Here is a 57671-nt window from a genome sequence, read left to right on the forward strand (position 1 = left end):
GGGAGGCCCGGTACCAGCTGGTACCGGGCCTCCCGTCCGCCTTTTCCCTGTTTTCACGCAACCGGCCTCGCAGGCTCGGTCGGCGCTGGCGCCGCGCGCCGCTGGCGCGTCGCTTCATGCGGAGCGCGCGCGCGCGTTGCGGGAGTCCGCACGCGACCGCACCGCGGCGCCCCCCCCGCACGCGGGGAACCGCAAGAGCAGTCGACGACTGTTGCCGTGGCGGCGTCGCCGGGTGAGGCTTCTCATGCACCGACCGCCGTGCCCCTCCCGAGGGGCCAGACCGCGGTACCCCGTCCGGTACCCGAACCTCGTGGCCCACCCACTCCGTCGTCCGTCCTCGCCTGATCCGAGGACGGGCGCCGGTCAGGACCGCGAGGGCCCGGACGCGCGGCAGACCCGACGGCGGTCGGTGCCGAACCCCGCTCCACTCCCCCACCCCGTTCCCCCGAAGGGACAGCCGATGTGCGGCATCATCGCGGCCCGCGTGTCTGACGACGCGACGCCCTACCTGCTCGACGGACTCGAACGACTCGAGTACCGCGGCTACGACTCCGCCGGCATCGCCGTCCGGACCGCCGCCGGACGCACCGAGACGATCCGCTCGGTCTCCCGCGTCGGGGACCTGCGCACGCTCGTCGCCGCCCGGTCCGGCGACGCCCTGACCGGCGTCGGCATCGGCCACACCCGCTGGGCCACGCACGGTGCCGTGCGCGAGGCGAACGCCCACCCGCACGCCGACTGCTCGCGCCGGATCAGCATCGTGCACAACGGCATCATCGAGAACGCCGACCGCCTGCGTGACATGCTCACGGCGCAGGGCCACCGGTTCCGCTCCGAGGTCGACTCCGAGGTCATCGCGCACCTCGTCGAGCGCGCCCTGGCCGTCGACCCGGACCTGATGCTCGCCGTGCAGATCGCGACCGCGCAGCTCGAGGGGTCGTGGGCGATCGTCGTCCTCGACGCCCGCGACGGCCGGATGGTCGTGGCTGCGGACCGTTCCCCGCTCGTCGTCGCCCGGTCCGCCCGCGGCGACTTCGTGGCGAGCGACATCGGTGCGATCGCCGAGTGGTGCGAGACCTTCGTGGCGCTCCGCGACGGTGACGTGGTCGAGCTCGGCGAGGCCTGGACCTGGTCGTCGAACGGGATCACCGTCCCCGTGCCGTTCCCCACCCCGTCGCCGTTCGCCGCCACCGCGCTGGACCTCGGCGACCACCCCGACCACATGGCGAAGGAGATCGGCGAGCAGGCCGACGTCGTCAGCACGATCCTGGACCGCATCGCCCGCCGCACCGCGGACGGCAGCATGTGGGTCGGCCTCGGGCTGCCCGCCTTCCAGCGCCTGGCGATCGTCGCCTGCGGCACCTCGCTCAACGCCGGCCAGGTGATCGCCACCGCGCTGCGCGGCATCGGCGGCGTCCCCACCGACATCGTCGTCGCGAGCGAGGCCGACCAGGCCGTCCTCGGCCCCGACACCCTGGTCGTCGCGATCAGCCAGTCCGGCGAGACCGCCGACGTCCTCCGCGCGCTCGACCGCTTCGAGGACCGCCACCCGGTGCTCGCGCTCACGAACAACATGCACTCCTCGCTGGCCCGTCGCGCCGACGCCGTGCTCCACTGCCACGCCGGTCCGGAGATCGGCGTCGCAGCGACGAAGACGTTCACCGCGCAGGTCGTCGTCGGGGTCGCCGCGGTGATCTCTGCGCTCGTGGCGTCCGGCCGCATCGAGGTCGCACGTGCCCACGCGCTCGTCGACGAACTGCTCGACCTGCCGGCACGCATCGAGCACGCCACGCAGGTGTCCGCCGACCGGATGCCGCTCCTGGTGTCGAGCGTGAAGGAGGCCACCGGCTTCCTGTTCCTCGGCCGCGGTGCGGGCCTGCCGTACGCCGCCGAGGGCGCACTCAAGCTCAAGGAGCTCAGCTACCGCTGGGCCGAGGCGTACCCCGCGGGCGAGCTGAAGCACGGCCCGCTCGCCCTCGTCGACGAGGGCACCCCCGTCGTCGTGATCGACCACGGGGAGCCGAAGATCCAGTCGGCGATCGCCGAGGTCCGGGCCCGCGGCGGGTTCGTCATCACCATCGGCGGCGAAGGCTCCGACATCCCGGCGCTCGGCAGCCGCGGCACCGGCGGACTCGCCTGGGGCGCCATGGCGGCGCCGTGGGGTCCGCTCGAGGCCGTCGTGCCGCTGCAGATGCTCGCCCGCGAACTCGCGCTGCAGCTCGGCTGCGACGTCGACAAGCCGCGCAACCTGGCGAAGTCGGTGACGGTCGAGTGATGCGCGGTCGGATGAACCACCTGACGACGTTCCTGGTCGTGCTCACGGCGTTCGCGATCGCCATGACGACGGTGCTCGTCGTCGTGGTGGCCGGGCCGACCGTCCTGGGCTGAGCCGGGCGGGCGGGCGCGGGCGGGCGGGCGGGCGTCGACTCGGATCGACGTTCTCGATGTCGTACGACGTCGAGGGTGTCGTTCCACATCGTCCTCGACGCCGGGTCTCGGGCAGTTCGCGGGACACGGCTGCGATGCTGGTCCCTTGACCACCGCAGCCCCGCCCCTCGTGTTCGTCGCGCTCGTCGTCGGCGCGCTCCTGCCGTTCCTGCCGCTCGTCGGACGCGTCGCCCGGATCGCCGCGACCATCGCCCACGAGGTCGGGCACTGCATCGTCGTCGTCCCGTTCGGCGGCCGCATCCAGCGCATCGACCTGCACCCGGACGGCTCCGGCGAGGCCTGGGTCCAGCTCGGCCGGGTCCCCGGCGGCATCCGCTGGCTCGTCCGGATCCTCAACCTCTACGCCGGGTACAGCGCGCCGCTCTGGGCCGGGGTGCTGCTGGTGACCGGGGTGCTGCACGGCTCGCGGTGGCTGCCCGTCGCCGTGCTCGGGGTCATCGGGCTCGTGGCGCTGGTGTTCGTGCGGAACTGGTTCGGGCTGCTCGTCGTGCTCGGGTTCGACGTCCTGGCGCTGTGGGTGGCACTGCGTCCGTCCGAGACCACGGTGCTCGTGGTCGCCGCGGTCGGGGCGTTCTTCGTCGTCGACGGACTGCGGTCGGTCATGCAGGTCGCACGGTGGCTGCTCACCGGCGCCCGCGTGCAGACGGACTTCCACATCGCCGCGGCCGAGATGCGGGTGCCGGCCGGGGTCTGGTTCGTGCTGTTCGTGCTGGTGAACGGCCTCGCGGTGTGGCTTGCACGGGTCCCGCTGCTCGAGGTCTGGGACACCGTCGTGGCGGGCGTGCGCGCGCTCTTCTGACGGGGTGCCGTGCTCGCACCACGTCCGCGACGATCCACGCGGTGATCGACTCGTGCAATGTCGCAGAACGGGTGCGCAGCCCCGCGCCTACTCCCAGGGGCACTGCGCGAGCTCGGCGGGGTCGAACACCCGGCCGCCGGCGACGACGAGCGACCGCGGCACCCGTCGCACCAGGGCGTCCATCGGGTTCTCGGCGTCGAGCAGCACCACGTCGGCACGCGCCCCCGCCACGAGGTCGTGCGCCTCGTCGGTGACGAACCGGGCACCGTCGCGCGTGGCGAGCTCCACCACGCGGGTCAGGTCCTCGTCCCGCACCACACCGCCGGCCCGCGCGTACTGCCACGCGATGCCGAGCAGGTCGCCGTCGCCGTAGGGGCTCCACAGGTCACGGATGCCGTCGGTGCCGAAGCCGAACCGCACGCCGGCCTCGTCGAACTCTTGCAGGGGAAGCTGTCGCATCCGCACCGGGGCGACGGTGGTCATCGTGACGCCGAGCGACGCCATCCGGGCGAGCAGGTCGCGGCGACGCACGGGATCGACGTCGACGATCGCGAACCCGTGGGCGATGTTGACCCTGCCCGGTGCGATGCCGAGCCGCTCCACCCGGTCGAGCACCAGGTCGAACGCGAACGCACCGAGCTCGGCGGGCTCGTGCAGGTGGATGTCGATGCCGCACCCGGTGTCGGCGGCGATGGCGAACAGGCCGTCGAGCTGCCCGACCGGGTCGCGGTCGATGAGCGACGGGTCGAGCCCACCGATGTGGTCGGCTCCGGCCGTCGCCGCCTGCCGCAGCAGGTCGAGCACACCGGGCCGCCGCAGCACGCCGTCCTGTGGGAACGCGACGATCGACACCTCGACCGCACCGTCGAGCGCGTCGGCCGCCGCACGCACGGCCTCGATCCCCCGCAGCCCGACGCCGAGGTCGACGTCGACGTGTGTGCGGACCCGGGTGGTGCCGGTGCGCAGCCCCTCGCGCAGCACCCGGGTGGCGACGGGTTCGCTCGGGATCCCGAGGGCGTCACGCCGAGCTCGTTCGTGCGCGATGCGCCCCTGCGTGCCGGGCTCGCCGCCGTACGACTCCCACTCGTGCCCCCACCAGCTCTTGTCGACGTGGGCGTGCGTGTTGACGAACCCCGGCAGCGCGAGCTGGCCGCGCCCGTCGACGACCCGAGCACCAGCACCAGCACCGGCACCGCCACTGGCACTGGCACCGCCCGCGACGCCGTCGCCCGCTCCGGACGCGGTGACCGAGACGATGCGGCCGTCCGCCACCCGGATGTCCGACCGTGCACCACCCCACGGACGGACATCGCGGATGATCAGGGTCGCTTCGTCGGTCGCCATGCCCCCCATCGTGGCAGCCGCCAGAGCTCCGCCGCGACCCCACCGCACCCCGGTTCCGCGTAACGGAACGCCGCAATCGCCTGTCCACGCAGCGAAGGCTGCGAGGCTACCGCCAGACGACTCCCGGAGGTGTCCCATGGCGAACGACGATCACGGTTTCTCGACCGAACAGGTGCACGGCGGCTTCGTGCCCGACGCGGGGCACGGCGCACGGATCCCGGCCATCCACATGTCCTCCGGCTTCCTCTTCGACGACTTCGACCAGGCGCGCGACCGCTTCGCCGGCACCGAGGACGGCTACACCTACACCCGCCTCGGCAACCCGACGAACGCCGACGTCGAGCGCCGCGTCGCCCTGCTCGAGCGGGGCGTCGAGGCGATCCTCGTCGGCAGCGGCCAGGCGGCGGCCACCATCGCGTTCCTCGGCCTCCTGCAGGCGGGCGACCACGTCGTCGCCGCCCGCAGCATCTACGAGGGCACCAAGGGGCTGCTCGTGCAGAACCTCGGCCGCCTCGGCATCGAGGTCGACTTCGTCGCCGACCAGCGCGACCTCGACGAGTGGGCACGGCTCGTCCGCCCGAACACGAAGGCGTTCTTCGCCGAGACGATCCCGAACCCGAAGAACGACGTCCTCGACATCACCGGCGTCGCCGACACCGCGCACCGTGCCGGGGTCCCCCTGATCGTGGACAACACCCTGGCGACGCCGTACCTGGTCCGCCCGGTCGAGCACGGCGCCGACATCGTCATCCACTCGGCATCGAAGTTCCTGTCCGGCCACGGCGCGGGCCTCGGCGGCGTGGTCGTCGACGGCGGCACGTTCGACTGGTCCGCATCCCCCGAGCGCTGGCAGCACCTCACCAGCCCGGAGCGGTCACTCGGCGGCGACAGCTACGTCGAGCGTTACGGCAACCGGGCGTTCGTCGTCTTCGCGCGTGACGTCGTCGCCTCGCGCATCGGCCCCACCCCGTCGCCGTTCAACGCGTTCCTGATCCGCCAGGGCATCGAGACGCTGAGCCTGCGCGTGGAACGCCACAGCGCGAACGCGCTGGCGGTGGCGCAGTGGTTGGAAGCACAGCCGGAGGTGACGAGCGTCGACCACGCGGGTCTGGCCTCCAGTCCGTTCCACGACCTCGCCCAACGCTACCTGCCGCGCGGAGCCGGCTCCGTCTTCGCGTTCACGCTGGCGGGCGGCGAAGCCGCCGCGCACACCTTCATCGACAGCGTCCAGCTGTTCAGCCGGATGACCCACCTGGGCGACGTCCGCTCGCTGATCCTGCACCCCGCGACGACGACGCACGCCGGCAAGACCGCCGCGGAGCGCGCCGACCAGGGCATCGACGACGGTCTGATCCGTCTGTCGGTCGGCATCGAGGACGTCGCGGACCTGCTCCGCGACCTGGAACGCGGGTTCGCCGCGTTGCGTTCTGCAGACGGCAGTGCTGACCGGGAGGCCCGTGGCGCGTCCGACGCGGAGCGCGCGTCCCTGGAACACTCGGTCCCGGGCACGCACGTGATCTCGGAGGAGCTCTAGACGATGGCACGACCGCAACACTTCGGGTACTTCTTCTCACGCGGGTTCGGCCCGCAGGCGTGGGGGCGCTCGGACTGGGACTGGGGCCACGACTGGACCAAGCCCGACCTGTACCAGCAGTCCGTCCGCACGCTCGAGCAGGCCGGCATGGACCTGGTGATCGCGGAGGACGCCATCTCGCTCGGCAACCCGTCGACGCTCGACCTGCGCATCCGCCAGGCGTACGGCGGCCCGAAGCACGACCCGTTGCTGCTCGCGCCGTACCTGTTCGCGGCGACCTCGCACATCGGCATCGCGCCGACCGTCAACGCCGGGTTCACGCCGCCGTACCTGGCCGCACGACAGTTCGCCACGCTGGCGCACCTGTCGTCCGAACGGCTCGGCATCAACGTCGTGACCGACGTCGGCAGTGCCCGGCACGCTGGTCTGCCGCCGCTGCCGCACGACCAGGCGTACGACCGGGCCGAGGAGTGGATCACGCTGCTCCGCCGGCTCTGGGGGTCGTGGGGGTCGTCCGGGTACGTCGGGGACCCCTCCGACTGGCACTTCGCTGACGGCGACGCCCTCGACGCGTTCCACCACGAGGGCGCGTACTTCACCGCCGACGGCCCGCTCAACGCGCTGCCGCTCGACTCGGACCCGGTGGTCGTCTCCCCCGGTGGCTCCGGTCGGGGCCTCGCGTTCGCCGGCACCCACTCGGACGTGCAACTCGCGCTCGCGCCCCTGTCGGCCGCCGCGGTGGCGGACTACCGCGGTCGCGTGATCGCCGCAGCGCAGGCCGCCGGACGCACGGCCGCCGACCTGCGCATCCTGTTCGTCCTCAAGCCCGAGATCGTCTCGTCGTCCGACGAGGCCGACCGGATCGTCGAGGCGTCCCGGCACCCGTCCGACGACGACCTGCGGACCGCGGCGATCGCGTGGTCGAGCGACTCCGAGACGGACCTGCTCGCGCTCGACCTCGACGCGCCCGTGCCGGACGGGACCTTCGGCGACCACGTCTCCGCCGGCACGATCCGCGGGCTGCTCGGCGACACCCCGGACGCCCCGCTGCGCGCGCTCCTGGAACGCAAGGCCCGCAAGGGGCGGGTGTCCTCGCGCGAGGGCTTCGTGGGGACCGCCGACGAGTTCGCGGACTTCATCGAGGAGCTCGGGTCGGACGCGGACAACGACGGCATCATCTTCTCGGGCGACCTGCACCCGGCGCAGATCCACCGGATGTTCGGCGACCTGGTGCCGGTGCTCCGGCGCCGTGGGATCCTGCGGCGGGAGTACGGCGCCGGGGGCATCCGGGCGAACCTGTTCGACTTCTAGTGGTGGACCGGCTCGACTAGTGGTGGACCGGCTCGACCACGCCTGATTCCTCGACGTCACGGACGTCGTCGGCCGTGCGGAGGATCTCCGCACGGTCCGAGGCGGAGTTGATCGCCCAGTAGTAGATCACCAGTGAGAACACCGCGACCACGACGATGTCGATCCACAGCGGGAACAGCGGGTGCGTCAGCGGACCGAAGTCGCTGAGGAACACGATGAGCCCCATGCCGATCAGGTAGGGCAGCAGCCACTGCGCCGCCTTCCAGTCCCAGCGCGGCCGGACGCTCGAGGCACCGCGGAACACGTTGTTCAGGATGATCACCACGGCACCGATGAGGATCGCGACGCCGAGCTTCCAGTCGGTGTCCCACCCGGTCCACAGGATGATGAGGTTCGCGACGATGAACGCGACCGGTGACAGCACCGCGGCGGCGGGCATCCGGTAGGGGCGCTCGATCTCCGGGATCCGCTTCCGGAACGCACCGAGCGCCAACGGGGCACCGGCGTACATCAGGACCGACGCGCTCGTGATGAGGCTCACCAGCCCCTGCCACGAGGGGAACGGTGCGAAGCACGCGCAACCGACGACGAACGCCGTGACGAGCCCGACCCACGGCACGCCCTGCTTCGTCGTCCACTCGAACGCCTTCGGGAAGTACCCGTTGCGACTGAGTCCGTAGGAGATGCGGCTCGTCGCCGTCACGTAGATCAGCCCGGTCCCCGCGGGCGAGATGATCGCGTCGATGAAGATGACCACCGCCAGCCACGTGATGCCCGCGGCCATCGCGATGTCGGCGAACGGCCCCGTGTACTTCGTGAAGTCGGCGGTGGCCCAGGACCCCTGGATCGCATCCGACCGGAGCACCCCGAGGAACACGACCTGCAGCAGCAGGTAGATCACCAGCCCGATGAGCACCGAGCCGATGACGGCGCGCGGGATGTCCCGCCGCGGGTTCTTCGCTTCACCCGCGAGCTGGTCGGCCTGCTCGAAGCCCAGGAAGGCGAAGATGATGCCGGAGGTGGACACCGCCGCCAGGACCCCCTTGGCACCCTCGGGCATGAAGCCGTCAGCCGCCGTGAAGTTCGAGCCGTGGAACCCGCTGAACGCCAGCACGATGATGACCAGCAGCGGGATGGCGACCTTCCACCACGTCGCCGCCGAGTTCGTGTTCGCGAGGATCCGGACGCTGAGCAGGTTGATCACGGTGACCACCGCCATGAGGACGACGGCGACCGCGATGCCCGCGCCGGTGAGCAGCTGCTGCGTCTCCCCGTCCACCGTCGTCGTGTGCAGCCACGGGTGCGCGAACTGCCAGTGCTGCGCGTACTTGATCATCGCCTCGACCTCGATCGGGGCGACGGTCACGGACTGCAACCAGGAGAACCAGCCGAACGACGCGCCGGCGATGCCACCGAACGCGATGTGCGGGAACCGTGCCGTCCCGCCCGCGATCGGGAACATGCCGCCGAGTTCGGCGTGTACGAGGGCGAGGACGAGGATCGCCACACCACCGATGAGCCACGAGATGATCGCGGCCGGGCCGGCGGTCTTCAGGGCCTCCTGTGACCCGAAGAGCCAACCGGAGCCGATGATCGACCCCGTCGAGGCCCAGATGAGCCCGATGAAGCCCACGTTCCGCTTGAGGCCGGAGTCCGGCAACGCCGGCGTCGTCGTTGTAGCCACTGCTGCTCCCGTCGAGTGAGCGGGCCCCACGAACGGGGGTCGCGCTCATCGACTCTGGCACCGGGACAGCGGCTTGGCCGGATTCTTTAACATGCCGGAAACAATTGTGCTGTATAAGCACTCAGGCTGCTACTTCTTGGACTTCTTCTTCTTGCCGTCGTCCTTCTTGTCCGACTTCTTCTTGTCGGACTTCTTCTTGCCGTTGTCCTTCTTCTTGGACGGCGTCTTGTCCGACTTCTTCGGCTTCTTGCCGTCGTCCTGCTTCTTGGACGGCTTCTTGTCCGACTTCTTCGGCTTCGCTTCCCCCGAAGGCAACGGCAGGACCGGTGCCTGCTCCGGCGACTCGACCCCGTCGATCGGCTCGACGACCACGGCGGAACCCGTGTCCAGCGCGACGTCGACCGCGTGTTCCTCGAGCACGGGCGCGAGCGCGTCCGTCACCCGCTCCACGGTGAGCACCGCGTCGTCCTCGGCGAGCCGCAACAGCGCCTGCGCGGTCCGCACCCGGGTCGTGGTCTTGCGTGCCAGGACGTCGGCGCGCGCACCCTCGAGGAACGTGCGGAGCGTGCGCTCGACGACCGACCGTCCACGCGGTGCAGCGCGGTCCAGGCGGTCCAGCTCACCGGCGACCCCGGCCACGTCATCGGCGACGTGCTCGTGCCGCACCGACTCGATCAGCGCCGCGATCGCTGCTGCACCCCGTTCGACAGCAGCCGAACGCTGGTCGAGCACGACGAGCATCTCGACGACCGAACCGTAGGTGACGGTCTCGAGGCGGACGGGCTCGGCACCCCGGCCGCGGACGACCAGGCGGGCGTCGGGCGTGGGCAGCCAGGCAGCGAGGGCGGCAACCGTGGCGACGGACCCCACGATCCGCTCGTAGTCGGCGAGCACCACTCGCTCCTGCTCGCGCAGACGGACTCGGATCGCGATCTCCTGCACCACGTGGGGGCCTTCCGTTCGGGGTCGGCGCGGGCGTTTCTCTGCGCCTCCTCCGGAGCGTAGTCCCCTGACGTGGCGAGACAGCGAACGCCCCGGCATCGTCCAGGGACGGTGACGGGGCGTTCGTGCAACACGTGGTGACAGCGGCTCGACGACCGGCGAATGGTGGAGATGGGGGGAATCGAACCCCCGTCCATCGCTGCAATTCGACGTCTTCTACGGGCGTATCCGGATAGTTCGTTCTGCTCGGCCCCGTCCTTTGCTACCGGCTTCTAGGACGACGGGCCCAGTCTCAGTGCAAGTCCCGCACGGCCCTGAGGCGCAACCGTGCAGCAAGTCCTCTGGATGACGCCGGGATCAGGTTAGGGGACGGTCACCTGGCCGACGGACTTCATGTGCTGGGCTGCTTACGCAGCGAGAGCGAAGTCAGTGCGCTTGGAATTGGCACTTGTTGTTTTCCACGGATCGTTCGCGAGATAACCGTGGGTCCTCGGCCCGCTTCCCGTCGGCACACAGGCAATGTCGAAACCGATCATCCCCATGCGGGCCGGACGTGCGAGCCGCTGTCACGCTGTTGAGTTGTGTTGCGACTGCTCCGATCGGACCAGTCCCTCAGTCTAGCTGACCGAGGTACGAGGCCGCTACTCGCCGACGCGGTTCTTCGTGCGCATGGCCCGCTCGGCCTCACGCTTGTCGGTCTTCTCCCGCATGGCCTGACGCTTGTCGAACTCGCGCTTGCCCTTGGCGACCGCGATCTCGATCTTCGCTCGGCCATCGTGGAAGTAGATCTGCAGCGGCACGAGGGTGTAGCCACCCTGGGCCGTCTTGTGCGAGATCTTCACGATCTGCTGCTTGTGGAGGAGCAGCTTGCGCTTGCGCCGAGGTGCGTGGTTGTTCCACGTGCCCTCGGTGTACTCGGGGATGTGCACGGCATCGATCCAGGCTTCGCCCCGGTCGATGTAGGCGTACCCGTCGACCAACGAGGCGCGTCCCATTCGCAGGGACTTCACCTCGGTGCCGGACAGGACCATGCCGGCCTCGTACGTGTCCTCGATGAGGTAGTCGTGTCGGGCGCGACGGTTCGTCGCGACGATCTTCTCACCGCGTTCCTTCGCCATGACGACTCCTCTCGTTCCGGGCACTGCAGTGCGCAGCCCTACAGACTACCCAACAGCAGGCGCCTCACGCACCTTCCCGGCGCGGCGGATCAGACCTTGAGGTAGCGGCGGATGGCGATCGACGCCGACACCGCGGCGAGCAACACCCCGATGACGATCACCGACGGCACCACGATGGCCGCATCCCCCATGCCGATGAACGCTGTGCCGGTGAAGCGCTCGGCCAGGAAGTTCCGGACGAAGAACCACACCACCGCGGTGATGGCGCCACCCGCCAGGACGGCTCCGATGGCGGCGGCGATCACCCCCTCGAGCACGAACGGCGTCTGGATGAACCGGTTCGACGCACCGACCAGCCGCATGATGCCGAGCTCTCGTCTGCGACTGAAGGCGGACAACCGGATCGTGGTCGCGATGAGGAGCACGGCGGCGACGAGCATCAGCGCCGCGATGCCGATCGCCGTGTACGACGACGCGTTGAGCAGGTTGAAGATCGGTTGCAGGTAGCCGCGTTGGTCGACGACGCTCTGCACACCGGCGACCTTCGACAGGCTCTCGACGAGGACGTCGGCCTGCGACGGGTTCTTCAGGTTCACCCAGAAGGTCTCGTTGAGGTACTCGGGCTTGACGAACTCGGTCGCCGCGGAGTCCTTGAACTGCTCCTTGAAGCGGGTGAACGCCTGGTCCTGGTCCTCGTAGTACGTCTTCTCGATGTACGGCTTGAGCGTGGACGACTCGAGCTGGGCCTGGACCTGCTTCCGCTGGTCCTCGGTGGCCTTGGCACCCGTGCAGTTGCCGGTGGTGTCAGTGTCGGTGCACAGGTAGACGGCGACCTGCGCCCGGTCGTACCAGTACCCCTTCATCTGGTTGATCTGCATCTGGAGCAGGATCGCGGTCCCGACGAAGGTGAGCGAGATGAAGGTCACGAGGACGACGGAGACGACCATCGACGCGTTGCGCCGCAGGCCCGAGCCGACCTCGGACATGACGAGCCCGAGCCTCATCGGATGAGCCCCGGGATGGTCTGGATGCCGGTGGTGTTCGACACGGTGCCGCGCTGGATCGGGACCGCCTGGGTCTGGTAGCCGCCGGACTGCTCGTCACGGAGGACCGTGCCGTTCGACAGCTCGATGACCCGACGCTGCATCTGGTTCACGATGCTGGCGTCGTGGGTCGCCATGAGCACGGTGGTGCCTCCCTGGTTGATGCGTTCGAGGAGCGCCATGATGCCGGCGGACGTGGTGGGGTCCAGGTTGCCGGTGGGCTCGTCGGCCAGCAGGATCGCCGGCTTGTTGACGACGGCGCGGGCGATCGCCACGCGCTGCTGCTCACCACCGGAGAGCTCGTGCGGCATGCGGGTCGCCTTGCCCGCGAGTCCGACGAGCTTCAGCACGTCCGTGACGGCCTCGCTGATGAAGCCCTTGCTCTTGCCGATCACCTGCAGCGAGAACGCGACGTTGTCGAAGACGTTCTTGTTGGGCAGGAGTCGGAAGTCCTGGAACACGACGCCGAGGTTGCGCCGGAAGTACGGGACCTTCCGCGACGCCAGGGACCCGAGGCGCTGCCCGAGCACGTGGATCTGGCCGCGGGAGGGCTTCTCCTCCTTGAGCACGAGGCGCAGGAAGCTGGACTTGCCGGAACCCGAGGCGCCCACGAGGAACACGAACTCGCCCTTGAGGATCTCGAGGGTGAGGTTGTCGAGCGCCGGACTCGGGTTGCCCGAGTAGACCTTGGTGACCTGGTCGAATTTGATCATGACCGGATCAGGGTAGGTCGCCCCGCTTGGAAAGCAAGCGAGGCGCGCGGCTCACGAACCCCTACGCGTCGACGGATTGCTTGCGCCAGCGGATGCCGGCGTTGATGAAGCCGTCCAGGTCGCCGTCGAACACGGCTGAGGGGTTGTTCACCTCGTGCTCGCTCCGCAGGTCCTTGACCATCTGGTACGGCGCCAGCACGTAGGACCGGATCTGGTCGCCCCAGCTCGCCGTGATGTTGCCGGCGAGCTCCTTCTTCTTCGCGTTCTCCTCTTCCTTCTTCAGGAGGAGCAGGCGCGACTGCAGCACGCGCATGGCGGCCGCACGGTTCTGGATCTGCGACTTCTCGTTCTGCATGGAGACGACGGTGCCGGTCGGGATGTGCGTCAGGCGCACCGCGGAGTCGGTCGTGTTGACGGACTGCCCGCCGGGGCCCGACGAACGGAAGACGTCGACGCGGATGTCGTTCTCGGGGATGTCGATGACCATCGTCTCCGGCATGAGCGGGATGACCTCGACCGCGGCGAACGAGGTCTGCCGCTTGCCCGCTGCGCCGAACGGCGACATGCGGACGAGTCGGTGGGTGCCGGCCTCGATCGACAGGGTGCCGAAGGCGTGGGGGGCGTCGACCTCGAACGTGGCGGACTTGATGCCCGCTTCTTCGGCGTAGGACGTCTCCATCACGGTGGTCTTGAAGCCGTGCTGTTCGGCGTACCGCAGGTACATGCGCATGAGCATCTCGGCGAAGTCCGCGGCGTCGACGCCGCCGGCCCCGGCGCGGATGGTGATCACGGCGGGGCGGTCGTCGTACTCGCCGTCGAGGAGCGTCTGCACCTCGAGGTCGCCCATGGTCTTCTGGACCGCCTTGAGCTCGGCGACGGCTTCGTCGGCCGAGTCCTGGTCGTCGCCTTCGTTCGCCATCTCGACCAGCACCTCGAGGTCGTCGATGCGTCGCTCGGTGTCGGTGATCTTCTTGAGCTCCGACTGCCGGTGCGAGAGCGCGCTCGTCACCTGCTGCGCGTGCTCGACGTCGTCCCAGAGGTCCTGGGCACCCGCCTGCTCGCTGAGGTCGGCGATCTCACGCTGCAGGCGGTCGACGTCGACCACCGAGCGGATGTTGCCGAAGGTCTCTCGGAGGGCGGAGAGCTGCTCGGTGAAGTCCAGTTCGACCATGGTCACCGATCCTACCGGCGCGAACCCGCCGCGGCAGACCGGGAGGCCCGGTGTGGATCCGTTGCGTCAGCTCGGCGATTCGACTTGCGCCCGGACCCTGATCCACCGATAGATTGCAGGACATGTTGCGCATCCAGAACATCAGTACATCAGTCCGCTTCCTGCCGGCTCTTTTCGTGGGCGCGGCGGTGGTCGCCGCGGTCATGATGCCCTCGTCGGCTTCAGCGTCCGCGCTGGAATCGAGCGGCGGCACCGCAGGGGGATCCGCCGAGATCTCCGGAACCGGGGACACGCAGGTCATCATCGACGACACAGACCCCGCGCAGATCCTCACCACGAAGAAGGTGGGCGGCGGCACCTGGATCTACGGGACCGGCGGTGGCAACTCGTACTCCTACTACGACCACAAGACGAAGAAGCACTCGTCGACGGCCTGCTCCGGGTACGGCACGAGCTGCCGGGGATCGGGCTGGGTCGCGAAGGAGAAGCGTTCCGTTGCGAAGGTCCTCAAGACTGCGTGGGGCAACACGGCCTTCTGGAACACGAAGTAGCCGTACCGGGGCGTCCTCGACCATGCTCCGGGTACTCGGTGCCTTCGCGGCGGCCGCGATCGCGCTGCTCCTCGGCTTCGCCGTGCAAGGCGCCCACGACACGCAGTCGATGGCGACCATCCGGTCGGCGCTGACCATCTCCCACGCGGGTGAGGACGCCCCGACCACGAAGCTCCTCCGCGCAGAGGCGACGGACCTCAGAGCGAACTTCTACCAGGTCCGCATCGACCCGACGGGACGGACTCCCACGCGGACGCTCGCTCCCGTCATCGGGGACCGGATTACCCACGAGCGTGTCTTCCCATCCGGGTCCTACGCTGCGTTCGACACGAGCCTGACGACGGAACTCACCCAGGCACCGAGCAGCCCACTCGGGACGTACTTCTCGACGCTGCCGCCCCGAGCGCTCGAAGCGGTGTCCGACCGTCTCGCGATCGCGGGAGTCGACACGCACGTCGAGGCGATGAGCTGGGGCGGGCTGGCTCTGTACTTGCTGGGGTACACCCCGCTCGTGATGGCGGCTGCGGTCGTCGGAGGCGCCTCGTGGCTGGCGGGCCGTGTCCGCGGGTTGGCCCAGGTGCGAGCACAGGCCGTCCTCCGGGTGCACGGCGTGCTCGGACCGTTCGTCCGGGACATCACCGCTTCCGTGCTCGTCGCTTCGGCGGCGTTCGTCATCTCGGCCGGTCCAGCGATCCTGCTGGTTCATGCGTACAACGGCGGACACCAGCTCTGGTCGTACCTCGCGATCAGCGCGGTCCTGCTCGGAGGGTTCCTCACGGCGTTCATCGTCGGGGCATCCGGTCCCGGACTCCTTCCGCGCGGGGTGCGATTCCGCCCGGCGTTCTCGAGCTGGCGTCCGTGGCTGCGTGGACGCGTCACGATGGCGGCGGCACAGGTCGCCACGCTGACCCTGGTGGTCTTCCTCATCGCCCAGGGCTCGGCTGCGTGGACCTCTCTCGCCGTCGTGCGTGCGAGCGGCCCTGACTGGCGGGGCTGCTCCGCGTGCACGGTCACCATCTTCAACGGGTTCGACGGCCAATCGGCTCTCGATGACGCCGTCAGGCCGTTCAGTTCATCGGTGCGAGCGTCGGAGCGGAAGGGGGAGGTGGTCCTGAGTTGGGTGCGGGGTGCCGTCCGGGGGAATCGGTTCAGTCCGGGCGACTCAGAATCGAACGTGATCCTCGCGAATCCGACCTTCGTCGCGCGCTCCGGAGGCGGTCTGCCGGATCCATTGCACGGGAAGGACGGGCCTGGAGAATGGGGGCTCCTGGTGCCGAGTGACCACGCGGACCGTGCCGAGTCGATCGCGGACGAGTGGCTCGAAGCGTTCCGGGAGCCGCTCGGCACCGTCCCGAACCAGTCCGCGCCGAAGCGACCACACATCGCCACGTACCCCGCCGGGCGAGTGTTCAACTACGGGCAGACCGGCTTCCGGAACGAGGTCTACTCGGAGTCGCCGGTCATCGTCGTCGCCTCGGGGTCGGCTGGCCTTCTCGATGACGAGTCGTACTTCGCGGCTGGTTCGTCGGGCGACCTGCTCTTCACAGGCGGCCCACGAGAGACGCAGCAAGCGCTCGACACGGCGGGCGTCGAACGATCGGTGTACTCGCTGGACAGCCTCGGGACGCAGATCGCGAGAGGAACAGCGGCCGCGCAGTCGAAGCTCGTGGTGTCGCTCGTCTCGGCCGCTGCAGGTCTCGTCGCGCTGCTCGGCATGCTGACGATCGGAGCGCGCATGGATGTGGCCCGGAGACGCGACCAGCTGCTCGTCCTCCGAGCGCACGGCGAAGCTCCTGCCCGTGTCCACCTGGTGACGGCACCCCGGTCACTCGCCTTCCTCGCGAGCACGGGTGTCGCTGCCCTCGCCGCGGGGACCAGTGGGCTTCTCGGAGCCGACATCCCGACGGGAACGCTCGTCACCGTCGGGATCGCCGTTTCGGTCGTCGTCCTCGTGACGAACGCATTCATCACCACTCGGCTCACCACCACGAAGGGACTCACGACCGATGAACGATGACGATGCTGCCGTGCACGTGACCGGTCTCCACCACACCGTCGGGAACCGCGCCGTGGTCTGCGGGCTGGACCTGACCGCGCGGGCAGGCGCCGTCCACGCCGTCACGGGTTCCTCAGGTGTCGGCAAGTCGACCCTGCTCCGGTTGCTCGGAGGACTCGAGCGACCGACGAGCGGCGCGATCCGGGTGTTCGACCAGCAGGTGGACACGTTGCGTGGACCGGCACTGCGCCGGTACCTCCGTGACTGCGTCGGTTTCGTGTTCCAGGACGCCGGTCTCGTTGCGCAGTGGACGGTGCGGAAGAACATCTCCGCCGTGCAGGCAGCAGCACCTCGCGCCCCGTCTCCACACCCTTGAGCATCGAAGCCGCCGCCGATCGTGTCGATCTGCCCAGCCGGCTGCTCGATGCGCGCGCCGGGGAACTCAGTGGCGGCGAGCGTCAGCGTGTGTCGATCGCCCGCGTCCTCGTTCGGAAACCTCCGCTGGTGCTCCTCGACGAACCCACCTCCGCCCTCGACGCTGATCGGACGCGGATGGTCGTCGAGCTCATCCGCGACCTCGCAGACGACGGCGCCGTCGTCCTCGTCGCTTCGCACGACACGGTGATCACCGACGCGTCCGATGCCCGGACCGTGCTGCGGGAAGCGTCATCGACGACCTGACCGGTCGGCGTCGCACCCGCACCGGCGGGCGCGCTACCGCCCCAGCAACGGCTCCCGCGACGCCATGCCCGCAGCCCCGGCCCGCGCGACCGCGTCCGGCAGCGCCGCCAGGAAGGCGTCGACGTCCGCATCGGTCGAGGTGTGCCCGAGCGTGATCCGGAGCGCGCCGCGGGCGTCCTGCTCCGACAGGCCCATTGCGAGCAGCACGTGCGACGCCTCGGGCACGCCGGCCTGGCACGCGGATCCGGTCGAGACGGCGACCCCGGCCGCGTCGAGCAGGAACAGCAGCGAGTCGCCCTCGCAGCCCGGGAACGTGAAGTGCGCGTTGCCGGGCAGCCGGTCGTCGGGGTCCCCCATCAGCACGGCGGACGGCACGGCCGCGCGGACACCGGCGACGAGCCGGTCGCGCAGGGCGACGAGCGACGGGTGCGGCATCGGTTCGGCGGCGACCATCGTGGCCGCGACGCCGAACGAGGCCGCAGCGGGGGCGTCCTGGGTGCCGCTCCGCACCTGGCGCTGCTGCCCGCCGCCGTGGATGAGGGGCTCGACGGTGGCCTTCCGCCCGAGCACCAGCGCACCGATGCCGACCGGTCCGCCGACCTTGTGCGCGGAGACGCTCAGGGCGTCGAGACCGGACGCGGCGAACGACACCGGCACCTGGCCGTAGGCGGCGACGGCGTCGCTGTGCACGGGCACGCCGGCGGCGTGCGCCAGCTCCACGATCCGTGCCACGGGCTGGATGGTGCCCACCTCGTTGTTCGCCCACAGGAACGTGACCAGGGCGACGTCGTCGGCGGAGGCGAGCCGTGCCTCCAGTCCGACGAGGTCGACGCGACCCTGCGCGTCCAACGGGACCACGTCGATGACGGCGCCCTCGTGCGTCTCCAGCCAGGTCAGGGTGTCGACGGTGGCGTGGTGCTCGCCACCCGGCACGACGATGCGGGGGCGGGCACGGTCGCGTTGCCGGGCCCAGAACAGGCCCTTCACGGCGAGGTTGATGCTCTCCGTGCCGCCGGAGGTGAAGACGACCTCGACGGTGTCGGCGTCGAGCGACCGGGCGACGGCGGCGCGGCCGTCCTCGAGCAGCATCTTGGCGTGCTGCCCGGCGCTGTGGATCGACGACGGGTTGCCGACGGTCCCGAGCGCGTCGGTGAACGCGGCGAGCGCCTCCGGCAGGATCGGCGTCGTCGCGGCGTGGTCGAGGTAGACCGGCATCTGCACCCCCTGGAACGAGCGGTGTCCAGGATACGCGTTGGTCCTCGTACCCTTGTCGGGTGCACGAGACAGCGATCGACCACACCCCGGGGTTCGACCTCGAGGCCGACGTCCCGCGGTTCTCCCTGCGGTCCGCCACCACCACGGCCGTCGTCGTGGTCGTCGAGCGAGCGGACGGGCAGTCGGCCCGGTACCCGCTCGAGCGGCTGCCGGCGACCGACGTGTGGACGGCCGAGACCCCCGGCATCGCTCCGGGTGACCGGTACCACCTGCTCGTCGACGGCCCCGTCGGACCGCGGAACGAGTTCGACCCGACACGGCCCCTGCTCGACCCGTACGCCCGCGGCATCGCCCCGACCGGCGCGCACGAGAGCGGACCCGACGCCGGGGCCCAGCCCGGACCCGCCACCGGACCCGGCACGCCCCGCTGGACGAGCGTCGTCGTGGACGACGCCTTCGACTGGGGCGGCGTCGTGAAGCCCACGGTCCCGCTCGACCGCGCCGTGGTCTACGAGGCGAACGTCCGCACGCTGACCGCCGCGAACCCGCACCTGCCGGAGCACCTGCGCGGCACGTACGCCGGGGTGGCGCACGAGAGCACCATCGCGCACCTGCACCGGATCGGTGTCACGACGCTCGAGCTCCTGCCGGTGCACGCGTTCGACACCGAGAACTGGTTGCGGGACGCCGGCCGCGAGAACGCCTGGGGCTACAACACCCTCGGGTTCTTCGCGCCGCACGCCGCGCACGCTTCCGCACCCGCACGGGCGGAGGGCGCGTCCGCGGTCCTGCGCGAGTTCAAGGGCATGGTCCGGCTGCTGCACGAAGCGGGCATCCAGGTGGTGCTCGACGTCGTCTACAACCACACGGCGGAAGAGGGCCTCGGCGGACCCACCACCAGCCTGCGCGGCATCGACGGTGCGGAGCGGTACCGGTGGACCCAGGCCGCGCCGCCGTTCCGGGACACCTACTACGACACCACCGGCTGCGGGAACACCCTGGACACCTCGGTGGAGTCCACGGCGGACCTGATCGTCGACAGCCTGGTGTACTGGGCGCGCGAGGTGCAGGTCGACGGCTTCCGCTTCGACCTGATGGCCGCGCTCGCCCGCGACGCCCACCACGTCTTCGATCCGCAGCACCCCCTGCTCGAGCGGATCCGGAACCACCCCGACCTGCAGGACACCCTGGTCATCGCCGAACCGTGGGACGTCGGACCCGACGGTTGGAAGACCGGCTCGTTCGGCGCGGCCGGCGACCGCACCAGTGAGTGGAACGACGGCTTCCGCAACACGGTCCGCCAGTTCTGGCTGACGGACATCGCCGAGGAACGCCGCAACGGCATGCCCCGCACCGGCATCGGCGCCCTCGCCGGCGCCCTGACCGGCTCGCGCCACGTCTTCGGCGTCGACCGCGGTCCGCTCGCGAGCGTCAACTTCGTCACCGCCCACGACGGCTTCACGCTGCTCGACCTGGTGTCGTACGACGGCAAGCACAACGAGGCGAACGGCGAGGAGAACCGCGACGGTTCGAACGACAACCGCTCGTTCAACCACGGCATCGAGGGCGACACCGCCGACCGCGGCGTCCGGGCAGCGCGCGGCCGCTCGATGCGGAACCTCGCGGCGACGCTGCTGCTCTCCGCCGGGGTGCCGATGCTCACCGCGGGTGACGAGCGGAGCCGCACGCAGCACGGCAACAACAACGCGTACGTCGTGTCCGACGACCTCACCCCGGTGGACTGGTCCGACGACGAGGACGCCGAGTCGATGACCGAGGCCGTCGCCGCGCTCGCCCGGTTCCGGCAGGCGCACCCCGCACTCCGGCCGACGCGCTTCGGCGTCGAGGGGCAGGAGACCCCGGGTGCCTCGCGGATGTCCTGGTACGGGCCGGACGGGCATCCGATGACCATCGAGGGCTGGGACCAGCCGGTGCACCGCGTCCTGCAGTACTTCGCCGAGTCCACACCCGAGCACGAGCCGTACGACCGCGTGCTGGTCGTGGTGCACGGCAGCGGGCGCACCCGTGACCTGACGCTGCCGGTGCGCGAGGACGTGCTCGGCTACCGCCTCGCGTGGTCGAGCGAGAAGCACCGTGACCACGAGCGGCTCCGCCCCGCCGGTCAGGTGTTCACCGCCTACGGCCCCGGCATCCACCTGTTCGAGCCGGCGTAGCGCGCGATCCGGCCCGCGCCCGGCACGTGACCAGCGGGCGGACGGGAGGCCCGTGGCGGCCCCGCCACGGGCCTCCCGTCCGGTTCCTCCACAGGTCCACGGCGCGCCCGACCGTCCACAGCGGGCGGATTCCGGGGAACGCGGAGGCGCTCGCCGGGTAGCGTCGGCTCCGTGGCCACCGCAGACCGACCCCGCCGACCGAAGATCGGGCGCATCCCGATCACCGAGCTCGCCCCGAGGACGCCGAACGGGTTCCCCGGCAAGGCGTTCGACGGCGAGGTGATCACGTTCGGTGCGACCGTCTTCCGAGAAGGACACGGCATCATCGGCGCCGACCTCGTCCTCGAACGCCCGGACGGGGGCACCAGGACCGTCCCCCTGGCCCTCGGCGCGCCCGGGACCGACCGGTACGAGGCGACCGTCCAGGTCGACCACGTCGGCGTCTGGACCTGGCACGTCGAGTCCTACTCCGACGACTGGGCCACGTGGCTGCACGCCGCACGGCTGAAGATCGCGGCCGGGGTGGACACCGAGGCGACGCTCCTCGACGGCGCCCTGCTGCTCGACCGCCTCGCCGACGAGACCGACTCCCCCGCCGCCACCCGTGCGGCAGCCAAGGTGCGCGACACCGACCTCGACCCGGCCGAGCGCCTGGCCGCCGTCGACGACCCGCGCATCGTGGCCGAGGTCGAGGAAGCCCCGCTCACCTCGCTCCGGACGCACTCCCCGACGCAGCTGCTCGACGTCGAACGCACCCGCGCCGGCGTCGGCGCCTGGTACGAGTTCTTCCCCCGCAGCGAAGGCGCGAAGAAGCACCCGGACGGCTCGTGGAAGAGCGGTGACTTCCGCACCTCGGCTCGCCGTCTGCCCGCCGTCGCCCGGATGGGCTTCGACGTCGTCTACCTGCCGCCGATCCACCCGATCGGCACGACCGCGCGCAAGGGGCCGAACAACACGCTCACCCCGGGGCCGCACGACCCCGGCAGCCCCTGGGCGATCGGCTCCCCCGAGGGCGGGCACGACGCGATCCACCCCGACCTCGGGTCGGAGGACGACTTCCGCGACTTCGTCGAGACCGCGAAGAACACCGGCATGGAAGTAGCGCTCGACTTCGCGCTGCAGTGCTCCCCCGACCACCCCTGGGTCACCGAGCACCCGAACTGGTTCACGCAGCGCGCCGACGGCTCGATCGCGACGGCCGAGAACCCGCCGAAGCGCTACCAGGACATCTACCCGATCCAGTTCGACTCCGACCCGGAGGGCCTGGTCGCCGAGGTCCTGCGCGTCCTGCGGCACTGGATCGACTTCGGCATCCGGATCTTCCGGGTCGACAACCCGCACACCAAGCCGCTCTGGTTCTGGGAGCGCGTCATCCGCGAAGTCCGCGACGAGCACCCGGACACCGTGTTCCTGGCAGAGGCGTTCACCCGTCCGGCGATGATGCGTGCGCTGGCAGAGGTCGGGTTCCAGCAGTCGTACTCGTACTTCACGTGGCGGAACACGAAGGAAGAGATCGAGTCCTACTTCGAGGAGCTGTCGCACGAGACGAGCGACTACCTGCGCCCGAACCTGTTCGTAAACACGCCGGACATCCTCACCGAGTACCTGCAGTTCGGCGGCCGCGCCGGCTACAAGGTGCGTGCCGCGCTCGCTGCGACGGGCGCCCCGACGTGGGGCATGTACTCCGGGTACGAGCTGTTCGAGGACGTCGCCCGACCCGGCTCGGAAGAGAACATCGACAACGAGAAGTACGAGTACAAGCCGCGTGACTTCGCCCTGGCCGAGGCCGAGGGAGCGTCGCTCGCCCCGTACGTGACGATGCTCAACCGGCTCCGTGCCGCGCACCCCGCGCTCCGCCAGCTGCGGAACCTGCACGTGCACGCCGCCGACGACCCGGCGACCGTCGTGTACTCGAAGCACCTGTCCGGCGAGTTCATCCGCTCCGGGCACGCCGACACCGTGATCGTCGTCGCGAACGTCGACCCGCACTCGGCGCGTGAGACCACCGTGCACCTGGACCTCGCTGCGCTCGGCCTGCCGGCCGACAGCCGGTTCGACGTCCGTGACGTCGTGACCGGGCAGCGCTGGGTCTGGGGCGCGTCGAACTACGTCCGCCTGGACGCCTTCCAGGAACCCGTGCACCTGCTCGTCGTGGAAGGACTGCACCGATGACGAACGACCCGACCGCACCCCAGCCGACCCCGCCGTCGCGCCGCGGCCCCGCCGTGCCGCCGGTCCCGCCCCCGCCGCCGCCCGTGCCCGCGCGGACACCGTCCGACGCGAAGCCGGAGCCGCGCTACGAGCCGCGGGTCTCCGCCCCCGACGAGGACCTGCCAGGCGCTCCCGCTGCACCGCGCGAGGCGCCCGACCGCGGGGTCGCCGAGTCCGCCACGCTGGCGGGGCACCCCGCCGACGCGACGCACCCGCGGGTACCGTCCGTCGACGCCGTCGCGTCCTCGGGCGCTCCGACCGGAGGCCCGTCCACCGTTGCACCGTCGACCGCGCTCCCGACGCCGCCGGCTCCCGAGCCCGCCACCGACGACAGCACGGGCCCGCGTCCGGCACCGGTCGACCAGTGGCTGCGCCAACAGGTCGCCGAGGGCCGCTGGTCGCAGCCCCACGACGTCCTCGGCCCGCATGCCGTCGACGGCGGCACGAGCGTCCGCGTGGTGCGTCACCTGGCACAGGCGGTCCGGCTCGTCCGGCTCGACGGCGACGACGTCGAGCTGACCCACGAGGGCGACGGTCTCTGGGCCGGTGCCACCACCGAGGAGCTCGGGCGCTACCGGGTCGAGGCCGACTACGACTTCGACGAGTCCTCGGAAGAGGACGACGCCACCTGGACGACCGACGACGCGTACCGGTTCGCCCCGACGCTCGGCGAGCTCGACCTGCACCTGTTCGGTGAGGGCCGCGACGAGCAGCTCTGGCACCACCTCGGCGCGCACGTCCGCACGATCGACGGCATCGACGGCGTCGCGTTCTCCGTGTGGGCACCCCGAGCCACCGCCGTCCGCGTCATCGGCGACTTCGAGGGCTGGGAAGGCCGCACCACCGCGATGCGCCGCCTGAGCGACCTCGGCGTCTGGGAGCTGTTCTGGCCCGGAGCCGTCGCGGGGCAGCGGTACAAGTTCCAGATCCTCACCGACTCCGGCTGGGTCGAGCGCGCGGACCCGTTCGCCCGCGAGGCCGAGATCGCCCCGGCCACCGCCTCGGTCATCACCGAGTCGAGCTACACGTGGTCCGAGGGCGATCGTGCCTGGATGGAGCGCCGCGCCGAGACCACCACGCACGACCAGCCGATGAGCGTCTACGAGGTGCACCTCGGCTCGTGGCGCCCGGGCTTGTCGTACCGCGAGGTCGCCGACCAGCTCATCGGGCACGTGCAGTACACGGGCTTCACGCACGTGGAGTTCCTGCCGCTCGCCGAGCACCCGTTCGGCGGCTCGTGGGGCTACCAGGTCACCGGGTACTACGCGCCGACCGCGCGGTACGGCTCCCCCGACGACCTGCGGTACCTGATCGACCGGCTGCACTCGGCCGGCATCGGCGTGATCATGGACTGGGTGCCCGGACACTTCCCGAAGGACGAGTGGGCACTCGGACGCTTCGACGGCCACGCACTGTTCGAGCACCCGGACCCCCGCCGCGGCGAGCAGCTCGACTGGGGCACCTACGTGTTCGACTTCGGGCAGCCGCAGGTCCGGAACTTCCTGGTCGCCAACGCTCTGTACTGGCTCGAGGAGTTCCACATCGACGGCCTGCGCGTCGACGCCGTCGCCTCGATCCTGTACCTCGACTACTCCCGCACCGACTGGCTGCCGAACATCCACGGCGGCCGCGAGAACCTGGACGCCGTCGCGTTCCTGCAGGAGACGAACGCCACCGCCTACAAGCGCTACCCGGGCATCGTCATGATCGCCGAGGAGAGCACCTCGTGGCCCGGCGTGACCCAGCCGACGAGCGCCGGTGGTCTCGGGTTCGGCCAGAAGTGGAACATGGGCTGGATGCACGACTCGCTCGAGTACGTGCAGCGCGACCCCGCGTACCGCAGCTACCACCACGACGAGATCACGTTCTCGCTCGTCTACGCCTTCAGTGAGCAGTTCACCCTGCCGATCAGCCACGACGAGGTCGTGCACGGCAAGGGTTCCCTCTACGGCAAGATGCCCGGCGACGAGTGGCAGAAGCTCGCGAACGTCCGGGCCTACCTGGCGTTCATGTGGGCGCACCCCGGCAAGCAGCTGCTCTTCATGGGGCAGGAGTTCGCCCAGCCCGCAGAGTGGTCCGAGGCGAAGGGGCTCGACTGGTGGCTCCTCGACCAGCCCGGGCACCGCGGCGTGCAGGACCTCGTCGCCGCCCTGAACCGGGTGTACAAGGACACGCCCGCGCTCTGGACGCACGACAGCACGGCCGACGGCTTCGAGTGGATCGAGGGCGGCGACGCACCCCACTCGACGCTCGGGTTCCTGCGCAAGGACGGCGACGACCGGCTGGCGGTGTTCGTGAACTTCTCGGGCGTGCCCGTGGAGCGTCGGTTCGGCCTGCCGAGCGCCGGCGAGTGGCACGAGGTGCTCAACACCGACGCCGCGGAGTACGGCGGCTCCGGTGTCGGCAACCTCGGAGTCGTCACCGCCGAGGACACCCCGTGGGCGGGTCGGCCCGCATCGGCGCACCTCGTGGTGCCGCCGCTCGGGGCCGTCTGGCTCAAGCTCGAGCGATAGCTGTGGCGCGCGTCCTGGACGCGGCCGCAGACGGACGGGAGGCCCGGTGCCAGCTGGCACCGGGCCTCCCGTTCGTTCGTTGCGTGCGTCTTAGTACAGCGCGCTCGCCAGGCGACGGCGGGCCGCGACCACGCGCGGGTCGTCGGTCCCGATGAGCTCGAAGTACTCGACCAGGCGGACGCGCAAGGCCTCACGGTCCTCGCCGAACACCGTCGGCACCAGGTCGAGCAGGCGCCCGAAGGCGTCCTCGACGTGCCCACCTGAGATGTCGAGGTCGGCGACCGCGAGCTGCGCCTGGACGTCCTGCGGACCCGCACCGGCGGCGGCACGGATGTCGTCGGCGGTGTGGCCGTTCAGCCGGTCCAGGAGCGACACCTGCGCGAGCCCCGCGACGGCCATCTGGTCGTGCGGGTCCTGCAGGATCGCGGTCTTGTACTCGGTGATCGCCGTGGCGTAGTCGCCCTGCTCGATCGCGTCGTACGCGGCCTGGTGGTGCGGCGGCAGTGCTTCCGGCTCCGGCTCGCCCTGATCGGCGGTGTCGTCCGGCGCGGCGGCACCGTCCACGGTGACGCGACCGGAGACGCCGTTCTGCTCGGCTGCCTGGAGGACCTGCTCGTAGACGTCGCGGACCTGCGCCTCGGGCAGCGCGCCGACGAAGAGCCCGAGCGGGCGTCCGCCGATCAGCGCGGCCACGGTCGGGATCGACTGCGCCTGGAACGCCTGCACGAGCTGCGGGTTCGTGTCGGCGTCCACCTTGGCGAGCAGCACGCGCCCGCCGTACTCGGCGGTCAGCTGCTCGAGGATCGGCGAGAGCTGCTTGCACGGCCCGCACCACTCGGCCCAGATGTCGACGATGACCGGCACCACGGACGACAGCTCCAGGACGTCCTGGAACGTGTCGTCGGTGACGTCGAGCACGAGTGACGGGACGGTCAAGTCGGCGCCGGCCTCGGTGCCCGGCGCTGCTGCACCGGTCGGGCTTCCCGCCTGCGCCGGAGCACCGGCGGGCGGCTGGGGCGGCCGCTGTGCGCGGTCGACGAGGGACGACAGGTCCACGGCTCCGCGGAGCCCGGACGGGGTCGGGGGGATGTTGCTCATTGCACCTCACTCGCTGCGGTCAGGCCCTGCGTGAACCCGAGCAGGACCACTTTGTCATCCGAGGCGACCGGCGGCACGTAGAAGAGCAGCTGGACGCCGTACGTGGCGCTGATGCCCTTCTTGCTCGTGTCGACCCCGGACAGTGCCTTGACGGCACCCTCGGTGTTGACCTCGGCGCCGGAGGCGGTCGGGGTCACCTTCTCGATCTCGTTGAGGTCGGCGGAGACGAGCGCGCCGGCGTCGTCGGTCGCGATCGCGACGGCGGAGTCCGCCGGGGCCTCGGACGAGTACTCGATCTTCGCCGTGTCCGGCAGGGACTTCGCCTTCTTGTCCTTGTACGCCTTGCCGATGGTGGTGCGGAGGCCGTCACCCTCGGTGGCGAACAGGTCGGCGTACTCGCTCTTCGAGTCCTTGGACAGGATGTCACCGTAGGCGGTCGCGACCTGGTCCGGGGCGATCGCGAGCAGCTTCGACTGCGGAGCCAGGAGCGCCGCGCCGATCGACGTCGGCGCGAGGCTCGGGATCTTGGCGTCGGCCTCGAGCGAGACGTCGTAGGCGACCTTGTACGGGTCGCGCGCGGTGTCCTGCACGAGCGTCAGGGCCTGCGGTGCCGACTTGGCGTCGCAGTCCTCGGCGACGATCACGAACACCGTGCGCGGCCACGTGTTGGTCTGCTGGGGCAACGCGACGCACACCTGACCGGCCGAGATCGCCGGCGGTGCCTTGGCGTCGGAGTCCTTGCCGCGGATGGAGTAGTTCGCCAGGCGCAGGTCGAGCGCGGCACCGGTGAAGCGGGTCTTCGCCAGGTCACGGTCACGGGCGCCGTCGGACTGCTTCGCCACCGTGGCGATCCGCTCGACGACCCGGGTGATCTGCTGCTTGGTCGCCGCCGTGGGCTCGGTGGTCTCCGCCGCGCCGGTCGCGCTGGCCGTGGGGGTCGGGGTCGCGAGCGAGGGATCCCCGCCCTGCGGCCAGTAGTCGGAGGAGCAGCCGGCCAGGGCGAGCGTGCCGACGAGCACCACGGGGACCGCGATGAACGCGCGCGATCCACGGCGGCCCCGCGTCGGGACCTGTGCACCGGCGGCGGCGGCACGGCGCGAGGCCCGCACGCGCGGCGGTCGGGTGCCACCGCTGCGACGACGCGGCCCACGACCGCGGCGCTGGTGCAGGAACGCCAGGACCAGCAGCACGATGCCGCCGAGTGCGAAGACGCCACCGGCGACCAGCAGGGGGCCGACGGACGGCGTCGCGGTGTCCTTCGGCCAGGTGACCGAGACGTCGCTCGGGGCGGCGGCGGTGCCGTCGCTGACGATGAGGACCGAGACGTCCTGCGGCAGACGGACCGTGAACTGCCCGGAGCCGTCGTACTCCTGGTACCAGAGGTCACTGCCCTTCGGCGACGGGACGGACGCCTCGGAGCCGGTGGTCTTGCCCACCAGCTTCGCGCTCTCGGCGTCGAACCGGAGCGTGGTGTGCTCGGCGTCACCGACCCACGCGTCGACGTCGGCCGTCTTGCCGTACGCCGCGAAGACCTTGCCGGAGCCGGACACGTTGATGCGCTGGTAGCCGGGGTTCGCGTTGAGCGTCGACCCGGGGATCACGGTGACCGGAGCAGAGCTGGTGGTCGAGCTGTCCGCGACGAGCGAGGACGGCGGAGCGAACACGGTCCGCTGTCCGACCGCCAACGCGACGAGCAGCAGGCCGATGACGAAACTGACGATCGCCAGGACGAATCGCACGAACACTCTCCCTACCGCGCCGGGGTGGGGATGTCGGCGCGCGAATCAGCGACTCAGGATAGCGAGCATGGCTGAGCAGCGCATCCATCCGGGCTGTCGTCGGACTCAGACGACCCCGTCGGGCCACCACTACACTCGACCGCGGGCCGGATCGGGCCCTCCGCCGAGCACCCAGGAGCGACACGTGGCGAACGACGAGGCAGAGTTCGGGACCGAGCTGCGCGGGTACCGCCGCGACGACGTCGACCGCTCACTGAACGACCTGCGCCGTGAGCTCATCAAGTCGAACACCGACCGTGCCGACGCCGCGAAGGAGATCCGTCTCCTGCAGTCCCGCGTCTCCGAGCTCCAGGGCGAACTCGACGAGGCCGGCACCCCCACCTACAGCGGCCTGGGCACGCGACTCGAGTCGACCCTGCGCGTGGCGGAGGAGCAGTCCACCCGTCTCATCAGCCAGGCGGACATCGACGCACAGCGCCTGCGGGCGTCGAGCCGGGCCGAGGCCGACCGCACCGTGCGCGAGGCACAGGAAGAAGCCCGCGACACCCTCGAGGACGCGCGCACCCGCTCCACCAACGAACTCACCCGTGCTCGTGCCGAGGCCGCCGACACCGTCGAGCGTGCCCGTGCCGAAGCTGGCCTGCTGACCCAGGACGCCCGCAACGAGGCCGCGGCCATCCGGGGTGCCGCGGTGACCGAGGCCGCCGAGGTCCGCTCCGTCGCCATCCGTGAGACGAACGCCCTGCGCGCCCAGGTCGAGCACGAGGTCGCCGAGCTGCGCGAGATCGCCCTGCGCGAGTCGGCCGACTCCCGCACCGCCGCGGCCGACCTCGACCGCGAGACCGAGCACCGCCGCTCGGTGTTCGAGGCCGACCACGCCCGCCGGGTCGAGGACCTCGACCACGAGGAGTCCACCCGCCGTCAGGCGCTCGAGCGCGAGGTCGCCGAGGGGCGTGCTGCGTGGCACCGGGAGCGCGACGAGCAGCAGCAGGCCCACGCCCTGGCGATCGAGACGGGCCGCGCCGAGCTGCAGGCCGAGGTCGACCGACGTCGCGCCGAGATCGACGGCGAGTTCGCCGACCGCCGCCGGGTCGTGGACGAGGAACTCGCCGCAGCCCGTGCCGAGTGGGACCGGGAGCTCGCCTCGGCGCGCACCGCCCTGGCACAGGAGGCCGAGGCGTCGCGTGCGCAGCTGCGCGTCGACGAGGAACAGACGCGCGTCGAGAACGAGCGCCTCGTGCAGGAGACCGCCGACCGCATCGCACGCGAGCTCGAGGAGCACGACACCCGCATCGAGCGGGAGCGCGCCGAGGCCGACGCCGCCGCCGAACGCGCGGACCGCGAGCACGAGAACGCCCTCGCCGCCCGCCGCGAGCGCGAGCACGCCGAGGTCGACACCGAGATCGCCGACCGCCGCTCCGCCGAGCTCGACACGCTCGAGTCCGAGCGCACCGCCCTCCGTCAGGAGATCGACACCGCCCGCGCCGACCTGGCGAAGGAACGTGACGAGGCCCGCGCCGAGGTCGCCCGCGAGCGTGACGAGGCCCGCACGACGCTCGAGTCCGAGCTCGCATCACGCCGGGACGACGCCGAGCAGGACTACCTGCAGAAGCACCACGAGACCGTCACCGAGACGCAGAAGTACCTCGACGAGGCGAACCTGCAGCTCGCCGAGGCCACGCGCCGCGCCACTGAGGCCCGCGAGCGCGCCGAGCGGCTCCAGCAGGAAGCCGACGACCTCGAGCGCACCAGCACCGCCGACGCGCAGGAGCACGCCCGCACCATCGTCGCCGACGCCCAGGACCGCGTGCACCGGATGGTCTCCGATGCCGAGGAGCGCACGGCTGCCATCACCGCCGAGGCCGAAGACCGACTGTCGGCGATCCGCACCGAGCGCGAGGCCGTTGCGGGCTACCTGGAGAACCTGCGCGGCGTGCTCACGCACGCGACCGGCCTGCTGGGGACCGCACCCGGTACCGCGCCCGGAGCGGCCGACGACGCAGTGGACGCGACCGAACGCTGACGCGAGCCGACCGGGAGGCGCGGGTCGCGCCTCCCGGTCGGCCCACCGCACCGAGGTGGGCACGCACCGTGCGTCGGACCGGCGAGTGCCGTCAGACCGGCCAGTGCGTCGGCAGCGGCGCGCTGCCCGGCACGACGAGGTCGGCGACGGCGTCGAGGACGATCCGGACGTAGCGCTCCCCCACCCACAGGTGCTTCGCGCCCTCGATCGGGACGACCCGGACGTTCGGGGCGACGGCGAACCGGGCGATCGCTTCGTCGGGCTGCAGGAAGTCGTCGTGCTCGGGCACCAGGGCCACCACCGGGACGTCCACGGCTGCCCAGCGCGCGAGCTCGTCCTCCGTGGTGCGGTGCAACGGCGGAGAGAGCAGGACCACGCCCGCCACGGTGCCGGCCTCGACGTGTTCCAGCGCGTGCTTGAGGATCACCTCGGTGCCGAAGGACCACCCGACCAACCACGGCGTCGGCAGGCCACGGTCGACCACCTCGGCGACGGCGGCGCGCAGGTCGAAGCCCTCGGAGACACCCTCGCCGAACACACCCTCGGACGTGCCGCGTGGTGACGTCACCGACCGGAAGTTGAAGCGCAGGACCGCGATGTCCGCCAGCGCCGGCAGCCGCGCGGCGGCCTTCTTGAGCACGTGCGAGTCCATGAAGCCGTGCGCGGTCGGCAGTGGGTGCAGCGTCACGACGGTGCCCCGTGCCGGGCGCGACTCCGGTTCGGCGAGTTCCCCGACCAGGGTGAGGTGGTCGTCGGTGACGAGCTCGAGGTCGGTGCGGCGAGCGGGCAGCTGCGTGGCGGAGCGGATCTCGCCGTCGTCGGTCATGCGATGCTCCAGCAGTGGTTGTGCCAGTGTCGGCGTGATGCCAGGTCGGCAGCGTCGCCGAGGACCCCGTCGGAACGCCAGACCACCACGTGTGCGGTGCCGGGCAGGACCGTACCGCCGCACCCGGGGCAGACGTACTCCTTCTGCGCCGAGGCCGCGGAGACGGGCTGGACGAGGTACTCCCGCCCGCGACGCACCTCGGTGCGCTTCCACGAGCTCATCAGCCGATCGAGGCCGGTGTCCTCGTCAGGCTCGACGTCGCGACCACGGGGACGCCGCGGCCGGTTGCTGCGCGGCACCCCAACTGCCGATCAGTACCAGTTGTTGGCCTGGCTGTGGCCCCAGGCGCCGCAGGGCGTGCCGTAGACCCCGGAGATGTAGTTGAGACCCCACGTGATCTGCGTCGCGGGGTTCGTCTGCCAGTCGGCACCGGCGGTCGCCATCTTGCTGCCCGGGAGCGCCTGCGGGATGCCGTACGCACCGCTGGGGTTGTAGGCGTTCACCCGCCAGCCGGACTCCTTGTTCCACAGCGAGACGAGGCAGTTGTACTGGTCGGTGCCCCAACCCCGGGCCGTGACGAGCTGCAGGGCGATGGCCTGTGCGCTGCCCGCGTCGGGCGTCGCGGCCACGGCGGCCAGCGTGTTCGCGGCGGAGACGCTCTCGGTCTCGGTCGCGGCGGCGTCGGTCGTGTCGTCGGTGGCGTCGTCGGCTTCTTCCTCGACGACCGGCTTGACGACCTTGGGCGCCGGCACGGTCACGCCGTAGCCGTCACGGTCGGCAGCGGCGTCGCCGTAGGTGCCGTGCGCGGTGTACTGCTGCGGGGCCTGCGGCGTCTTCACGAGCACCGGGGTGTCGACCGCGGCCTGCGCGACGTCGGCCTGGAGCGGGTTGAAGAGCGACGCCCCGACGAAGAGGAAGACCCCGACGAACGAGAACGCCGGAACCGAGGAACGCTTCCGTGCGAAGGCGTTGACCGCGGCGGCTGCGCCACGGCTCGGCTGCTGCGCCGTCGCGGTGCGCTGCTTCGCGGCACGCGGGTCCACCCGGGCCGCGGGGGCCTCGTGCGCGAACGCGGCGATGCGTTCGTCGGACACGCGGTTCGCTGCGACGGACTTCGGCGTCGCGACGGGACCGGTCTCCGGCAGGACCTGCGGGTTCGCCGGGAGCACCGAGGTGTCCGCCGTACGGGTTCGGTTCAGTGCCGCGCGGCGCTCACCCGAAGCCTGGAGGCTGAGGTGCTCGCGGGGATCGCGGTCGGAGCTGTGGTCTGCCGTGTGCCTGCCCATGAGTAGGACCAGGGTAACGGAACGATCACGGAAAGCGAAGCACCTGGGTGCAGCGCGTCGTCAGCGGACGGCGAGCATGACCTCGACGACGGCGTCGAGCAGCGCGTCCACCTGGCCCTCGCGGTAGCCGCCGTGCTTCGGGCGGAACACGATCGACCGCACCTCGGTGAGGCTCAGCGGCTTGCCCTCGCGGAAGTAGCCACCGAGGCGGGCCGCGAACGCGTCGACGTCCTTCGGGTGGTAGCCGGTGCCGAGCACGCTCACCCGGTTGAACCGCTGTCCGTCCGGGCGCTCGAGGCGGGCCACGACGTCGGAGGCCTTCGTGCGGGCCTCGGCGTACCAGGCCTTCTGTCCGGCGTCGCCGATCTCCCGCTCGCGCTCCCGGGCCGCGAAGGCGTCCTCGAGGCGCTCCAGCGCTGCGTCGACGTGCGAGGTGGAGTAGCCGCCCTTGCGCATCGAGAACGCGGTGGCGCGGATCTTCGCAGCCTCGATGCCGGGGGCGCTGTCGTCGGCGGAGTACGCACGACGGGCGTCCTCGAGGAAACGCTCGACTTCGTCGACGTCGTATCCGAGGGCGGAGCGGGCTGCGGTCGGGAAGGTGGTGGCCACGGCGTCATTCTGCCAGTCCCGACCCGTGGCACAACCTGGACGCGCTGAGGGCGGCGCTCAGGGTGGGCCGACGAGGTCGATCGAGGTCGGTCAGTGGTTGACGATCAGGTACAGCACGTAGGCGACGGCAGCCGACGGCAGGATGCTGTCGATGCGGTCGAGCAGTCCGCCGTGCCCGGGCAGGAAGGACGAGATGTCCTTGATGCCGAGGTCGCGCTTGATCATCGACTCGGTGAGGTCACCCAGGGTCGCGGACCCGGAGATCAGCACGCCGAGCACGACGCCGGTCCACCACGGCAGGCCGAGCATGAGCCAGGCGACCAGGATGCCGACGATGATGCTCGCTGCGACCGATCCGGCGAAGCCCTCCCACGTCTTCTTCGGGCTGATCCGCGGCGCCATCGGGTGCTTGCCGAGGTTCAACCCGGTGGCGTAGGCACCGGTGTCGACAGCGACGACGACCAGGATGAAGCCGATCACCCACAGGTTGCCCTGCGACTGCGCGGAGAGCAGGACGACACAGGCGCCGAGCAGCGAGATGTACGCCTGCACGAACAGACCGTTCGTGACGTCGCGGAACACGTCGCCGGCCGACGGCTTCTGCCGCGAGAGCGCGACCTCGACCAGACGCCAGAGGCTGATCAGGACGATGCCACCGAGCAGCGTGAAGAGTGCCGCGACCTGCCCGAGCAGGAACGCCGCCGGCACGATCGCGATCGCGACGGCGACGCTCGGGATCCGCGGGACGTCCCGGCCGGCGAAGCGCATGGCGCTCGTGAGCTCGTAGACGCCCACGCCGAGCAGGAACGCCGCCACGACCATGAACGACGGCGGCCAGATGAGGAGCGTGCCGAGCATGACCACGGCGAACGCGAGCGCGATGCCGATCGCCGCCGGCAGGTTGCGCCCGGTGCGCGCCGTCAGGGCCTCGTTGCGCGCACCGAAGTCGGCCTTGCGCTGCCGGAGCTGCGCCTCGAAGTCGGTGCGGGCCGCTCGGGCACGCGCATCGAAGTCCTGGCGGAGCCCCTTCTTCACGGGCCCGGTGTGGTCGGGTCCGTGCTCTGCTGTGGGGCGTTCACCGCCCTGGTCCGGGCGGCGCATCAGACCTCGAGGAGTTCGGCTTCCTTCTTCTTCAGCGACTCGTCGATCTGGTCGACGTGCTTCTTCGTCAGGGCCTCGAGGTCCTTGTCGCCGCGCGAGATCTCGTCGTCCGAGATCTCACCCTTGAGTGCGTCAAGGTCGTCCTTGGCCTTGCGGCGGATGTTCCGGATGACGACCTTGTGGTCCTCGCCCTTCGTCCGCACGAGCTTGACGAACTCCTTGCGGCGGTCCTTGGTGAGCTCCGGGATCGTCACGCGGACGATGTCGCCGTCGTTCGTCGGGCTGGCGCCGAGGTTCGGGAACGTCGCGATGGCGCGCTCGATCTCCTTGAGCGCCGTCTTGTCGTACGGCGTCACGATGAGCGTGCGGGCCTCGGGCGTCTGCAGCGACGCGAGCTGCGCGAGCGGCGTCGGCGTGCCGTAGTACTCGACCGGGATCTTCTGGAAGAGCGCCGCGTTGATGCGGCCGGTGCGGACGGTCGAGAAGTCGTCCTTGGCGACCTCGACAGCCTTCGCCATCTTCTCGGTGGCTTCGGTCAGGACATCACTGATCACGGTGTTACTCCTTCGGTACTGGCGTCGAGTCTAGTCAGCGGTGCGGGTCAGTTGCTGACCACGGTGCCGATGCGCTCGCCACGGATGGCGGCCTGGACGTTGCCGTCGCCCTCCATGCCGAAGACGTGCATCGGCATGCCGTTGTCCATGCAGAGCGAGAACGCCGTGGCGTCGACGACCTTCAGGCCCTTCAGGAGCGCGTCCTGGTAGGTCACGTGGTGCAGCTTCTCGGCCGTGGCGTCCTTCTTCGGGTCCGCCGTGTACACGCCGTCGACACCGTTCTTGGCGACGAGGACCTCGTCGGCCTTGATCTCGAGCGCTCGCTGCGCGGCCACCGTGTCGGTCGAGAAGTACGGCAGACCGGCGCCGGCGCCGAAGATGACGACGCGGCCCTTCTCGAGGTGCCGCTCGGCGCGCCGCGGGATGTACGGCTCGGCGACCTGGGTCATCGCGATGGCCGACTGCACGCGCGTGGCGGCCCCGGCCTGCTCGAGGAAGTCCTGCAGGGCGAGCGCGTTCATCACGGTGCCGAGCATGCCCATGTAGTCGGCACGGCCGCGGTCCATCCCGCGCTGCGAGAGCTCGGCGCCGCGGAAGAAGTTGCCCCCGCCGACGACGATCGCGATCTCGACCTCGCGCGCGGCGACGGCGATCTCCTTGGCGATGGCCCCGATCACGTCGGGGTTCACGCCGAGCGATCCGGCCCCGAAGGCCTCTCCCGACAGCTTCAGCAGTACGCGGCGTCGTCCGGTCTTCTCGTCGGTCATCTGATCGCACCCTTCGTCGTGGTCTCGTGGAAATGTACTCGCGGATGTGTCGCGTGTGTGTCGCGCCCGGAGGCGCGAAAAACGGGGCCAGGAACCTGGTTGGTTCCTGACCCCGTCACGGGTTCGTTACGCGCCGACCTTGACGCGGGCGAAGCCCTGGATCGTGATGCCGGCGTTCTCGGCGGCCTTCGCGACGGAGATCTTGTTGTCCTTCGCGTAGTCCTGGTCGAGGAGCGACACCTGCTTGATGTAGGCGTTCACCCGACCCTCGACGATCTTCGGGAGCGCAGCCTCGGGCTTGCCCTCCTCGCGCGTGATCGCCTCGACGGTCGCACGCTCCTTGGCGATCTCGTCGGCCGGGACCTCGTCGCGGGTCAGGTACGTCGGGTTCGCGAACGCGACGTGCTGGGCGATCGAGCGGGCCTCGGCAGCGTTGTCACCCTCGTACGCGATGACGACGGCGATCTGCGGCGGCAGGTCCTGGCTGGTCTTGTGCAGGTAGATCTCGAAGGCCGAGCCCTCGACACGGCGGACCGTGCGGACCTCGAGCTTCTCGCCCAGTGCGGCGGCCGACTCGTTGACGACCTCGAGGACGGTCTTGCCGTCGACGGGGGCGGCGTTCGCGGCGGCGACGTCAGCTGCACCGGCGGCCGCGACGGCCCCGAGCACCTTGTCGGCCAGCGTCGTGAACTTCTCGTTCTTCGCGACGAAGTCGGTCTCGCTCGCGAGCTCGACGACCGTGGCGGCGCCGTTCTCGGAGCTCGCGACGACGACACCCTCGGAGGTGGCGCGGTCGTCGCGCTTGGCGACGGCCTTCGCACCCTTGATGCGGAGCAGCTCGACGGCCTTGTCGTAGTCGCCGTCGGCCTCGACGAGCGCGTTCTTCGCGTCCATCATGCCGGCGCCGAGGTCCTCGCGGAGCTTCTTCACGTCAGCAGCGGTGAAGTTTGCCATTGACTGTCCTTTCTGGACGGTACGGGTGTGGAGAGTGGTGACGCAGGCGCCGGACCCGATCGGGTCCGGCGCCTGCGACAGGTCACTCGGCGGGGGTGGTCTCCGCGGCTGCCTCGGCCTCGGCCGTCGGCTCCGCGTTCTTCGCGTCGTCGGCGATCGGCTCGCCGATCTCCTTCGCGGCGACCTGCGCGTCAGCGTTGTTCTCCTCGACGGTCGCGCCCTCGGGAGCGGCGTCGGCGGACGGCGTCGCGGCGTCGCCACCGAGGAGCTCCTGCTCCCACTCGGCGAGGGGCTCTGCGGCCTCTTCGTCGTCGCCACCGTTGTGGCGGGTCTTCAGGCCCTCGGCCGCGGCGTCGGCGACGATGCGGGTGAGGAGACCGACGGAGCGGATCGCGTCGTCGTTGCCCGGGATCGGGTACGTGATCTCGTCGGGGTCGCAGTTGGTGTCGAGGATGCCGATGATCGGGATACCGAGCTTCTGCGCCTCGTCGACCGCGAGGTGCTCCTTCTTGGTGTCGACGATCCAGAGCGCGCTCGGGGTCCGCGTGAGGTTGCGGATACCACCGAGGGTCTTGTGGAGCTTGTCCAGCTCGCGCTTCTTGATGAGGAGCTCCTTCTTGGTGAAGCCCTTCGTCGTGTCGTCGAAGTCGATCTCCTCGAGCTCCTTCATGCGCGCGAGGCGCTTGGAGACCGTCTGGAAGTTCGTGAGCAGACCGCCGAGCCAACGCTGGTTGACGTACGGCTGGCCGACGCGGGTCGCCTGCTCGGCGATGGAGCCCTGCGCCTGCTTCTTGGTGCCCACGAAGAGGATCGTGCCACCGTGCGCGACCGTCTCCTTGACGAAGTCGTACGCGCGGTCGATGAAGGCCAGCGACTGCTGCAGGTCGATGATGTGGATGCCCGAGCGCTCGGCGAGGATGAAGCGCTTCACCTTCGGGTTCCACCGACGGGTCTGGTGTCCGAAGTGGACGCCGCTGTCGAGCAGCTGGCGGATGGTGACGACGGCCATGTGCCGTCCTCCTTCTGTGTTCTCGGAGCGCAGCTGTGCTGTGCCCCTGTTGCGGTTGTGTCGAGCACGACCGGAGGTCGTGATCCCTGGTGTCCTGGCACGCGACCGCCCGCTCGTGAGAGCGGGACCGGTGGTCGGGTGCCGGGTCGGAGACGGCGAACCGTTGACGACCCTGTGGACACGCGAAGTCAGCGCGCATCAGCGCACTGCTGGAGAAATGCTAGCAGACAGGAGGCCCGGATCACGCGCGCCGACCGGCTGACGTGATCCGGGCCTCCTGTCCGGTGTTCTGGGTGTCTCAGACGCGACTGATCACGCCTTCGCGTTCACCGTGTCGCCCTCGGCGGAGATGCCCATCTCCTCGAGCGAGCGACCCTTGGTCTCCGGGATCTTCGCGATGACGAAGAAGAACGAGATCAGCGCGAACAGCGCGTAGATGCCGTACGTGACCGTCAGGTTGAAGCCGGACAGCACCGGGAAGGTGATCGTGACGATGAAGTTAGCCACCCAGTTGGCGGCCGAGCCGATGCCGAGCGCCGTGGCGCGGATGCGGTTCGGGAACATCTCGCCGAGCAGCACCCACATGAGCGGACCCCACGTCGCGCCGAACGACACGACGAACAGGTTCGCGAAGACGAGGGCGATGACGCCCCACGCGCCGGGCAGGCTCGGGTTGCCGTCCACGATCGTCGACTGCGAGAACGCGATCGCGACCATCGCCAGCGACACGAACATGCCGGCGGAACCGGTGACGAGCAGCGGCTTCCGACCGATCTTGTCGACCAGGAAGATCGCGATGAAGGTCACGGCGACGTTGACCACCGAGGTGATCGTCGAGATGAGGAACGAGTCGCTCTCCTTGAACCCGACGGCCTGCCAGAGCGTCGTCGAGTAGTAGAAGATCACGTTGATGCCGACGAACTGCTGCAGCACGGCCAGGATGATGCCGACCCAGACGATGGGCTGCAGGCCGAAGCGGTTGCCCCGGATGGAGCCCTTCTTCTCGTTGGCTTCCTTCTTGATGCCGTCCTGGATCTCCTCCAGGCTCGTGTTCACCGTGTCGCGCGGGACGATCTTCGTCATGACCGCACGGGCGTCCTCCGTCCGCCCCTTGGCGAGCAGGTACCGCGGCGACTCCGGCAGCGTGATCGCCAGGATGCCGTAGACCACCGACGGGATCACGCCGACCAGGAACATCCAGCGCCAGGCCGGGAGGCCGAGGACGACCTCGGAGGCGCCACCGGCGGTGACGGCGAAGAACTGGTCGGAGAGCAGCGCGGCGAAGATACCGAGCGTGATCGCGAGCTGCTGGAACGAGGCCAGGCGCCCGCGGATCGCCTTCGGCGAGACCTCGGAGATGTACGCCGGCGCGATCACCGAGGCCGTACCGATGCCGAGGCCGCCGACGAGACGCCACAGGACGAAGTCCCACGTGGCGAACGCGAAGCCCGAGCCGATCGAGCTCACCAGGAACAGCACCGCGGCCCAGAACATCACCCGGGTGCGACCCCAGCGGTCAGCGAGTCGACCGGCGAAGTAGGCGCCGAACGCACAGCCGATGAGCGCGGAAGCGACGGCGAAGCCGCTCGCCGCCTCGGACAGGCCGAACTCGCCCTTGATGGCCTCGACGGCGCCGTTGATGACCGACGAGTCGAAGCCGAAGAGGAAACCGCCCACCGCTGCTGCGATGGCGAACGCGGTGACCTTCCCCTTGAACGCACGGTCCTCGCCGTGCCCGGTGGCTGTGTTGGACACGATGCTCCTGGGTTCTGCCGGCCGTGCTGCTGTGGGCACGGTGCCCCGGCGGTCGGCTCGTTCGCCGTCCGTGCGGCGTTGCGTGGTCCGGAGCGGCCCCGACTGTACTCCTCGTGGTGGATGTGGTCATAACCGGGTGCGCTCGGTGCGCGGGACGGGGCGGTCGGGTCGGGTCGGGTCGGGTCGGGGAGGGTGTCGCCTCGACTCGGAACGACACCGTCGATGTCGTGCGACATCGAGGACGTCGTTCGTTGCGGTCGCTTCGTCCCTCCACAGGCCGGGAGGCCCGCCCCACCCTCCACGGACCGCCTCACCTCGGTCGTGTGGCCGGTCCGTGGCGGACAGAGTGACGGCATGCTCCTGTTCCCCGGCTCCGGCACTCGGCTCCCTCCGGTCGCCGCGATGGTGGTGGTGATCGGGATGCTCGGGGCGTTCTGGACGGCCACCGCGTCGTTGCCCGCACCCGTGCCCGCGCCGGAGGACCTGCGCGACCACCGGTATGGCACGGCGGCGACTCGTGCTGCCGAACCGTGGGTCTGGCCGACCGGCACGCGGGTGGTCGAGCGCGGGTGGGAGCCACCGTCCGACGACTACGCCGCCGGTCACCGCGGGCTCGACGTCCCGGCACCGCTCGGCACGACTGCGGCGGCGGTCGACGACGGCACGGTGGCGTTCGCCGGACCGGTGGGCGGCAGGAGCGTCGTGACGATCGACCACGGCGGCGGGCTCGTCAGCACCCTCGACTCAGTGCAGCCGCTCGTCGCCGCCGGGGACGACGTGCGACAGGGTGATCCGGTCGGCCGGGTGTCCGTGGGGCACTGCCCGGCCTCGGCACCGTGTCTGCACCTCGGCGCGCGGGTCGACGGCCGCTACGTGGACCCGACGCCGTACCTTCCCGCGGCCGAGTGGCCCGTGCTGTTGCCGGAGTCCGCCTGGCCGGGGTGAGCGTCGGCGACGAGCGGTGGGCGACGGGCGACGGGCGACGGGCGACGGGCGACGTGAGTCGGCCCGGTGGCTGGACGGGTGTGTGGCCGAACGTCAGGCGCGGCGGTCGCGCCGTCAGGCGCGCGGGTGGGCCGTCCGGTAGACCTCGCGCAGCCGTGCTGAGGACACGTGCGTGTAGATCTGCGTCGTCCCGAGGCTCGCGTGCCCGAGCAGTTCCTGAACCGCCCGCAGGTCCGCTCCCCCGTCGAGCAGGTGCGTCGCCGCGGTGTGCCGGAAGGTGTGCGGTCCGCTCGGCCCTTCGCCGGGAAGGTCCCCGAGCAGGCGAGCCACCACGCGGTACGCACTCCGCACCCCGAGCCGGCCACCCTGGTCGCCGAGGAACAGTGCCGTGCTCGGTACGTCGGCCCGCGCCGCGAGGGTCGGACGCCCCCGCGACGTCCACGCCTCGAGTGCGTCACGGGCCGGGACGCCGAACGGCACGACCCGCTCCTTCCCGCCCTTCCCGAGCACGCGGACCGTGAGCCGCCCGCGATCGACGTCGGCGACGTCGATGCCGACGAGCTCGCTCACCCGGATGGCCGCGGCGTACAGCAGCTCCACGAGCGCGAGGTCCCGCAGCGCACCGGGATCGTCGGTCGCTGCACGGGCCGCGAGGCCGTCCAGCAACCCACGGACCTGGTCGGCCGACACCACCCGCGGCAGGTGCGAGCCGCCCTTCGGTGCACGGAGCCGCACGCCGGCGTCCGTCGTGGTCACCCCGGTCTCGCTCGCCCACCGGGTGAACGCCCGCACCGACGACGACCGGCGGGCGATCGTCGACCGTGCGAGCCCCCGCTGGTCGGCTTCCCACAACCAGTCACGGAGGAGTTCGAGGTCGACCCCGTCGATGCTGACGACGCCGCGTTGCGCGGCGAACCCGACGAACTGCTCGAGGTCGTTCGCGTACGCGCGGAGCGTCTGGTCGCTGAGTCCCCTGGCGTGTCGAGCGTGCCCGAGGAACGAGTCGACCGCTGCCACGAGTCGCTCTTCCTTCTGCTCTGCTCGGTCCGCCACGTCGTCAGCGTACGGCTGGCTGACGTCATGCGCGGCCCCACCCGCCGCTGCTGTGCGCCACGAGCCCCTGCAACTGCGCGAGCGCGAGGGCGTCCGCCACCGCAGCTCCGGACAGCCCGGACCGTCGAGCGATCTCGGCCTCTGGCAGGGCACGACGGCCGAGCGCGTCGAGGACCCGGACGACCTCGGGATCGCGCTGGACCGACACGAGGGGTTCGTCCGCCGCCGCGGTCGCAGCGGATGGGGGCACGGGACGCATCGCGGCGACCGGGTCCCCCGGGTGCACGACGAGCTGCGCCCGGCCCTGCGCCACGAGCCGGTGGCACCCGACCGACGCCGAGGACGCGAACGCTCCCGGGACGGCGAACACCGGGCGACCGAGCTGCCCGGCGTGGTGTGCGGTGTTGAGCGCACCGGACCGCGTACCGGCCTCCACGACGACAGCGGCATCGGCGAGGGCGGCGATCAACCGGTTCCGGGCCAGGAAGCGCCACCGGGTCGGGCGGGTCCCCGGCGCCGACTCCGCCACCAGGGCGCCCTGCCGAGCGACGTTGTGGAGCAGCTGGACGTTGCCGGCGGGGTAGAGCTGGTCGATCCCCCCGGCCAGGACCGCGATCGTCGGGGCCCCTGCGGCGATCGCCACCCGGTGTGCGACCGCGTCGATCCCGTAGGCGCCGCCGCTGACGATCGTGCAGCCGGCGTCCGCGGCGGACGAGGTGATCTCGGCGGCTGCTTCGGCCCCGGCGATGGTGTTCGCCCGCGACCCGACCACGGCCAGGGCGGGTGCCCCGTCGCCGACACCCGCCGTGGCGCTGCGAGTCCAGAGCACGAGTGGTGCGTGGGGGCCGAGGTCGTCGATCGCCGTCGGCCACCCAGCGGACCCTGGCACGAGCAGTCGTGCCCCGACGGCTTCGGCCGAGGCGACGACGTCGGCAACGTCGGACCGGACCAAGCGCGGTCGCCACCGGTCGATGGCGGTGTGCAGGACACCGGCGAACGCATCGGGGTCCTCCGCACCGAGCACACCGGCCTCCACGCACCCGTCGAGCAGCTCGTCGAACGCACCGTCGGCTGCCAGCAGGACCGCGCCGAGGGCGCGCTCCGGCCCGAGGGCCGCCATGAGCTCACCGGCGACGGAGTCCCCCGGCTCCACGATCACGGACCACGCCACGCGGGCAGCGGTCTCGACCGGGTCCGACACTCCGTCGGCCCCGAGGACCCGTCGGATCGCGGCCAGCAGTTCGCTGCCGTGGCCGGGCCCCACGCCGCTCACAGCGCGCTCCGAAGGGCGAGGGCACCCCGGACGTGTGCTCTGCTCGGACGGTCGACCGCTTCGAGGTCGGCGAGCGTCCACGCGAGCCGCATCACCCGGTCCCACCCCCGCATGGTCAGGGTGCCGAGGTCGAGCGCCCGGTCGAGCTCGGTGGTCGAACCGGGTTCGATCCGGCCGTCCGCCCGCAGCCAGGCTCCGGTGACCTCGGCGTTCTTCGTCCACCCGGTGTCCCGGAGGCGTTCGGCCATCCGAGCGCGGGCCGCAGCGACGCCGGCGCGGGCCTCGGCCGTCGTCGGCGTGCTCCCGTCAGTACCACGCATCTTCCCGGTCGTCACCCGGGGCACGAGCACCCGGATGTCCATCCGGTCGAGCAGCGGTCCGGACATCCGCCCGAGGTAGCGCCGGACCGCACTCGGCGGACACTCACACGGTTGGCCGTGCGCTCCGCCGGCGTTGCCGCACGGGCAGGGATTGGCAGCGAGCACGACCTGGCACCGCGCGGGGAACTCGGCGGCGCCCGCAGCCCGGTGGATGGTGATCCGACCGGACTCGAGCGGCTGGCGGAGCGCGTCGAGCACCGCACGGGGGAACTCCGGTGCTTCGTCGAGGAACAGGATGCCGCCGGTCGCCCGCGACACTGCTCCGGGTCGCAGCACACCGGAGCCGCCGCCGATCAGGGAGATCGCCGACGCGGAGTGGTGCGGGGCCTCCCACGGGGGCTTCGTGCTCCACGACGCCGGCCCGAGTCCGGCGACGGACCGGACGGCGGCGACCTCGAGCGCGGTCGCGTCGTCGAGGTCGGGCAGGAGCCCGGGCAGGCGCTCCGCGAGCATCGTCTTGCCGGCACCGGGTGGACCGAGCAGGAGCACATGGTGCCCACCGGCCGCCGCGGCGACGACGGCGCGCACCCCGATCGGGTTCCCGACGACATCCGCCAGTTCGGCCACCGGGCGTTGGACCGAGGGCACCGGCACCGGCAGCACCGCGTCGACCTCGACCGGCGGCAGCAGCGCGCCGGCGTCGATCGCAGCCGCACGGAGTGAGTCGACCCCGGTGGTGCGCACGCCGTCGACCACGCGGGCCTCGGGCAGGTTGCCGATCGGCAGCACGACTCGGTCGGCCCCGGCGTCGCGGGCGGCGAGCAACATCGGGATGACTCCGGCGACCGGTCGGACCCGACCGTCCAGACCGAGCTCCCCGATGTAGACGATCCGCTCACTGACGTCGGGTGCGAGTCCGGCGCCGGCGAGCACGGCCATCGCGATCGCCAGGTCGAACCCGGAACCCCGTTTCGGGATCGCCGCGGGCGTGAGGTTCACCGTGATCCGACGAGCCGGCAACGGACACCCGGCGTTCGCAGCGGCGGCACGGACTCGCTCGCGCGCCTCGCCGAGCGAAGTGTCCGGCAGTCCGATGATGCTGAAGGCGGGCAGCTGGCTGGTCAGGTGGGCCTCGACCTCGATCCGGCGCCCGGTCACGCCGAGCAGGGCGACGGCCGCAGCACGGCCGATGCCCGTCACAGCACACCCGCCACGTGTTGCACGGCCGTCCGCGGGCCGTCGACGTGGACCGCGACCACGTCGATGCGGATAGCGCGTGCCGACACCTCCGGATGGGCGTCGAACCACTCGGCCACGAGTCGTCGCATCCGCGTGAGCTTCGTCGCCGTGATCGCCTCGAACGGATGCCCCGTCGTCGTACCGGATCGCGTCTTCACCTCGATGAACGCGAGTGTGCAGGAATCCCACGCGACGATGTCGATCTCGCCCCGGGCGCACCGCCAGTTCCGCTCGAGGACCCGGAAACCCCGTTCGTGCAACCACGCCACGGCCTGGTCCTCGCCGAACCGCCCCAGGCGGCCGTTCCGGAGTGTTCGTCCAGGGCGATCGTGCAGCTTCTGTTCCATGTCATTGCCTCCACGGCAACGATCGCGGGAACGGCAGCGAGGATGTGCACCGACGAAGACTCTGTGGAATCAGACGACGACGATCGCCCTTGGGGAGGAATGACGAAGGACCCGGGTGATCGCGATCATCCGGGTCCTTCGTCGACAGCGGCTCAGTGTGCGGCTGCGTACGCTTCCTGCACCTGGGTCGAGATACGACCACGGGTCGAGACCTCGTAGCCGTTCTCCTTCGCCCACTCGCGGATCTTGCCGAGCTCTTCGGAGTTGCCACGCTTCGGGGCCGACTTCGGCGCCGTGCTGCCGGTACGACGACCGGAGACCTTGCGCGCTGCGGCGATGTAGTCGGAGATCGCTTCGCGGAACTTGTCGACGTTGTCGTTCGTCAGGTCGATCTCGTACGACGAGCCGTCGAAACCGAATTCGACCGTGCGACCTTCACCGGTGGTGATGGGGGAATCGTCGAGGTCGTCGACGAGCTGGACGGTGACCTTCTGTGCCATGCGCGGCTCCTGTTCATTGGACGGGAAATCCCGACCAGAATAGCGCGTGGAATTCCGGCACGTCACCGATCACCGGCGATTCACCGAATGCACCGGAATTGACGATCACTCGTCGAGTGCGAGTTCCTTCGGCAGTTCGAGTTCTCGCGATGTCAGTTCTTCGACATTCACGTCCTTGAACGTGAGGACGCGGACGCCCTTGACGAACCGGTCGGAACGGTAGACGTCCCACACCCAGACGTCGTTCATCGTCAGTTCGAAGTAGAAATCGTGTTCGGTGTCCCGGCGCACGAGTTCGACCTCGTTCGCCAGGTAGAAACGCCGCTCGGTCTCGACCACGTAGCGAAACTGCGACACGACGTCGCGGTACTCGCGGTACAGGGCCAGCTCGACCTCGCGGTCGTAGTCGTCGAATTCGTCCTCATCCATTGCGCCCACAGTCTACGGCGGCAGCCGCACCAGTGCGCGACAGCAGCTCGAGGGATGCACCCGAAGACGGAAGTGCGAGCAAGCTCGGCGTCCGCTCCCGATCCGAGCCCACCGAGGTTCCACAACACGCCGTGTGCGCTCCGCCGAGGTTCCGCTGCTGCACCGGGCATGGGCCGAGATGCCGAGATTTCGGAACCTCGGGGGTCACAGGCACGGCGGGCGGGCGACCGCAGCGCGTCAGCTGACGAGCGCGTCGAAGCCCTCGAGTGACACGCTCGACGCCTGGTGCAGCCACGACTTGCGGTGCAGTGCGTGCGCCCCGACCGCGCGGATGGCGTCGTAGTGCGCGGTCGAGCCGTAGCCCTTGTTCGACGCCCAGGCGTAGTGCGGTGCCTCGTCGTGGGCTGCGATCATCAGGGCATCCCGCGCGACCTTCGCCATGATCGACGCCGCGGCGACCGAGGCGCAGTCCCGGTCGGCCTTGACCTGCACGACGACCTCGAGCGGGTCCGTCGTCGGACGGAGCGAGGTGGGGACGGCACGGGTCAGCCAGTCGAAGGACCCGTCCAGCACGACGACGGCGCCGTCGAGCGACAGGCCACCGGCGACCAGCGACTCGAGCGCCTGCGCCCCCGCTGCCCCGAGCGCCGGGACGATCCCCTGCCGGTCGACGTACTCGGCGGACGCCATGCCGACGGCGGTGCGCGCCCACCGGGTGACGACGGGGACCAGGTCCGTCCGGCGGGTGGCGGACAGCAGCTTCGAGTCGGCCAGACCCTGCGGGACCCGCCCGACGTCGATCGTCACGGCCGCGACGCCCACGCCGACCGGACCGGCGATCGCACCGCGTCCGACCTCGTCCATCCCGATGACCGTGACACGGCCTTCGGCCAGCAGCCGCTTCTCGACGCGGAGGGAGGGGCGGACGGGGGTCACTGGTCGCGCTCCTCCACCCCGGCGAACACCTCGGGGTGGTCGTCGAGCCACGTCCAGCGGCTCGTCGGCCAGGAGATCACGAAGGCGCGGCCGGTCACGTCGGACAACGGCACGAACCCCTTCGACGGTGTGTCCCCGTTGTAGCGGGAGTCCTTGGAGTCGTTGCGGTTGTCCCCCATCACCCAGATGGTGCCCTTCGGCACGGTGACGGAGAAGTCGGTCGCTGAAGCAGGGGCGCCGGCCGGCAGCTTGAGGTACGGCTCCTTGATCGGGACGCCGTTCACCGACATCTGCCCGAGGTCGTTGCAGCAGGAGACCTTGTCCCCTGGCAGACCGATCACACGCTTGATGAGGTGGTCGTCGCTGTCGCCCGTCCCGAGGCCGATCTGCGTGAGGACCCAGTCGATCGCCTTGGCGGGCTGGGTGTCCGGCGTGACGCTCGGCACCTCGGACCCGGCGAGCCATCCACCCGGGTCCTTGAACACGACGACGTCGCCGCGTTTCAGTGCCACGACACCCGGGACGAGTTCGTTGACGATCACGCGGTCGTTGATCTGCAGCGTGTTCTCCATCGACGCCGACGGGATGTAGAACGAGCGGATCAGGAACGTCTTGACCAAGAACGACACGAGCAGCGCCGCGATGAAGATGATGACGAGGTCGCGGAGGAATGTGAGGATCCCGTTGCGCTGCTTCTCGGGCCGGGGCCTGCGCCCGGATTCCTCAGTCGTGTCCGTCATTTCCGCTCTCGTTCACACCGTGCCCGCCCGGGTTCAGCGGGCGCAAAGGGAAAGCCCCCCGTCGATGCACAACCGTACATCGGCGAGGGGCCAGCAGCGGCGTCCGGCTCGCGGGCGCTCACTGTGAAGGCGATCAGGCGTCGCGCTTCTCCTTGATCTTGCGGCGGGCCGCCTTGCCGCGCAGTTCGCGCAGGTAGTAGAGCTTCGCGCGACGGACGTCACCCTTGGTGACGATCTCGATGTGGTCGATGATCGGCGAGTGCACCGGGAACCAGCGCTCGACGCCGACCTGGAAGCTCACCTTGCGGACCTTGAAGGTCTCGCCGATGCCGTGGCCCTGGCGGCCGATGACGACACCCTGGAAGACCTGGATACGCGAGCGCGTGCCTTCGACGATGTTCACGTGCACCTTGATGGTGTCACCGGCGCGGAAGTCCGGGACGTCGGTCCGCAGCGATGCTGCGTCGACGTTGTCGAGGAGCTGGCTCATGGCTGTTCTACTCTCTGCGGACGCACACGGGTCGCCGCGGATCGATGTCTGATGAAGTGGTGGTGCGTGCCCGGTGTCGGCGACTCCCCCGTGGCAGAGTCCAGCCAGGGCACAGCGATCCATACTGCCACACAGAACGCCGGGGGCAAAACAGCGAGGATGGACCCATGATCGAACTGCGCACCCCCACGGAACTCGACGGACTGCGAGTCGCCGGTCGGTTCGTGGCCGACGTCCTCGACGAACTGCTCGCCACGGTCGACGTCGGCGTGAACCTGCTCGAGCTCGACCGCGTCGCCGCGCGGATGATCGCCGACCGGGGCGCCGAGAGCTGCTACGTCGACTACCACCCCTCGTTCGGCAAGTCGCCGTTCGGCAAGAACCTGTGCACCTCGGTGAACGACGCGGCGCTGCACGGTCTGCCGTTCGACCACGTGCTGCAGAACGGCGACCTTGTCAGCCTCGACTTCGCCGCGAGCGTCGACGGCTGGGTGGCGGACTCCGCCGTGTCGGTGCAGGTCGGGACGCCCCGCGACGAGGACCAGACGCTCATCTCGACCGTCGAGCGCGCCCTCGCAGCCGGCATCGCGCAGGCTGCTCCGGGCAACAAGCTCGGTGACGTCTCGCACGCGATCGGGCACGTGGCAAAGGAGGCGGGCTACAGCGTCAACCTGCAGTTCGGCGGGCACGGTGTCGGTCACACGATGCACGGCGACCCGCACGTGCCGAACGACGGACGTCCGGGTCGCGGCCTGAAGCTCCGGCCGGGCCTGGTGGTCGCGATCGAGCCGTGGCTCATGCAGGGCACCGACGAGCTGTACCAGGACGACGACGGCTGGACGCTCCGGAGCGTCGACGGCTCACGTGCTGCGCACGTCGAGCACACGGTGGCGGTCACCGAGTCCGGACCCGAGGTCCTGACCCTGCGTCGCGCCCAGCGCGCCGACCCGACCAGCTGACGGACTGGAGGCGCGGTGCGGTCCCGCCCCGCGCCTCCCGTCCGACACGGCGGAGCCGGGTTTCGTGCTCAGCGACAGTTCACGGGGAACGCACCGCGAGAACTGTCGCTGAGCGCGAAAACCGACCGGCAGGCCGCAGCCCGTCAGGCAGGCGGCAGCAGGTCCGGCCGGACGCGCCGCGTCCGCTCCACCTGCTGCTCGTGCCGCCACGCAGCGACCTTGCCGTGGTGGCCACTGAGCAGCACCTCGGGCACGTCGTGGTCGCGCCAGGACGCGGGCTTCGTGTACGAGGGGTACTCGAGCAGGCCGTCCTCGTGGGACTCCTCGACCAGGGACTCGGGGTTGCCGACGACGCCGGGGACGAGTCGCCCGACGGCCTCGATCATGGCCATCGCCGCGACCTCGCCGCCGTTCAGCACGTAGTCGCCGAGCGAGAGTTCGACGACCGAGCAGCGTGACGCCGCCCACTCGAAGACGCGGGCGTCGATGCCCTCGTACCGCCCGCAGGCGAACACGAGGTGGTCGGACGTCGACGCGAGCGAGCGCGCGATGGACTGCTTGAACGGCGTGCCGGCGGGCGTCGGGACCACGAGGGTCGACGAGCCGTCCGGCCGCAGCAGGGCGTCCAGCGCCTGCGCCCACGGTTCCGGCTTCATGACCATGCCGGCGCCGCCGCCGTACGGGGTGTCGTCGACGGTGCGGTGCCGGTCGGTCGTCCAGGAGCGCAGGTCGTGCACGTGCAGGTCGAGCAGCCCACCGGAGCGGGCCTTGCCGAGCAGGGACACGTCCAGCACGGAGAAGAACTCCGGGAAGATCGTGACGATGTCGATCCGCACGGCAGCTAGTCCGTGACCGTCTCGGGCCGGGAGGTGTCCTCGGGGTCCTCGAACAGGCCCTGCGGCGGCGTGACCGTGACGGTGCCGGACGCGATGTCGACCGCGGGCACGATCGCCGCGACGAACGGAACCAGGACCTCGCCGCGCGACGGGGTGTCGATCGCGAGCAGGTCCTGCGCCGGCATGTGGTCGACCCGGGCGACGGTGCCGACCTCGACGCCGTCGCGCAGCACCTTCAGCCCGACCAGCTGGTGGTCGTACCAGGCGTCGTCCTCGCCGGTCTCGGCGTCGGCGTCCTGCTCGACCCAGAGGATGATCCGGGCGAGCGACTCGGCGCCGGTGCGGTCGTCGATCCCCGCGAAGAACGCGACGGGGTGACCGTTGTACCAGCGGAGCTCGTCCAGCTCGAGGGTCTTGCCCGACCACGGTGAGTCGTCGGGGACCTGGAGCGTGAACGTGGCACCGGGGGTGAACCGACGATCCGGGTCGTCGGTGTAGAGCTCGAGCTTGATGCCGCCCTTGAGCCCGTGTGCCTTCGTGATTCGACCCACCCGGAGCTGGGTCGTCTCCCTAGGAATCGGTGTCGACCACGTCGACCCGCACACGCTTGCCGTCGGCCAGGGCCGAGACGAGGGTGCGGAGTGCCTTGGCGGTCCGCCCGGCACGACCGATCACGCGGCCGAGGTCCTCGGGGTGCACGCGCACCTCGAGGACCTCGCCCCGCGGGGAGGTGGAGCTGGCGACGCGCACGTCGTCAGGGTGATCGACGATCCCCTTGACGAGGTGCGTCAGCGCGGATTCGAGCAAGGACTACGCCTCGGTCGTCTCGTTGGCGGTCTCGGCGTCGTCGGTCTTGGCGGCGGGAGCCGTCTTCTCCGACTTCGGCTTGAGGACGGCCTTCTTCGAGGAGTCGACCTGGAAGGCCTGCTTCGGCTCGGCGACCTTGACCTTGGACGCGGTGTCCTTCTCGCCCTTGAACTTGGCCCAGTCGCCGGTCAGCTTGAGGAGGGCCGCGACCTGCTCGGTCGGCTGCGCGCCGACGCCGAGCCAGTAGAGCGCACGCTCGGACTCGATCTTGATGACCGAGGGCTCCTCGGTCGGGTGGTACTGACCGATCTCCTCGAGGACACGACCATCGCGCTTGGTGCGCGAGTCGGCGACGACGATGCGGTAGTAGGGCGCACGGATCTTACCGAGACGCTTCAGACGGATCTTGACAGCCACAATTGCTCCTGTTTGCTTACGTTGTGGTTGAACTGGAACCGCGGGCGTGGGGGCACACACGGTGAAAGCTCGAGAGAGATCGCTCACAGCTGGATAGAGGGTCGAGCTGCGGCGATTCGACCGTTCATTCTTACAGATTCCGGGCCGTGATGCGAGCCGACGCGCTACGGCGCGAGTCGCCGGACCGCTTCGAGGGCCTCGGACGTCGCGCGGACCGCGTCCACGCTCCGTGCGTCGCGTGCGCCGCCGACGACAGCGAACGGCACACCGGCTGCCTGGAGGCCCGTCACGAGTCCGTCACGCACGTCACCCTCGGTGTCGATCGCGCGTTCCTGCCCGGCGCAGACCACGACGGTGTCCGCCGGGATCGCACGCTCCTCGCCGTGCTCGTCGCGGATCCAGAGGGCACCGGGCTCGATGCGCAGGTACTCCTGCACGCCACCGACCATGCGCACCCCCGCGTCACGGAGGCGACCGATGGCGACCCAGCGCGAGGTGATCCCGACGCCCTGCCCGAACTTGCCCGATCGGCGGAGCACGGTGACGTCGGAGCCCGGCCGGATCGTGCGCGACGCAGCGGGCAGCCGCTGGGGGACGTCGCCGACGAGCTCCTCGGAGACGTCGAGGTCCCAGCGCGCCGCGAACTCGGTGGCGCGGACCGACTCGTCCGGCGACTCGGTCAGGAACGCTGCGGTGTCGACGCCGATGCCGCCGCCGCCGATGATCGCGACGGTGCCGGCCGGCACGCCCTCGCGCAGTGCCCGCTCGTACGACAGGACGTGCGGCAGGTGTGCTCCGGGGACGTCGACGTCGCGCGGGACCACCCCGGCGGCGAGCACCACGGCGTCGCTGTCGGCCAGGTCCGCAGTCGTGGCCGGGCGGCCGAGGTGCACCGTGGCTCCTCGTTCGTCGAGCTCGGCGCGGGCGGCCCGCACGGTGGCGGCGTAGTCCTCCTTGCCGGGCACGAGCGCGGCGAGGCCGAACTGGCCGCCGAGCCGGTCGGCGGCTTCCCACACGGTGACGCGGTGGCCGCGTCGGGCCGCGTCGACGGCTGCGGCGAGACCGGCCGGTCCCCCGCCGACGACGTCGACGCGCTTGGGGTCGGTGGTCGGACGCGCCGGGAAGGCAACCTCGCGGGCGGCGCGCGGGTTCACCAGGCAGGACACCGGCGCGCCGATGATCGAGCGGTCGAGGCAGGCCTGGTTGCAGCCGATGCAGGTGTTCACCAGCGCGAACCGGCCCGCGAGCGACCGGTTCACGAGCGCGGGGTCGGCGAGGAACGGTCGGGCGAGCGCGACGGCGTCGATCGTCCCGTCGGCGAGGACCGTCTCACCGTCGCGCAGGTCGGTCATCCGGTTCGACGCGATCACCCGGACGTCGGGGTACGACGAGCCGCGCACGACTCCGGCGATGCGCGCGGCGTAGGCGAGCCAGGCGCCGTGCGGCACGGCGGCCTGCACGGTCGGGGTACGGGACTCGTGCCAGCCGATCCCGACCGAGATGCCGTCGAGCCCGAGCGGCAGCAGGTCGTGCACCAGGGCGTCGACGTCGTCCTCGGTCGACGAACCGGGCATCAGGTCGGCGCCGGAGAGCCGGATCGTCACGGCCAGGTCGGGCACCGCCGCACGGACGGCCTCGACGACCGCCACCGTGAAGCGCCGTCGACGCTCCGGCGTACCGCCCCACTCGTCGTCACGCAGGTTCGTCAGCGGCGACTGGAACTGGTTGATGAGGTAGCCCTCGGACGCCATGATCTCGACGCCGTCGAACCCGATGTCGCGCGCGGACCGGGCCGCGGCGGCGAAGTCCTCGATGGTGCGCTCGATATCGGCCGGCGTCAGCTCGGTCGGCACCACGCCGCGGGCGGCCGCCCAGGGCAGGGCCGACGGTGCCACCACGCGCTGGGGCTCCCCGTGCCGGTCGACCATCCCCGCGGCGAGCGCATAGCGGCCGGCGTGGAACAGCTGCGCGAGGATCGTGGAGCCCTCCTCGTGCACGGCGTCGACCGCGGCGCGGAACCGCTCGTCCGCTCCCCCGACACCGAACACGGCGAAGTCGGGGCCACCACGGGCCTCGTCGTTCACCGCGATGCCGCCGGTGATGATGCAGGCGGCGCCGCCGGCGGCACGTTCGCGGTAGAACGCCGCCATGCCGGCCCCACCGTCGTCGTGCACCTCGAGTCCGGTGTGCATCGACCCCATGACCACCCGGTTGGGCAGGGTCAGGGGGCCGAGTGTCCACGGCGAGGAGACGACGGCGAGCTCGGGCATGGCGACGGTGCTCATGCCCCTACTCTGCCGCGTCGACAGCCGCGTCGTCAGCAGGGAGCACCGCGTCGCGCAGCGGCGACGTCGTGTCCGCCCAGAACGGCGGGGCGATCACGGTCAGGCCACCGTCGACCGACAGCACCTGACCGGTGATGTAGCCGGCCTTGTCGGACAGCAGGAAGTCCACCGCGTCGGCCATGTCGTCGGCGGTGCCGGGGCGCCGCAGCGGGAGCTTCTCGAACACCGAGTCGATCGGCGCCTGGCCGGGGACCTTCGTGTAGAAGTACTCGAGCGAGTCGGTGTCGATGAGGCCACCGTTGACCGCGTTCACCGTGATCTGGCGCGGACCGAACTCGACCGCCATGTACTTCATGTACGACTCGCTCATGGCCTTCGCGGCGCCGAGCGCGGCGTAGGTCGGGAACGCGCGGAGCGATCCGTACGAGGTCACGACGACGATGCGCCCACCGCGGTCCATCAGCTCGGCGGCACGCTGCGCCCCGAGCACGAACGAGCGGGCGTTGGTGGCGTAGCTGCGGTCCAGGTGGTGCAGCTTCAGTTCCTTGACGGGCTTGAACGCGCTGGCGGCGGCGTTCGCGACGAAGTAGTCGAGGCGACCGTAGGTGTCCCGCACCAGGTCGAACAGGGCGTCGATCGACTCCGGCTGCTCGATGTCGACCTGCGCGGTGATCCCGTCGCCGCCGGCGGCCTTGACGTCGGCCAGGGATTCCTCGGCCAGGTCGGCGTTGCCCTTGTACGTGACCACGACGGTCACGCCGCGCTGGCCGAGCTTCTGCGCGAGCAGGCGGCCGATGCCGCGCGAAGCGCCCGTGATCAGTGCGATGGGTGCGTTGGTGCTGTCGGTCACTGCGGTCCTTTGCGTGCGTGGGTGGGGGACGGACTGGGCCCACATCGCCGGTTCCCGGGCGACGCGCCAGCGGCGTCCGGGCCGTGTCGATGGGGAGAGGCCCGGGGAAGGCCCGCCACGGGCCTCCCGTCCGGTGGGTGGTTGTGGTCTAGAACCCGGCCTTGCCGGTGACGACGGCGCGGCCGACGACCAGCTTCTGGATCTCGTTGGTGCCCTCTTCGAAGCGCTGCGCGCGCGCGTCGCGGTAGACGCGCTCGATCGCGTTGCGCTTCCAGTAGCCCTGGCCGCCGTGCACCTGCAGGGCCTTGTCGGTGACGCGGGCGAGCATGTCGACCGCGACCATCTTCGAGGCGCTGGACAGCGTGCCGGCGTCGGGGCGGTCCTCCTCGTAGGCGCGGGCCGCCTCGAGCACCAGGGCGCGGGCGGCGGCGATGTCGGCGTAGTTCTCGGCCAGGTAGAACTGGATCGCCTGGCGGCTGGACAGCTGCTTGCCGAACGTCTCGCGCTTGTTCGCGTACTCGACGGCGAGCTCGTTCGCACGCTCGGCCAGGCCGACGGCGCTCATCGCGACGGACACGCGACTCGGCAGCAGGAAGCCGCCGAGCGCGACCTCGAGCCCCTGCCCCTCGGCGCCGAGCAGCGCACTGGCCGGCACGGGCACGTCGGTGAAGCGCAGGATCGCGTGGTCGGTGCCCCGGATGCCCATGGTGTCGGAGTCGTCGATCACCTCGGCACCCGGCAGCCCGCTGTTCGGCATGAGGAACGCGACCGTGCCGTCCTGGCCGCTGGTGCCCTCGAGGCGGGCGGCGATGAGCCAGTAGTCGGCCTGCACGCCGAACGTGATGAGGTGCTTCTCACCGTTCATGACGTAGGTGTCGCCCTCGCGGCGGACGGTGGTGCGGATGTCCGCGCCGGTGCCGGCCGTGGCCTCGGTCAGGGTGAACGCGACGAGCTTGTCACCCGCGACGCTCGGCTTGACGACCTGCTCGATCTGCTCCGGCGTCGCGTAGGGGGCCATCGCGCGCCAGGTGCCGTTGATGACGTGCACGAGCATCCGGATCGACGCGTGCGAGCGCGAGACGATCTCCATGATCTCGAGGTAGCGCGAGAACGGGATGGCCCGTCCGCCGAGCTCGGTCGGGGCGGCGAGGCTGAGCCACCCCTTGTCCTTGAGCTCCTGGAACAGCTCCGGGGCGACCCGGCCGGTGCGCTCGATCTCGTCCGCCCACTCCTCACCGCGGCCGCGGACCCACTCGGTGACCTCGGCCTTGAGCTGCTGGAAGGCGGATTCGGTGGCGGTTTCCATGACCAGCGTCATCGTGTCTCGTTCTCCTTCGTGGTGCTCGCGGCGACGAGCGCGGCTGCCTGCTCACGCAGGACGTTCTTCTGGACCTTGCCGACGGCGTTGCGCGGCAGTTCGTCGATGGACTCGAGCCGCTCTGGCCAGTAGTACTTGCTCACGCCCGCCTTGTCGAGCGCCTGCTGCATCGCCGCGAAGTCGAGCCGCTCCAAGCCGGCGGCCGGCACGACGAACGCGCACGCACGCTCACCGAGTCGGGGGTCCGGCATCGCGACGATCGCCACGTCGGTGACCAGGGGGTGCTGGTAGAGCAGGTTCTCGATCTCGACGACCGGGATCTTCTCGCCCCCGCGGTTGATGACGTCCTTGATCCGGCCGGTGATCGACAGGAAGCCGTTCGCGTCGACCTTCGCCAGGTCGCCGGTCTTGTACCAGCCGTCCTCGGTGAAGACGTCGTCGGTCAGGTCCTGGCGGTCGAGGTACCCGTCGAACATCGTCGGCGAGTGCAGCTCGAAGTTGCCCTCGGTGTCGGCGGGGAGCTCGTGGCCCTCGTCGTCGACGATCCGGATCCGGATGCCCGGCAACGCACGACCGTCGTGCCCGTACGCTGCCGCCGGGTCGTCGATCGGGCTGGACAGGGCGCCGAGGCAGGTCTCGCTCGTACCGAACGCGCCGAGGATGGCCGTGCCGAGCACCGTCGCGGCCCGCTGGGCGAGGGCCCGGGGCACCGCGGCACCGGTCGGCACGAAGATCCGCAGCGACTCGGGCTGGGCGGCACCGGCTTCGACCAGGTCGACGAGGTCGGTCAGGAACGGGGTCGCACACTGCACGAACGACGCCTTCGCGACGCCGAACGCCTGCTCGAGCGCGACGGTGCCGTCCCACACCGGCTGGATGACCTGCGGCGCACCGAGCCGGAACGCCAGCAGCATGCCGTACAGGAACCCGGTCTGGTGCGCGAGCGGCGACGGGATGTAGATCCGGTCCGCGCTCGTCAAGCCCGACTGCGCGACGTGCATGGCCGTGGCCAGCCCGAGGGTGCGGTGCGGGTGCTGCACGCCCTTCGGCTCCCCCGTCGTGCCGCTCGTGAACAGCAGCTGGCAGACGTCGTCGGGGGCCGGCGCACGCGAGGTGATCTCGTCGACGTCCACGTGCACGGCGTCGAGGGCGTTGTCGAAGTATCGCCAGTGCCAGTCGCTCGTGGCCACCCGGTCCAGGGCGTCGGCCGGCAGCGGCGGCTGGTTCGTCGGTGCGTCGACCTGGCCGCGCGCCTCGGACCGGAGCACGATCACGTGCTCGACCGACAGCCGGCGCTGCTGCGCCTTCGCCTCGTCGATCACGTCGAGGAGCTCGAGCGCGGGCCGGCGCTTGCGGAAGACGTTCGGCAGGAACACCACACGGGCGCGGGACCGGGCGAGCGTCATCGTCGTCTCGCGCGGACCGAACACCGGCATGATCGGCGTCGCGACCGCCCCGATCTGGATCGCGCCGAGGGTGATGGAGACGAACTCGCGCCAGTTCGGAAGCTGCATGGCGACCGACTCGCCCGTGCGGACCCCGAGCTCGAGCAGGAGCGCGGAGACCTTGTCGGCCTCGTCCTGCAGTTCCCGCCACGTGGTGTTCACGGGTGCTGCGCCGCCGACCTCGATGACCGCGAGGCCGTCGGGATCGGTGGTCGCGAGCGCGCGGACCTTCTCGCTCAGCACGAGGGGGTCGGCGTCGACACCGGCGAGCGCGAGCGGCTCCGGGGTCGTGGGCTCGGCCGGGTGCTGTTCGCCGAGGTCGGCGCGCTCGCCGCCGGCGCGCTCACCATCGGCGCGCTCGCCATCGGTGCGCTCGCCGAGGTCGGTGCGCTCGTCGGCGATCGCGGCGGCCTCGGCCGCGTCGGCCCGGTCGTCGCGGGCGATCTGCGCGGCGAGGGCGTCGCCGACCTCCATGTCGAGGCCGACGGAGTTCATCGCCTCGAGGAACGTCGGGTACGAGATCCGGTAGGCCCGCGGGTAGGTCAGCCCCGAGGTGCCGCGCGCCTTCGAGGCGGCGACGGCGAGTGACATCAGGACCCGGTGGTCGTTGAACGACGACATCTGCGCGCCGTGGAGTCCCTCGGCCCCGACACCGGTGACGCGGAGTTCGTCCGCGCCCTGCTCGGCCCGACCACCCATGCGGTTGAGCTGCAGCATCGCCGCGACGCGGTCGGACTCCTTCAACCGGATGTGGGCGACGTTCCACAGCCGGGTGGTGCCCTCGGCGAAGGTGGCCATGGTCGACAGGACCGGCAGCAGGTCGGGGATCGGCTGGCAGTCGATGTCGAGCGGTCGCAGCGGGGAACCGTCGTGCTCGATGCGCACGAACCCGGTCTCCTCGTCGATCCGCATCGGGACGCCCATCGCCGTCGCGAGGTCGAGGAACTCGCTCTCCGGGTGGTCGGTCTCGGCGGTGGTGAAGGCCGTCATGCCGCGCAGGAGCAGGTTCGACTCGCGGATGCCGGCCGCGGCGATGCCGAACGCGGCGGACCCGATGTCCGGCGGGATGACGTAGTCGTGCGGGGTGGCCTGCTGGTTCGCCTGGATCCGGTACTCGAGCCAGTCGTCGGAGACCTCGACCGTCAGGCCGAACTCTCGCATCATCCGGACGGTCAGCTCGACGTAGGGCTGCTCGTTGAGCCGGTCGCCGGTGATGTGGATCCGGGTCTCCTGCTCGGCGAACGGGGCCACGAGGAGCAGGCCGGAGACCCACTGCGACAGGGTGCCGGCGATCGTGACGTCGCCGCCGCGGG

The 57671-nt window shown here is 70.7% G+C and carries 52 protein-coding genes and 1 other RNA gene (1 of these 53 running past the window's edge); 15 read left to right on the forward strand and 38 right to left on the reverse strand.

The annotated features are described in order from the left end of the window. Positions 1-460: 460 nt before the first annotated feature. The 3 genes from glmS (at position 461) to ITJ69_RS16655 (ending at position 3247) form a co-directional block, all read left to right on the forward strand. Positions 461-2275 carry a glutamine--fructose-6-phosphate transaminase (isomerizing) gene (gene glmS / locus ITJ69_RS16650; protein ID WP_194673384.1) on the forward strand — a complete coding sequence of 605 codons (1815 nt, stop codon included), beginning with the start codon at positions 461-463 and terminating at the stop codon, positions 2273-2275. Further along, complete coding sequence (locus tag ITJ69_RS20780) at positions 2275-2388, forward strand: Rax2 family protein (protein WP_240347339.1); 114 nt, start codon at positions 2275-2277, stop codon at positions 2386-2388. The genes glmS and ITJ69_RS20780 overlap by 1 nt, the downstream gene beginning before the upstream one ends. 145 nt (positions 2389-2533) lie before the next feature. Beyond that, complete coding sequence (locus ITJ69_RS16655) at positions 2534-3247, forward strand: M50 family metallopeptidase (protein ID WP_194673385.1); 714 nt, start codon at positions 2534-2536, stop codon at positions 3245-3247. Positions 3248-3334: 87 nt separating this feature from the next. Here ITJ69_RS16655 and ITJ69_RS16660 read toward each other — a convergent pair whose 3' ends face one another. Further along, on the reverse strand, positions 3335-4591 hold the full coding sequence (locus ITJ69_RS16660) for an amidohydrolase family protein (protein WP_194673386.1): 1257 nt from the start codon (positions 4589-4591) through the stop codon (positions 3335-3337). 136 nt (positions 4592-4727) lie between these two features. On the opposite strand from ITJ69_RS16660, the gene ITJ69_RS16665 reads away from it, so the two are divergent. Next, positions 4728-6125 (forward strand): O-acetylhomoserine aminocarboxypropyltransferase/cysteine synthase family protein, encoded by a 1398-nt coding sequence (locus ITJ69_RS16665; RefSeq protein ID WP_131919938.1) that lies wholly within the window; start codon positions 4728-4730, stop codon positions 6123-6125. Positions 6126-6128: 3 nt separating this feature from the next. Further along, the gene (locus ITJ69_RS16670) at positions 6129-7436 is read left to right on the forward strand and encodes an LLM class flavin-dependent oxidoreductase (protein ID WP_194673387.1); all 1308 of its coding nucleotides are present in this window, start codon (positions 6129-6131) and stop codon (positions 7434-7436) included. Between the two features lie 16 nt (positions 7437-7452). Here ITJ69_RS16670 and ITJ69_RS16675 read toward each other — a convergent pair whose 3' ends face one another. The 7 genes from ITJ69_RS16675 to prfB form a co-directional block, all read right to left on the reverse strand. After that, complete coding sequence (locus ITJ69_RS16675; RefSeq protein ID WP_323743134.1) at positions 7453-9120, reverse strand: APC family permease; 1668 nt, start codon at positions 9118-9120, stop codon at positions 7453-7455. Between the two features lie 129 nt (positions 9121-9249). Continuing rightward, positions 9250-10065: a hypothetical protein gene (locus ITJ69_RS16680; RefSeq protein WP_159573973.1), complete on the reverse strand. Its 816-nt coding sequence runs from the start codon at positions 10063-10065 to the stop codon at positions 9250-9252. 160 nt (positions 10066-10225) lie between these two features. Next, positions 10226-10602: a transfer-messenger RNA gene (gene ssrA / locus ITJ69_RS16685) on the reverse strand. Positions 10603-10703: 101 nt separating this feature from the next. After that, positions 10704-11180: an SsrA-binding protein SmpB gene (gene smpB / locus ITJ69_RS16690; protein ID WP_123294782.1), complete on the reverse strand. Its 477-nt coding sequence runs from the start codon at positions 11178-11180 to the stop codon at positions 10704-10706. Positions 11181-11269: 89 nt separating this feature from the next. Next, the gene (ftsX, locus tag ITJ69_RS16695) at positions 11270-12184 is read right to left on the reverse strand and encodes a permease-like cell division protein FtsX (RefSeq protein ID WP_111086440.1); all 915 of its coding nucleotides are present in this window, start codon (positions 12182-12184) and stop codon (positions 11270-11272) included. Further along, positions 12181-12936 carry a cell division ATP-binding protein FtsE gene (gene ftsE / locus ITJ69_RS16700; protein WP_111086441.1) on the reverse strand — a complete coding sequence of 252 codons (756 nt, stop codon included), beginning with the start codon at positions 12934-12936 and terminating at the stop codon, positions 12181-12183. The genes ftsX and ftsE overlap by 4 nt, the downstream gene beginning before the upstream one ends. A 61-nt stretch (positions 12937-12997) precedes the next feature. Then, entirely contained in the window at positions 12998-14107 is a 1110-nt protein-coding gene (gene prfB / locus ITJ69_RS16705; protein ID WP_132100217.1) for a peptide chain release factor 2, read from the reverse strand. Between the two features lie 122 nt (positions 14108-14229). Between prfB and ITJ69_RS16710 the strand changes: the two genes are divergently transcribed. The 4 genes from ITJ69_RS16710 to ITJ69_RS20790 are packed head-to-tail and all read left to right on the forward strand — an operon-like array spanning position 14230 to position 17335. Beyond that, the gene (locus ITJ69_RS16710; protein ID WP_159573972.1) at positions 14230-14658 is read left to right on the forward strand and encodes a lactococcin 972 family bacteriocin; all 429 of its coding nucleotides are present in this window, start codon (positions 14230-14232) and stop codon (positions 14656-14658) included. Between the two features lie 22 nt (positions 14659-14680). Further along, entirely contained in the window at positions 14681-16675 is a 1995-nt protein-coding gene (locus tag ITJ69_RS16715; protein ID WP_194673388.1) for a hypothetical protein, read from the forward strand. Next, the gene (locus ITJ69_RS20785) at positions 16665-17030 is read left to right on the forward strand and encodes an ATP-binding cassette domain-containing protein (RefSeq protein ID WP_194673389.1); all 366 of its coding nucleotides are present in this window, start codon (positions 16665-16667) and stop codon (positions 17028-17030) included. The genes ITJ69_RS16715 and ITJ69_RS20785 overlap by 11 nt, the downstream gene beginning before the upstream one ends. Then, positions 16961-17335, forward strand: a complete 375-nt coding sequence (locus ITJ69_RS20790) for an ATP-binding cassette domain-containing protein (RefSeq protein ID WP_323743135.1) — start codon at positions 16961-16963, stop codon at positions 17333-17335. The genes ITJ69_RS20785 and ITJ69_RS20790 overlap by 70 nt, the downstream gene beginning before the upstream one ends. 33 nt (positions 17336-17368) lie before the next feature. Here ITJ69_RS20790 and ITJ69_RS16730 read toward each other — a convergent pair whose 3' ends face one another. Next, positions 17369-18550, reverse strand: a complete 1182-nt coding sequence (locus tag ITJ69_RS16730; RefSeq protein WP_159573970.1) for a cysteine desulfurase family protein — start codon at positions 18548-18550, stop codon at positions 17369-17371. A 59-nt stretch (positions 18551-18609) separates the two neighbouring features. On the opposite strand from ITJ69_RS16730, the gene ITJ69_RS21035 reads away from it, so the two are divergent. The 3 genes from ITJ69_RS21035 to glgB all read left to right on the forward strand — a co-directional run bounded on the left by ITJ69_RS21035 (position 18610) and on the right by glgB (position 25448). After that, complete coding sequence (locus ITJ69_RS21035; protein WP_159573969.1) at positions 18610-20724, forward strand: glycogen debranching protein; 2115 nt, start codon at positions 18610-18612, stop codon at positions 20722-20724. A gap of 171 nt (positions 20725-20895) precedes the next feature. Beyond that, complete coding sequence (locus tag ITJ69_RS16740) at positions 20896-22896, forward strand: maltotransferase domain-containing protein (protein WP_194673390.1); 2001 nt, start codon at positions 20896-20898, stop codon at positions 22894-22896. Next, complete coding sequence (gene glgB / locus ITJ69_RS16745; protein ID WP_228505972.1) at positions 22893-25448, forward strand: 1,4-alpha-glucan branching protein GlgB; 2556 nt, start codon at positions 22893-22895, stop codon at positions 25446-25448. Before ITJ69_RS16740 ends, glgB begins: the two co-directional genes overlap by 4 nt. Before the next feature lie 90 nt (positions 25449-25538). Here the strand turns inward: glgB and ITJ69_RS16750 are convergent, their stop codons facing one another. Both ITJ69_RS16750 and ITJ69_RS16755 read right to left on the reverse strand, forming a co-directional pair. Further along, entirely contained in the window at positions 25539-26546 is a 1008-nt protein-coding gene (locus tag ITJ69_RS16750; RefSeq protein ID WP_194673391.1) for a tetratricopeptide repeat protein, read from the reverse strand. After that, entirely contained in the window at positions 26543-28285 is a 1743-nt protein-coding gene (locus tag ITJ69_RS16755; protein WP_194673392.1) for a hypothetical protein, read from the reverse strand. Before ITJ69_RS16755 ends, ITJ69_RS16750 begins: the two co-directional genes overlap by 4 nt. A 184-nt stretch (positions 28286-28469) precedes the next feature. On the opposite strand from ITJ69_RS16755, the gene ITJ69_RS16760 reads away from it, so the two are divergent. After that, positions 28470-30308 carry a hypothetical protein gene (locus tag ITJ69_RS16760; RefSeq protein WP_131879802.1) on the forward strand — a complete coding sequence of 613 codons (1839 nt, stop codon included), beginning with the start codon at positions 28470-28472 and terminating at the stop codon, positions 30306-30308. A gap of 91 nt (positions 30309-30399) precedes the next feature. On the opposite strand, the gene ITJ69_RS16765 is transcribed toward ITJ69_RS16760, so the two are convergent. The 10 genes from ITJ69_RS16765 to ITJ69_RS16810 all read right to left on the reverse strand — a co-directional run bounded on the left by ITJ69_RS16765 (position 30400) and on the right by ITJ69_RS16810 (position 39169). Beyond that, positions 30400-31134, reverse strand: coding sequence for an alpha/beta hydrolase (locus ITJ69_RS16765; protein ID WP_194673393.1), 735 nt, complete (start codon positions 31132-31134; stop codon positions 30400-30402). Then, the gene (locus tag ITJ69_RS16770; protein ID WP_235035894.1) at positions 31131-31433 is read right to left on the reverse strand and encodes a hypothetical protein; all 303 of its coding nucleotides are present in this window, start codon (positions 31431-31433) and stop codon (positions 31131-31133) included. Before ITJ69_RS16770 ends, ITJ69_RS16765 begins: the two co-directional genes overlap by 4 nt. A gap of 12 nt (positions 31434-31445) precedes the next feature. Continuing rightward, positions 31446-32420: a lytic transglycosylase domain-containing protein gene (locus ITJ69_RS20575; RefSeq protein WP_228505974.1), complete on the reverse strand. Its 975-nt coding sequence runs from the start codon at positions 32418-32420 to the stop codon at positions 31446-31448. Positions 32421-32480: 60 nt separating this feature from the next. Next, on the reverse strand, positions 32481-33029 hold the full coding sequence (locus ITJ69_RS16780; RefSeq protein WP_111086090.1) for a DivIVA domain-containing protein: 549 nt from the start codon (positions 33027-33029) through the stop codon (positions 32481-32483). 90 nt (positions 33030-33119) lie between these two features. Further along, the gene (locus tag ITJ69_RS16785; protein ID WP_123294841.1) at positions 33120-34064 is read right to left on the reverse strand and encodes a phosphatidate cytidylyltransferase; all 945 of its coding nucleotides are present in this window, start codon (positions 34062-34064) and stop codon (positions 33120-33122) included. Positions 34065-34129: 65 nt separating this feature from the next. After that, positions 34130-34684 carry a ribosome recycling factor gene (frr, locus tag ITJ69_RS16790; protein ID WP_111086089.1) on the reverse strand — a complete coding sequence of 185 codons (555 nt, stop codon included), beginning with the start codon at positions 34682-34684 and terminating at the stop codon, positions 34130-34132. Positions 34685-34731: 47 nt separating this feature from the next. Continuing rightward, positions 34732-35451 (reverse strand): UMP kinase, encoded by a 720-nt coding sequence (gene pyrH, locus ITJ69_RS16795; RefSeq protein ID WP_111086088.1) that lies wholly within the window; start codon positions 35449-35451, stop codon positions 34732-34734. 126 nt (positions 35452-35577) lie between these two features. After that, positions 35578-36405, reverse strand: a complete 828-nt coding sequence (tsf, locus tag ITJ69_RS16800; protein ID WP_111086087.1) for a translation elongation factor Ts — start codon at positions 36403-36405, stop codon at positions 35578-35580. Between the two features lie 82 nt (positions 36406-36487). Then, on the reverse strand, positions 36488-37414 hold the full coding sequence (rpsB, locus tag ITJ69_RS16805; protein ID WP_111086086.1) for a 30S ribosomal protein S2: 927 nt from the start codon (positions 37412-37414) through the stop codon (positions 36488-36490). A gap of 312 nt (positions 37415-37726) precedes the next feature. Continuing rightward, a complete protein-coding gene (locus ITJ69_RS16810) occupies positions 37727-39169 on the reverse strand; it encodes a sugar porter family MFS transporter (RefSeq protein ID WP_323743136.1) in 1443 nt (480 codons plus the stop codon). 354 nt (positions 39170-39523) lie between these two features. Between ITJ69_RS16810 and ITJ69_RS16815 the strand changes: the two genes are divergently transcribed. Beyond that, positions 39524-40114 (forward strand): M23 family metallopeptidase, encoded by a 591-nt coding sequence (locus tag ITJ69_RS16815; RefSeq protein WP_194673394.1) that lies wholly within the window; start codon positions 39524-39526, stop codon positions 40112-40114. Positions 40115-40228: 114 nt separating this feature from the next. Here the strand turns inward: ITJ69_RS16815 and ITJ69_RS16820 are convergent, their stop codons facing one another. The 9 genes from ITJ69_RS16820 to rplS form a co-directional block, all read right to left on the reverse strand. Further along, positions 40229-41167, reverse strand: coding sequence for a tyrosine recombinase XerC (locus tag ITJ69_RS16820; RefSeq protein WP_194673395.1), 939 nt, complete (start codon positions 41165-41167; stop codon positions 40229-40231). Between the two features lie 25 nt (positions 41168-41192). Continuing rightward, on the reverse strand, positions 41193-42440 hold the full coding sequence (dprA, locus tag ITJ69_RS16825) for a DNA-processing protein DprA (RefSeq protein WP_194673396.1): 1248 nt from the start codon (positions 42438-42440) through the stop codon (positions 41193-41195). Then, positions 42437-43960: a YifB family Mg chelatase-like AAA ATPase gene (locus ITJ69_RS16830; RefSeq protein WP_123937692.1), complete on the reverse strand. Its 1524-nt coding sequence runs from the start codon at positions 43958-43960 to the stop codon at positions 42437-42439. The genes dprA and ITJ69_RS16830 overlap by 4 nt, the downstream gene beginning before the upstream one ends. After that, a complete protein-coding gene (locus tag ITJ69_RS16835) occupies positions 43957-44346 on the reverse strand; it encodes a YraN family protein (RefSeq protein WP_123294793.1) in 390 nt (129 codons plus the stop codon). The genes ITJ69_RS16830 and ITJ69_RS16835 overlap by 4 nt, the downstream gene beginning before the upstream one ends. Positions 44347-44498: 152 nt before the next feature. Continuing rightward, positions 44499-44846: a histone-like nucleoid-structuring protein Lsr2 gene (locus ITJ69_RS16840; protein ID WP_111086073.1), complete on the reverse strand. Its 348-nt coding sequence runs from the start codon at positions 44844-44846 to the stop codon at positions 44499-44501. 105 nt (positions 44847-44951) lie between these two features. Beyond that, positions 44952-45275, reverse strand: coding sequence for a DUF2469 family protein (locus ITJ69_RS16845; protein WP_111086072.1), 324 nt, complete (start codon positions 45273-45275; stop codon positions 44952-44954). Positions 45276-45512: 237 nt separating this feature from the next. Continuing rightward, positions 45513-46211, reverse strand: a complete 699-nt coding sequence (locus ITJ69_RS16850; protein ID WP_194673397.1) for a ribonuclease HII — start codon at positions 46209-46211, stop codon at positions 45513-45515. Next, a complete protein-coding gene (lepB, locus tag ITJ69_RS16855) occupies positions 46208-46951 on the reverse strand; it encodes a signal peptidase I (RefSeq protein WP_111086070.1) in 744 nt (247 codons plus the stop codon). Before lepB ends, ITJ69_RS16850 begins: the two co-directional genes overlap by 4 nt. A gap of 133 nt (positions 46952-47084) precedes the next feature. Continuing rightward, positions 47085-47441 carry a 50S ribosomal protein L19 gene (gene rplS, locus ITJ69_RS16860; protein WP_123339832.1) on the reverse strand — a complete coding sequence of 119 codons (357 nt, stop codon included), beginning with the start codon at positions 47439-47441 and terminating at the stop codon, positions 47085-47087. A gap of 167 nt (positions 47442-47608) precedes the next feature. On the opposite strand from rplS, the gene map reads away from it, so the two are divergent. Continuing rightward, the gene (gene map / locus ITJ69_RS16865; protein WP_159572559.1) at positions 47609-48400 is read left to right on the forward strand and encodes a type I methionyl aminopeptidase; all 792 of its coding nucleotides are present in this window, start codon (positions 47609-47611) and stop codon (positions 48398-48400) included. A gap of 143 nt (positions 48401-48543) precedes the next feature. On the opposite strand, the gene trmD is transcribed toward map, so the two are convergent. The 8 genes from trmD to aroA form a co-directional block, all read right to left on the reverse strand. Beyond that, positions 48544-49236 (reverse strand): tRNA (guanosine(37)-N1)-methyltransferase TrmD, encoded by a 693-nt coding sequence (gene trmD / locus ITJ69_RS16870; protein WP_123937689.1) that lies wholly within the window; start codon positions 49234-49236, stop codon positions 48544-48546. Between the two features lie 5 nt (positions 49237-49241). Further along, entirely contained in the window at positions 49242-49787 is a 546-nt protein-coding gene (gene rimM, locus ITJ69_RS16875) for a ribosome maturation factor RimM (RefSeq protein ID WP_123294799.1), read from the reverse strand. Positions 49788-49806: 19 nt separating this feature from the next. Next, positions 49807-50043: an RNA-binding protein gene (locus ITJ69_RS16880; protein ID WP_111086067.1), complete on the reverse strand. Its 237-nt coding sequence runs from the start codon at positions 50041-50043 to the stop codon at positions 49807-49809. A gap of 3 nt (positions 50044-50046) precedes the next feature. After that, on the reverse strand, positions 50047-50460 hold the full coding sequence (gene rpsP / locus ITJ69_RS16885; RefSeq protein ID WP_194673398.1) for a 30S ribosomal protein S16: 414 nt from the start codon (positions 50458-50460) through the stop codon (positions 50047-50049). Positions 50461-50624: 164 nt separating this feature from the next. Next, entirely contained in the window at positions 50625-52745 is a 2121-nt protein-coding gene (locus ITJ69_RS16890; RefSeq protein ID WP_228505977.1) for an FAD-dependent oxidoreductase, read from the reverse strand. A gap of 4 nt (positions 52746-52749) precedes the next feature. After that, positions 52750-53595, reverse strand: a complete 846-nt coding sequence (locus tag ITJ69_RS16895; RefSeq protein WP_323743137.1) for an SDR family oxidoreductase — start codon at positions 53593-53595, stop codon at positions 52750-52752. 148 nt (positions 53596-53743) lie between these two features. Next, complete coding sequence (locus ITJ69_RS16900) at positions 53744-54913, reverse strand: acyl-CoA dehydrogenase family protein (protein WP_228505979.1); 1170 nt, start codon at positions 54911-54913, stop codon at positions 53744-53746. After that, positions 54910-57671: the 3' portion of a 3-phosphoshikimate 1-carboxyvinyltransferase gene (gene aroA / locus ITJ69_RS16905; RefSeq protein WP_194673400.1), read on the reverse strand. Its footprint extends 487 nt past the window's final position; the window shows 2762 of its 3249 coding nt (coding positions 488-3249); its start codon lies beyond the right edge, outside the window; it ends in the stop codon at positions 54910-54912. The genes ITJ69_RS16900 and aroA overlap by 4 nt, the downstream gene beginning before the upstream one ends.

Origin of the sequence: Curtobacterium sp. VKM Ac-2887 (genome assembly GCF_015350935.1) — a bacterium.
Taxonomy (GTDB): domain Bacteria; phylum Actinomycetota; class Actinomycetes; order Actinomycetales; family Microbacteriaceae; genus Curtobacterium.

Excerpts from the sequence above, each read along its gene's own strand:
- glmS (WP_194673384.1), top strand. The coding sequence starts at position 461 with ATGTGCGGCATCATCGCGGCCCGCGTGTCTGACGACGCGACGCCCTAC.
- ITJ69_RS20780 (WP_240347339.1), top strand. The coding sequence starts at position 2,275 with ATGCGCGGTCGGATGAACCACCTGACGACGTTCCTGGTCGTGCTCACG.
- ITJ69_RS16660 (WP_194673386.1), bottom strand. The coding sequence starts at position 4,591 with ATGGCGACCGACGAAGCGACCCTGATCATCCGCGATGTCCGTCCGTGG.
- ITJ69_RS16665 (WP_131919938.1), top strand. The coding sequence starts at position 4,728 with ATGGCGAACGACGATCACGGTTTCTCGACCGAACAGGTGCACGGCGGC.
- ITJ69_RS16670 (WP_194673387.1), top strand. The coding sequence starts at position 6,129 with ATGGCACGACCGCAACACTTCGGGTACTTCTTCTCACGCGGGTTCGGC.
- smpB (WP_123294782.1), bottom strand. The coding sequence starts at position 11,180 with ATGGCGAAGGAACGCGGTGAGAAGATCGTCGCGACGAACCGTCGCGCC.
- ftsX (WP_111086440.1), bottom strand. The coding sequence starts at position 12,184 with ATGAGGCTCGGGCTCGTCATGTCCGAGGTCGGCTCGGGCCTGCGGCGC.
- ftsE (WP_111086441.1), bottom strand. The coding sequence starts at position 12,936 with ATGATCAAATTCGACCAGGTCACCAAGGTCTACTCGGGCAACCCGAGT.
- prfB (WP_132100217.1), bottom strand. The coding sequence starts at position 14,107 with ATGGTCGAACTGGACTTCACCGAGCAGCTCTCCGCCCTCCGAGAGACC.
- ITJ69_RS16710 (WP_159573972.1), top strand. The coding sequence starts at position 14,230 with ATGTTGCGCATCCAGAACATCAGTACATCAGTCCGCTTCCTGCCGGCT.
- ITJ69_RS16715 (WP_194673388.1), top strand. The coding sequence starts at position 14,681 with ATGCTCCGGGTACTCGGTGCCTTCGCGGCGGCCGCGATCGCGCTGCTC.
- ITJ69_RS20785 (WP_194673389.1), top strand. The coding sequence starts at position 16,665 with ATGAACGATGACGATGCTGCCGTGCACGTGACCGGTCTCCACCACACC.
- ITJ69_RS16730 (WP_159573970.1), bottom strand. The coding sequence starts at position 18,550 with ATGCCGGTCTACCTCGACCACGCCGCGACGACGCCGATCCTGCCGGAG.
- glgB (WP_228505972.1), top strand. The coding sequence starts at position 22,893 with ATGACGAACGACCCGACCGCACCCCAGCCGACCCCGCCGTCGCGCCGC.
- ITJ69_RS16750 (WP_194673391.1), bottom strand. The coding sequence starts at position 26,546 with ATGAGCAACATCCCCCCGACCCCGTCCGGGCTCCGCGGAGCCGTGGAC.
- ITJ69_RS16765 (WP_194673393.1), bottom strand. The coding sequence starts at position 31,134 with ATGACCGACGACGGCGAGATCCGCTCCGCCACGCAGCTGCCCGCTCGC.
- ITJ69_RS20575 (WP_228505974.1), bottom strand. The coding sequence starts at position 32,420 with ATGGGCAGGCACACGGCAGACCACAGCTCCGACCGCGATCCCCGCGAG.
- pyrH (WP_111086088.1), bottom strand. The coding sequence starts at position 35,451 with ATGACCGACGAGAAGACCGGACGACGCCGCGTACTGCTGAAGCTGTCG.
- tsf (WP_111086087.1), bottom strand. The coding sequence starts at position 36,405 with ATGGCAAACTTCACCGCTGCTGACGTGAAGAAGCTCCGCGAGGACCTC.
- rpsB (WP_111086086.1), bottom strand. The coding sequence starts at position 37,414 with ATGGCCGTCGTCACCATCCGCCAGCTGCTCGACAGCGGCGTCCACTTC.
- ITJ69_RS16815 (WP_194673394.1), top strand. The coding sequence starts at position 39,524 with ATGCTCCTGTTCCCCGGCTCCGGCACTCGGCTCCCTCCGGTCGCCGCG.
- ITJ69_RS16835 (WP_123294793.1), bottom strand. The coding sequence starts at position 44,346 with ATGGAACAGAAGCTGCACGATCGCCCTGGACGAACACTCCGGAACGGC.
- ITJ69_RS16840 (WP_111086073.1), bottom strand. The coding sequence starts at position 44,846 with ATGGCACAGAAGGTCACCGTCCAGCTCGTCGACGACCTCGACGATTCC.
- ITJ69_RS16845 (WP_111086072.1), bottom strand. The coding sequence starts at position 45,275 with ATGGATGAGGACGAATTCGACGACTACGACCGCGAGGTCGAGCTGGCC.
- lepB (WP_111086070.1), bottom strand. The coding sequence starts at position 46,951 with ATGACGGACACGACTGAGGAATCCGGGCGCAGGCCCCGGCCCGAGAAG.
- rplS (WP_123339832.1), bottom strand. The coding sequence starts at position 47,441 with ATGAGCCAGCTCCTCGACAACGTCGACGCAGCATCGCTGCGGACCGAC.
- map (WP_159572559.1), top strand. The coding sequence starts at position 47,609 with ATGATCGAACTGCGCACCCCCACGGAACTCGACGGACTGCGAGTCGCC.
- ITJ69_RS16890 (WP_228505977.1), bottom strand. The coding sequence starts at position 52,745 with ATGAGCACCGTCGCCATGCCCGAGCTCGCCGTCGTCTCCTCGCCGTGG.
- ITJ69_RS16900 (WP_228505979.1), bottom strand. The coding sequence starts at position 54,913 with ATGACGCTGGTCATGGAAACCGCCACCGAATCCGCCTTCCAGCAGCTC.